Source organism: Streptomyces sp. NPDC001407 (assembly GCF_042895325.1).
GTDB lineage: Bacteria > Actinomycetota > Actinomycetes > Streptomycetales > Streptomycetaceae > Streptomyces.
Window position 1 is genome coordinate 1 of the sequence record NZ_JBIAWF010000031.1, and the last position, 56,956, is coordinate 56,956.

Annotated in this window: 50 protein-coding genes and 1 pseudogene (1 of these 51 cut by a window edge); 34 read left to right on the forward strand and 17 right to left on the reverse strand. The window is 71.6% G+C overall.

What is annotated here, in order from left to right; translation table 11 throughout:
• Nucleotides 1–142: 142 nt before the first annotated feature.
• Together ACFY1P_RS31050 and ACFY1P_RS31055 are read right to left on the reverse strand one after the other, a co-directional pair.
• Entirely contained in the window at nucleotides 143–1,609 is a 1,467-nt protein-coding gene (locus ACFY1P_RS31050) for an aspartate ammonia-lyase (RefSeq protein WP_390752500.1), read from the reverse strand.
• A 51-nt stretch (nucleotides 1,610–1,660) separates the two neighbouring features.
• Nucleotides 1,661–2,659 (reverse strand): asparaginase, encoded by a 999-nt coding sequence (locus ACFY1P_RS31055; protein WP_390752501.1) that lies wholly within the window; start codon nucleotides 2,657–2,659, stop codon nucleotides 1,661–1,663.
• Between the two features lie 206 nt (nucleotides 2,660–2,865).
• Between ACFY1P_RS31055 and ACFY1P_RS31060 the strand changes: the two genes are divergently transcribed.
• Nucleotides 2,866–3,318: an Lrp/AsnC family transcriptional regulator gene (locus tag ACFY1P_RS31060; protein ID WP_361521534.1), complete on the forward strand. Its 453-nt coding sequence runs from the start codon at nucleotides 2,866–2,868 to the stop codon at nucleotides 3,316–3,318.
• 46 nt (nucleotides 3,319–3,364) lie between these two features.
• On the opposite strand, the gene ACFY1P_RS31065 is transcribed toward ACFY1P_RS31060, so the two are convergent.
• Entirely contained in the window at nucleotides 3,365–5,719 is a 2,355-nt protein-coding gene (locus ACFY1P_RS31065) for a collagenase (protein ID WP_390752502.1), read from the reverse strand.
• 281 nt (nucleotides 5,720–6,000) lie between these two features.
• Here ACFY1P_RS31065 and ACFY1P_RS31070 point away from each other — a divergent pair, with 281 nt between their 5' ends.
• The 9 genes from ACFY1P_RS31070 (at nucleotide 6,001) to ACFY1P_RS31110 (ending at nucleotide 15,744) form a co-directional block, all read left to right on the forward strand.
• Nucleotides 6,001–7,362, forward strand: coding sequence for an aminopeptidase P family protein (locus ACFY1P_RS31070; RefSeq protein ID WP_361521529.1), 1,362 nt, complete (start codon nucleotides 6,001–6,003; stop codon nucleotides 7,360–7,362).
• Between the two features lie 71 nt (nucleotides 7,363–7,433).
• Entirely contained in the window at nucleotides 7,434–8,582 is a 1,149-nt protein-coding gene (locus tag ACFY1P_RS31075; RefSeq protein ID WP_361521526.1) for an FAD-binding oxidoreductase, read from the forward strand.
• Nucleotides 8,583–8,638: 56 nt separating this feature from the next.
• Complete coding sequence (locus ACFY1P_RS31080; RefSeq protein WP_361521523.1) at nucleotides 8,639–8,953, forward strand: (2Fe-2S)-binding protein; 315 nt, start codon at nucleotides 8,639–8,641, stop codon at nucleotides 8,951–8,953.
• Entirely contained in the window at nucleotides 8,934–10,370 is a 1,437-nt protein-coding gene (locus ACFY1P_RS31085) for an FAD-dependent oxidoreductase (protein WP_390752503.1), read from the forward strand. The genes ACFY1P_RS31080 and ACFY1P_RS31085 overlap by 20 nt, the downstream gene beginning before the upstream one ends.
• 30 nt (nucleotides 10,371–10,400) lie before the next feature.
• Nucleotides 10,401–11,309: a dihydrodipicolinate synthase family protein gene (locus tag ACFY1P_RS31090; RefSeq protein ID WP_361521518.1), complete on the forward strand. Its 909-nt coding sequence runs from the start codon at nucleotides 10,401–10,403 to the stop codon at nucleotides 11,307–11,309.
• A gap of 30 nt (nucleotides 11,310–11,339) precedes the next feature.
• A complete protein-coding gene (locus ACFY1P_RS31095; protein WP_361521515.1) occupies nucleotides 11,340–12,344 on the forward strand; it encodes a proline racemase family protein in 1,005 nt (334 codons plus the stop codon).
• Nucleotides 12,341–13,711: an aldehyde dehydrogenase family protein gene (locus tag ACFY1P_RS31100; protein WP_390752504.1), complete on the forward strand. Its 1,371-nt coding sequence runs from the start codon at nucleotides 12,341–12,343 to the stop codon at nucleotides 13,709–13,711. Before ACFY1P_RS31095 ends, ACFY1P_RS31100 begins: the two co-directional genes overlap by 4 nt.
• Nucleotides 13,712–13,846: 135 nt before the next feature.
• A complete protein-coding gene (locus tag ACFY1P_RS31105; RefSeq protein ID WP_361521510.1) occupies nucleotides 13,847–14,524 on the forward strand; it encodes a GntR family transcriptional regulator in 678 nt (225 codons plus the stop codon).
• Between the two features lie 101 nt (nucleotides 14,525–14,625).
• Nucleotides 14,626–15,744 (forward strand): M6 family metalloprotease domain-containing protein, encoded by a 1,119-nt coding sequence (locus tag ACFY1P_RS31110; protein WP_390752505.1) that lies wholly within the window; start codon nucleotides 14,626–14,628, stop codon nucleotides 15,742–15,744.
• 51 nt (nucleotides 15,745–15,795) lie between these two features.
• Here ACFY1P_RS31110 and ACFY1P_RS31115 read toward each other — a convergent pair whose 3' ends face one another.
• Nucleotides 15,796–16,962 (reverse strand): CopD family protein, encoded by a 1,167-nt coding sequence (locus ACFY1P_RS31115; protein ID WP_390752506.1) that lies wholly within the window; start codon nucleotides 16,960–16,962, stop codon nucleotides 15,796–15,798.
• A 367-nt stretch (nucleotides 16,963–17,329) separates the two neighbouring features.
• Here ACFY1P_RS31115 and ACFY1P_RS31120 point away from each other — a divergent pair, with 367 nt between their 5' ends.
• From ACFY1P_RS31120 to ACFY1P_RS31155, 8 genes and pseudogenes are all read left to right on the forward strand, one after another.
• Nucleotides 17,330–18,466, forward strand: a complete 1,137-nt coding sequence (locus ACFY1P_RS31120; RefSeq protein ID WP_390752507.1) for a zinc-binding dehydrogenase — start codon at nucleotides 17,330–17,332, stop codon at nucleotides 18,464–18,466.
• Between the two features lie 121 nt (nucleotides 18,467–18,587).
• Nucleotides 18,588–19,910, forward strand: a complete 1,323-nt coding sequence (locus tag ACFY1P_RS31125) for an amylo-alpha-1,6-glucosidase (protein WP_390752508.1) — start codon at nucleotides 18,588–18,590, stop codon at nucleotides 19,908–19,910.
• Between the two features lie 2 nt (nucleotides 19,911–19,912).
• On the forward strand, nucleotides 19,913–20,884 hold the full coding sequence (locus tag ACFY1P_RS31130) for a Gfo/Idh/MocA family protein (protein ID WP_390752509.1): 972 nt from the start codon (nucleotides 19,913–19,915) through the stop codon (nucleotides 20,882–20,884).
• 82 nt (nucleotides 20,885–20,966) lie between these two features.
• A pseudogene (locus ACFY1P_RS31135) lies at nucleotides 20,967–23,420 on the forward strand (sugar phosphate nucleotidyltransferase); the annotation flags it as partial.
• A 226-nt stretch (nucleotides 23,421–23,646) separates the two neighbouring features.
• Complete coding sequence (locus ACFY1P_RS31140; RefSeq protein ID WP_361521492.1) at nucleotides 23,647–24,363, forward strand: HAD family phosphatase; 717 nt, start codon at nucleotides 23,647–23,649, stop codon at nucleotides 24,361–24,363.
• Between the two features lie 118 nt (nucleotides 24,364–24,481).
• Complete coding sequence (locus ACFY1P_RS31145; protein ID WP_361521489.1) at nucleotides 24,482–25,234, forward strand: GntR family transcriptional regulator; 753 nt, start codon at nucleotides 24,482–24,484, stop codon at nucleotides 25,232–25,234.
• Nucleotides 25,235–25,297: 63 nt separating this feature from the next.
• The gene (locus ACFY1P_RS31150; protein WP_361521486.1) at nucleotides 25,298–25,687 is read left to right on the forward strand and encodes a hypothetical protein; all 390 of its coding nucleotides are present in this window, start codon (nucleotides 25,298–25,300) and stop codon (nucleotides 25,685–25,687) included.
• A gap of 77 nt (nucleotides 25,688–25,764) precedes the next feature.
• Nucleotides 25,765–26,433, forward strand: a complete 669-nt coding sequence (locus ACFY1P_RS31155; protein WP_390752510.1) for a class I SAM-dependent methyltransferase — start codon at nucleotides 25,765–25,767, stop codon at nucleotides 26,431–26,433.
• On the opposite strand, the gene ACFY1P_RS31160 is transcribed toward ACFY1P_RS31155, so the two are convergent.
• Nucleotides 26,364–27,008 (reverse strand): N-acetylmuramoyl-L-alanine amidase, encoded by a 645-nt coding sequence (locus ACFY1P_RS31160; RefSeq protein WP_390752511.1) that lies wholly within the window; start codon nucleotides 27,006–27,008, stop codon nucleotides 26,364–26,366. The two genes, ACFY1P_RS31155 and ACFY1P_RS31160, sit on opposite strands and share 70 nt — an antisense overlap.
• A 258-nt stretch (nucleotides 27,009–27,266) precedes the next feature.
• Here ACFY1P_RS31160 and ACFY1P_RS31165 point away from each other — a divergent pair, with 258 nt between their 5' ends.
• Genes ACFY1P_RS31165 through ACFY1P_RS31175 form a run of 3 tightly spaced genes read left to right on the forward strand, consistent with a single transcriptional unit; the run spans nucleotide 27,267 to nucleotide 32,211 of the window.
• Nucleotides 27,267–28,637, forward strand: a complete 1,371-nt coding sequence (locus tag ACFY1P_RS31165) for a pyridoxal phosphate-dependent decarboxylase family protein (RefSeq protein WP_390752512.1) — start codon at nucleotides 27,267–27,269, stop codon at nucleotides 28,635–28,637.
• Nucleotides 28,634–29,377 (forward strand): hypothetical protein, encoded by a 744-nt coding sequence (locus ACFY1P_RS31170; RefSeq protein WP_390752513.1) that lies wholly within the window; start codon nucleotides 28,634–28,636, stop codon nucleotides 29,375–29,377. Before ACFY1P_RS31165 ends, ACFY1P_RS31170 begins: the two co-directional genes overlap by 4 nt.
• Nucleotides 29,362–32,211: a pyridoxal-dependent decarboxylase gene (locus ACFY1P_RS31175; protein WP_390752514.1), complete on the forward strand. Its 2,850-nt coding sequence runs from the start codon at nucleotides 29,362–29,364 to the stop codon at nucleotides 32,209–32,211. Before ACFY1P_RS31170 ends, ACFY1P_RS31175 begins: the two co-directional genes overlap by 16 nt.
• Here the strand turns inward: ACFY1P_RS31175 and ACFY1P_RS31180 are convergent.
• Nucleotides 32,180–32,590: a hypothetical protein gene (locus tag ACFY1P_RS31180; RefSeq protein ID WP_361521469.1), complete on the reverse strand. Its 411-nt coding sequence runs from the start codon at nucleotides 32,588–32,590 to the stop codon at nucleotides 32,180–32,182. The two genes, ACFY1P_RS31175 and ACFY1P_RS31180, sit on opposite strands and share 32 nt — an antisense overlap.
• Nucleotides 32,591–32,958: 368 nt before the next feature.
• Between ACFY1P_RS31180 and ACFY1P_RS31185 the strand changes: the two genes are divergently transcribed.
• Together ACFY1P_RS31185 and ACFY1P_RS31190 are read left to right on the forward strand one after the other, a co-directional pair.
• Nucleotides 32,959–33,900 (forward strand): NAD-dependent epimerase/dehydratase family protein, encoded by a 942-nt coding sequence (locus ACFY1P_RS31185; protein WP_390752515.1) that lies wholly within the window; start codon nucleotides 32,959–32,961, stop codon nucleotides 33,898–33,900.
• Nucleotides 33,901–34,181: 281 nt separating this feature from the next.
• Complete coding sequence (locus ACFY1P_RS31190; protein ID WP_361521463.1) at nucleotides 34,182–35,348, forward strand: Cmx/CmrA family chloramphenicol efflux MFS transporter; 1,167 nt, start codon at nucleotides 34,182–34,184, stop codon at nucleotides 35,346–35,348.
• Between the two features lie 174 nt (nucleotides 35,349–35,522).
• Here the strand turns inward: ACFY1P_RS31190 and ACFY1P_RS31195 are convergent, their stop codons facing one another.
• From ACFY1P_RS31195 to ACFY1P_RS31215, 5 genes are all read right to left on the reverse strand, one after another.
• Nucleotides 35,523–36,248, reverse strand: a complete 726-nt coding sequence (locus ACFY1P_RS31195; protein WP_361521460.1) for a methyltransferase domain-containing protein — start codon at nucleotides 36,246–36,248, stop codon at nucleotides 35,523–35,525.
• 44 nt (nucleotides 36,249–36,292) lie between these two features.
• Nucleotides 36,293–37,018: a tRNA-dependent cyclodipeptide synthase gene (locus tag ACFY1P_RS31200; RefSeq protein WP_361521457.1), complete on the reverse strand. Its 726-nt coding sequence runs from the start codon at nucleotides 37,016–37,018 to the stop codon at nucleotides 36,293–36,295.
• A gap of 22 nt (nucleotides 37,019–37,040) precedes the next feature.
• Nucleotides 37,041–37,361 (reverse strand): DUF6092 family protein, encoded by a 321-nt coding sequence (locus tag ACFY1P_RS31205; RefSeq protein ID WP_361521454.1) that lies wholly within the window; start codon nucleotides 37,359–37,361, stop codon nucleotides 37,041–37,043.
• The gene (locus tag ACFY1P_RS31210; RefSeq protein WP_361521451.1) at nucleotides 37,330–37,872 is read right to left on the reverse strand and encodes a nitroreductase family protein; all 543 of its coding nucleotides are present in this window, start codon (nucleotides 37,870–37,872) and stop codon (nucleotides 37,330–37,332) included. Before ACFY1P_RS31210 ends, ACFY1P_RS31205 begins: the two co-directional genes overlap by 32 nt.
• A 479-nt stretch (nucleotides 37,873–38,351) precedes the next feature.
• Nucleotides 38,352–38,705 (reverse strand): putative quinol monooxygenase, encoded by a 354-nt coding sequence (locus ACFY1P_RS31215; protein ID WP_390752516.1) that lies wholly within the window; start codon nucleotides 38,703–38,705, stop codon nucleotides 38,352–38,354.
• 104 nt (nucleotides 38,706–38,809) lie between these two features.
• Between ACFY1P_RS31215 and ACFY1P_RS31220 the strand changes: the two genes are divergently transcribed.
• A complete protein-coding gene (locus tag ACFY1P_RS31220; RefSeq protein ID WP_390752517.1) occupies nucleotides 38,810–40,003 on the forward strand; it encodes a saccharopine dehydrogenase family protein in 1,194 nt (397 codons plus the stop codon).
• 271 nt (nucleotides 40,004–40,274) lie between these two features.
• Entirely contained in the window at nucleotides 40,275–40,781 is a 507-nt protein-coding gene (locus tag ACFY1P_RS31225; protein ID WP_361521442.1) for a carboxymuconolactone decarboxylase family protein, read from the forward strand.
• A gap of 52 nt (nucleotides 40,782–40,833) precedes the next feature.
• On the opposite strand, the gene ACFY1P_RS31230 is transcribed toward ACFY1P_RS31225, so the two are convergent.
• Nucleotides 40,834–41,385, reverse strand: a complete 552-nt coding sequence (locus ACFY1P_RS31230) for a GNAT family protein (protein ID WP_361521440.1) — start codon at nucleotides 41,383–41,385, stop codon at nucleotides 40,834–40,836.
• Between the two features lie 48 nt (nucleotides 41,386–41,433).
• On the opposite strand from ACFY1P_RS31230, the gene ACFY1P_RS31235 reads away from it, so the two are divergent.
• Nucleotides 41,434–42,036, forward strand: a complete 603-nt coding sequence (locus ACFY1P_RS31235; RefSeq protein WP_390752518.1) for a TetR/AcrR family transcriptional regulator — start codon at nucleotides 41,434–41,436, stop codon at nucleotides 42,034–42,036.
• A 136-nt stretch (nucleotides 42,037–42,172) separates the two neighbouring features.
• Here ACFY1P_RS31235 and ACFY1P_RS31240 read toward each other — a convergent pair whose 3' ends face one another.
• Nucleotides 42,173–42,799 carry a TetR/AcrR family transcriptional regulator gene (locus tag ACFY1P_RS31240; protein WP_361521434.1) on the reverse strand — a complete coding sequence of 209 codons (627 nt, stop codon included), beginning with the start codon at nucleotides 42,797–42,799 and terminating at the stop codon, nucleotides 42,173–42,175.
• Nucleotides 42,800–42,897: 98 nt separating this feature from the next.
• Between ACFY1P_RS31240 and ACFY1P_RS31245 the strand changes: the two genes are divergently transcribed.
• Nucleotides 42,898–44,019, forward strand: coding sequence for a Gfo/Idh/MocA family protein (locus tag ACFY1P_RS31245; RefSeq protein ID WP_390752519.1), 1,122 nt, complete (start codon nucleotides 42,898–42,900; stop codon nucleotides 44,017–44,019).
• A 107-nt stretch (nucleotides 44,020–44,126) separates the two neighbouring features.
• On the opposite strand, the gene ACFY1P_RS31250 is transcribed toward ACFY1P_RS31245, so the two are convergent.
• On the reverse strand, nucleotides 44,127–47,090 hold the full coding sequence (locus ACFY1P_RS31250; protein ID WP_390752520.1) for an amino acid adenylation domain-containing protein: 2,964 nt from the start codon (nucleotides 47,088–47,090) through the stop codon (nucleotides 44,127–44,129).
• Between the two features lie 408 nt (nucleotides 47,091–47,498).
• Nucleotides 47,499–49,193, reverse strand: coding sequence for an MFS transporter (locus ACFY1P_RS31255; protein WP_390752521.1), 1,695 nt, complete (start codon nucleotides 49,191–49,193; stop codon nucleotides 47,499–47,501).
• A 280-nt stretch (nucleotides 49,194–49,473) separates the two neighbouring features.
• On the opposite strand from ACFY1P_RS31255, the gene ACFY1P_RS31260 reads away from it, so the two are divergent.
• Nucleotides 49,474–51,024 (forward strand): FAD-binding oxidoreductase, encoded by a 1,551-nt coding sequence (locus tag ACFY1P_RS31260; RefSeq protein ID WP_390752522.1) that lies wholly within the window; start codon nucleotides 49,474–49,476, stop codon nucleotides 51,022–51,024.
• A 40-nt stretch (nucleotides 51,025–51,064) separates the two neighbouring features.
• Here ACFY1P_RS31260 and ACFY1P_RS31265 read toward each other — a convergent pair whose 3' ends face one another.
• The gene (locus ACFY1P_RS31265; protein ID WP_361521423.1) at nucleotides 51,065–51,520 is read right to left on the reverse strand and encodes a helix-turn-helix domain-containing protein; all 456 of its coding nucleotides are present in this window, start codon (nucleotides 51,518–51,520) and stop codon (nucleotides 51,065–51,067) included.
• 98 nt (nucleotides 51,521–51,618) lie between these two features.
• Here ACFY1P_RS31265 and ACFY1P_RS31270 point away from each other — a divergent pair, with 98 nt between their 5' ends.
• Nucleotides 51,619–52,884, forward strand: coding sequence for an MFS transporter (locus tag ACFY1P_RS31270; protein WP_390752523.1), 1,266 nt, complete (start codon nucleotides 51,619–51,621; stop codon nucleotides 52,882–52,884).
• A gap of 50 nt (nucleotides 52,885–52,934) precedes the next feature.
• On the opposite strand, the gene ACFY1P_RS31275 is transcribed toward ACFY1P_RS31270, so the two are convergent.
• Nucleotides 52,935–53,558 (reverse strand): TetR/AcrR family transcriptional regulator, encoded by a 624-nt coding sequence (locus ACFY1P_RS31275; protein ID WP_361521417.1) that lies wholly within the window; start codon nucleotides 53,556–53,558, stop codon nucleotides 52,935–52,937.
• 188 nt (nucleotides 53,559–53,746) lie between these two features.
• Here ACFY1P_RS31275 and ACFY1P_RS31280 point away from each other — a divergent pair, with 188 nt between their 5' ends.
• From ACFY1P_RS31280 to ACFY1P_RS31300, 5 genes are all read left to right on the forward strand, one after another.
• Nucleotides 53,747–53,959 (forward strand): DUF4287 domain-containing protein, encoded by a 213-nt coding sequence (locus ACFY1P_RS31280; protein WP_361521414.1) that lies wholly within the window; start codon nucleotides 53,747–53,749, stop codon nucleotides 53,957–53,959.
• Between the two features lie 132 nt (nucleotides 53,960–54,091).
• Nucleotides 54,092–54,499, forward strand: coding sequence for a VOC family protein (locus tag ACFY1P_RS31285; protein WP_361521412.1), 408 nt, complete (start codon nucleotides 54,092–54,094; stop codon nucleotides 54,497–54,499).
• Nucleotides 54,500–54,626: 127 nt separating this feature from the next.
• Entirely contained in the window at nucleotides 54,627–54,914 is a 288-nt protein-coding gene (locus ACFY1P_RS31290; protein ID WP_390752524.1) for a helix-turn-helix domain-containing protein, read from the forward strand.
• Nucleotides 54,911–56,464: a helix-turn-helix domain-containing protein gene (locus ACFY1P_RS31295; protein ID WP_390752525.1), complete on the forward strand. Its 1,554-nt coding sequence runs from the start codon at nucleotides 54,911–54,913 to the stop codon at nucleotides 56,462–56,464. The genes ACFY1P_RS31290 and ACFY1P_RS31295 overlap by 4 nt, the downstream gene beginning before the upstream one ends.
• Nucleotides 56,464–56,956, forward strand: the 5' portion of a protein-coding gene (locus ACFY1P_RS31300) for a transcriptional regulator (RefSeq protein ID WP_361521404.1). Its footprint extends 83 nt past the window's final position; the window shows 493 of its 576 coding nt (coding positions 1–493); it begins with the start codon at nucleotides 56,464–56,466; its stop codon lies beyond the right edge, outside the window. Before ACFY1P_RS31295 ends, ACFY1P_RS31300 begins: the two co-directional genes overlap by 1 nt.

The window sequence follows — 56,956 nt, forward strand, 5'->3', positions numbered from 1 at the left end:
TCCACGGCCGTGGTCAGCTGGCTGACCGCGGTCCCGCTCGCGGGGACCTCCAGCCGGACCGTCATCGAGTACGAGACGCTTGGCGCCGTTGCCATCGGGATGGTACTTCCTTCTGCTTCGGGTGGTGGTGTCGGAACGGGGTTCAGGACGCGGTGGCTGCCCGCACGTGCGGGCGGGCGAGGCTGTCCGGGTGGAGGATCTCGCGGAGCCGCTCCGGGGTGAGCAGGCCCTTGGCCAGGACGAGGTCCTGCACCGAGGCACCGGTGGTCAGTGCCTCCTGGGCGACGGCGGTGGCCTGTTCGTAGCCGATGTGCGGGTTGAGCGCGGTGGCCAGGCCGATCGACTGGCCGATGAGCCGCGCCAGGTGCTCGCGGTTGGCGGTGATGCCGTCGACGCACCGCTCGGCCAGCGTCAGGCAGCCGGCCCGCAGGTGGGTGAGGCTCTTGAGCAGGCTGTGCGCGATGACCGGTTCGAAGGCGTTGAGCTGGAGCTGGCCGGCCTCGGCGGCGAAGGTGACGGTCACGTCGTTGCCGATGACCTCGAAGGCGATCTGGTTGACCACCTCGGGGATCACCGGGTTCACCTTGCCGGGCATGATGCTCGAACCCGCCTGCACGGGCGGCAGGTTGATCTCCGCCAGTCCGGCGCGGGGGCCGCACGAGAGCAGGCGCAGGTCGTTGCAGGTCTTGGAGAGCTTGACGGCGATCCGCTTGAGCACGCCGGAGAGCTGGACGAACGCGCCCACGTCCTGGGTGGCCTCGACGAGGTCGCCGGCCACGGTGAGCGGTATGCCGGTGATGGCACCCAGGTGCGCGCAGGCCACCTCGGCGTACCGCGGGTGGGAGTTGAGGCCGGTGCCGATGGCGGTGCCGCCGAGGTTGATCTCGCGCAGCAGGGTACGGGCCTCGTCCAGGCGCGCCCGGTCCTCGGCCAGCATGACGGCGTAGGCGGCGAACTCCTGGCCGAGCGTCATGGGCACCGCGTCCTGGAGCTGGGTGCGGCCCATCTTGAGGACGTCGGCGAACTCCTCGGCCTTGGCCGCGAACGCCTGCCGCAGCACCTCCATGGCGTCCAGCAGGCGGTCGGCGGCGAACTGGAGGGAGAGGCCGACGGCGGTGGGGTAGACGTCGTTGGTGCTCTGCCCGGCGTTGACGTCCTCCAGCGGGTGGAGGTGGCGGTAGTCGCCCTTCTCGTGGCCGAGGAGTTCGAGCGCCCGGTTGGCGACGACCTCGTTGGCGTTCATGTTGGTGGACGTCCCCGCGCCGCCCTGGATGACGTCGACGACGAACTGGTCGTGGAGCCGCCCGGCGCGGATCTCCTCGCAGGCCCGCACGATGGCGTCCGCCTTGCGTCCGTCGAGCAGCCCGAGGTCGTGGTTGGCCTGGGCTGCGGCCTGCTTGACGCAGGCCAGGGCGATGACGAGGTCGGGGGAGGCGCCGATCGGGGTGCCGGTGACGGGGAAGTTCTCCACGGCCCGCAGGGTGTGGACGCCGTAGTACGCCGCCGCGGGGACGTCCCTGTCGCCGAGCAGGTCGTGCTCGGTGCGGAACTCGGGGCTGGACTCGGAGCGGCTGAGGGGCGAGGCGGGGGCGGGAACGGGTGCCGACATGGGGATCCGATCAGGTGTGCGTGGGGGAGGAGGGGGAGAGAGGGGAGGGCGTCAGGCCTGGGCGGCGGCCACGGGGGTGCCGAGCACATGCCGCAGTGTGCGGAGGCGCTCCGCCGGGTCGGTGGAGGCGAGGGCCGCGGCGAGCACGGCGATCCGTGCCTGGCCGCCGCGCAGGGTGCCGGTCAGCACCGCTCCGGCGGCGGCGAGGTCCACCGCGCCGCCGTGGGTGTAGATCTCCGCGACCGGCCCGATGGGCACGCGCGTGGTCACGGCGACGAGCACGCCGCGGGCGACCGCCGCCTCGACGGCGGCGCTGATCTCCGGGGTGGCGTTGCCCGCTCCCGTGGCCACCAGCACGATGCCCTGGGCGCCCGCCCGGACGGCGGTGTCGAGGAAGAGTGTGTCCGCGTCGCAGTGGTGCATGACGACGTCGATCCGGGGCAGCGGCTCCTCGGCCGGCGGCAGGGGGAGCGGCGCCGGGCGCTCGGGGCGCCGGTGGACGACGACCCCGTCGGCTGCCACGTCCGCGACCCGGCTGCCGGAGGGGTCGGCGAAGGCGTCGGCCGCCAGCGTGCGCACCTTCACCGTGCCGCGCGCGGCGTGCACCTGGCCGTCGAAGACTATGAGGACACCGAGGCCGCGCACCGAGGCCGCCGTCAGCAGCGCGTCGTGGAGATTGCGCGGCCCGTCGCCGTCCGGGTCCTCAAGCGGGCGCTGGGCGCCGGTGAAGACCACCGGACGGGGGTCGTCGTGGTGGAGGTCGAGCAGGAAGGCGGTCTCCTCCAGCGTGTCCGTGCCGTGCGTGACGACGATCCCGTCCACACCGGGGTCGGCCAGCACCTCGCGCACGGTGCGCAGCAGCGTCAGCTGGTGGGCGGTGGTGAGCCGGGCGCTGTTCACGCTCATCAGGTCGACGACCCGTACGGACACGCCCTCGGGCACGGCGGCCGTGGCCAGCACGTCCGCGCCACCGGCCTCGGCGGCGAAACCGGATCCCTGCCAGCGGCTGGCGATCGTCCCGCCCGTGCTGATGACGACGACCTGTCCCATGTCTGCCCGCTCCCTCTGCCGAAGATCACTGCCGCGCGGTGGCGTGCGGCACGGCGGATGCCTGCCGTGGGTGGTCCACCGCGGTCACGCCCTCGTACGCCGGTTCGGGTGGCGCTCGGGGCGGCAGCAACCATAGGACGAATCGCGCGCAATCGGGTCGCCAAATCGGGCAGGCCGGCCGGGAAGGCGTGGTGGATAATTGCGCCGTGGACGAGATTGACAGAAATATCTTGCGCGAGCTCCAGGACGACGGCCGGCTGACCATCCAGGAGCTGGCCCAGCGGGTGGGCCTCACGTCCTCCCCGTGCATGCGCCGCGTCCGTCAGCTCGAACAGGACGGGGTCATCCGGGGCTACCGCGCGGTCATCGACCCCGAAGCCGTCGGGAGGAGCTTCGAGGTTCTCGTCTCCGTCGAGGTCAGGCGCGACCGGGAGGCGGTCGAGGCGTTCGAGGCGGCACTCCAGGACATCCCCGACGTCATCGAGGCGTACCGCCTCTTCGGCAGCCCCGGCTGTCTGCTGCGCATCGCGGTCGCCGACATCACCGCCTACGAGCGGCTGTGGATCGAGCGGCTCACCACGCTGTCCGGCATCACCGAGGTCAACTCGCAGATCATCATGAAGCGGATCAAGGAACCGCGGGGCCTGCCGGTCGACTGAGCCCCGCGACCGCCCTGGTGGGGAGAGTCGCGGGGCCCGGAAGGCGTCAGCCGCGCAGCGGGCCCTCGCAGCTGTAGTCCGCCGTCCCCGCGGGGCGGTCGGACCAGAGGTCGACCTTGCCGAAGGAGCAGTTCATGTCGGCGAGGTTGTCCGAGCCCGCCTTGGCGCGGTCGAGGAGGAAGTAGTCGACCGTCCGGGACATGTCCTTGAAGACCAGGTCGGCGTTGCCGGGGCTGCTCAGGTTCGCGGTGACGCGGCCCGTGCAGACGAACCGGGGGCGGTCGGGCGACCCGGCGGCCGAGCAGTCGGGTGTCGCGCCGGTGGCCCCGGCGAAGGAGGAGCGGACCTCGGCGGCGGAGGCGTCCTGGAGCTCGTCCACCGGCGTGAAGCTGGTGCTCGGTACGTACAGGTCCTTGACCTTGGCGATCTGCTGGTCCAGGAAGGCGTCGTACGCGCTCTGGAGGCCCGCGTCGCGGCCCATGCGGTCGCGCCAGGCGTCGAAGCCGGCCGGGTCGTTCGCCCGCTCGTAGCCGTACATCTCGCGCAGCAGGGAGGGGTGCTCGGCCCAGAGGAACTCGAAGAACGTGCCCGCGTAGGAGTAGAAGCGGAAGCCGTCCCTTTCGTACTGCGCGTGCAGCAGCTGGTCCACCGTCATGCGCGGCTTGCCGCCGGCCGTGTCGCTGATGATGCTCTGCACCAGCGACTTGCGGACCTTGATGCCTTCGTCGCGGGTGGAGCCGTCGAAGAACTCCGCCGTCCCCTCGTCCATCGCCGTGGTGCGGTCCCCCTGGAACCAGGGGCCCTCGCCGAACAGGCCGGGCACCGCCCAGCGGCCGTTGAGGTAGTGGGTGTACTCGTGGCGGAACAGCTCCTCCAGCGTGAGCGTGGAGTCCTGCGGGACGCGGCGCTGGTAGGTGTAGAAGGTGGCGCCTTTCTCGATGTAGACGCCGCCGTTGTTGGTGGCCATGCCCGTCAGCAGCGGGTGGTAGACCTCGTAGTCCGCTCGCGAGGCGTACAGCACGATGTTCAGCGTGGTGTTGGTGTCGTCCGCCAGCGGCCGATCGGTGCCCAGCACGCGGAAGAACTGCGCCTTGACCTGCTTGCTCGCGTAGTAGAGCTGGTCGACGGTGGCCCGGTCCAGCGCGGTGCGCACCTTGATGCCGCCGTTGTCGTACGTATAGGTGTGGGGGAAGAGGCGGCGCTCGATGTCCTCCTTGCACACCCCGTACTGCTGACAGGCGCCGAACTCGTTGAGCCAGGTGACGACCTTCGCCCACGGCTCGCTGCCCTCGCCGAAGTTGTGGGCCGTGGTGGTCAGCAGCCCGCCGAGGTCGCCGGTGATCTCGGCCTTCAGGGCGTCGATCTGGCCCATGCGTCCGTATTCGCCCACCGCGTCGCGGACCACCCAGGCGTTGGCCGTCCCCTTGAGGTGGGTGTAGCCGGCGAACGCCTTGAAGGCGTCCCGGTAGGAGGCGTCGGCGGTGACGGCCGCGCGGAAGGCGTCGTCGTGGTTGCCGGGGTAGACGCCGAGGTAGTTCAGGGTCAGCGCGGCGAGCGCGGCACCGCCCCAGGAGGTGTCCGTGGCCGTCGCCGGGTGTGTGGCGTCCATCGTCGCGAGAACCCGCTTGACCAGCGGCAGTTGGTGCTGGCGCAGGCCCGGCGCGCTGCCCGCGTCCAGGGCCTCGCGCAGTGTCTCCGCGTTGGTGCGGGTGGCGTCGAAGGTGTGGGCCGCCGTGCCGAAGCCGTCGATGGCGCGGCGCATGGCCTCGACGGTCGGCGCGTCGGTGATGTCGATCTCGTCGTGCGAGAAGTCCTGGTAGGCCACCGCGTGGAGATAGGTGAACATCTCCAGCAGGTGGCTGCCGTTCTTCCCGTCGTGCGCGGCGGCGAGGCTCTCGATCCGCCGGGAGACTGCCTGGACGTGTGCTCTCGACATGATCGGGACCAGCCGCTGGTCCCACGTCCACAGCACGGTCCGCAGGCAGCTGTCGGCGGTGACGGCCGGGTCGGCGAGGAAGTCGGCGAACTGTTCGGGGGCGAGCCCGGTGATGCCGTCGAGCGTGCACGGCACGGCGGTGCCGCCGAGCCTGGCGGCGGGGGCTGTGCCCTTGGTGCCCTTCGTGGTCTTCGGCTTGTCCGTACGGGGGCCGGCCACGCGACCGCCGGTCAGGCCGCCCGGCGCGGTGGGGGACTCGATCGCGGGCCGCGGGGCCTTCGCGAGCCGGGTGACCTCGTCGAAGGGGTTCGGCGTGGGGGTGTCCGGCCGTGCGGTCGGCGCCGCGGCGGTGGATCCGGCGGACCTGGGGGAGTCCGCGTGGCCCGGCTGTACGACGGTGGCGCAGAGCGCCGTGGCTATGGCGGCGGTCAGCAGGGAGGCGCGCAGGGATCTGGAGCGATACACCGAGGACTCCTGGGTGTGGGAGGTGTTGGGGTAGCGCGCACGTGGAGGCGGTGCGCGTGTGGAGCGGTGGCGTGAGCGGTGCGTCAACTGCCGTCCGGCAGGCGGCTCGTGGGGGCCGCTCCCGTGCCACGTGATGTGTAACGTAGTAATGTGAAATGTTACTGACAACCCTTCAGGCGTCATGGATTGCGTGAGACGTGAAGTGGAGGGGAGCCCTCCTGATCGTCGGCGGCTGAGGGGCTGTCGTCCCCGCGTCCACCCGAACCCGAGGAGGAAGTACCGTGAGAGAACCCGCTGTCCGGACGGTGAGTCATGACCTGCCGGTGTCGACGGAGCTCCAGGAGTTCATGGCGGGCGGCTGGGCCGCGACACCGCTGTCCGGCGACATCCGGCTGCCGGTCGCGGACCTCGCCGCCGCGCGCAGGGCAAGGCTTTCAACGCGCTTCCCCGGCGAACGCCTGGTCGTGCCCGCGGGCGAGCTCACGGTCCGCTCCAACGACTGCGACCACCGCTTCCGCCCCCACAGCGCGTACGCCTGGCTCACCGGGCTGACCGGCGAGGAACAGGCCGGTCACGTGCTGGTCCTGGAGCCGGACGGCCCGCACCGGCACGAGGCCGTGCTGTACGTCCGGCCGCGTTCCCCGCGGGAGGAAGAGGAGTTCTACCGCGACCGGCGCTACGGCGAGTTCTGGGTCGGCAGGCGCCCCGACCTCGCCGAGGCCGAGCGCGTCACCGGTATGCGCTGCGCGCACATCGGCACCCTCGGCCGGACGCCGCCCGGCCGCGACGCCTCCCGCGACCCCGCACTCGCCGCCGCGCTCAGCGAGCTGCGCCTGGTCAAGGACGCCTGGGAGGTCGAGCAGCTGCAACTGGCGGTGGACCACACCGCCACCGGCTTCGAGGACGTCGTACGGGCGCTGCCGCGCGCCCTGGCGCACCCGCGCGGCGAGCGCTGGATCGAGGGCGTCTTCGGCCTGCGCGCCCGCGCGGAGGGCAACGGCACCGGCTACGAGACCATCGCCGCCTCCGGGGCGCACGCCTGCGTCCTGCACTGGATCCGCAACGACGGCCGCCTCGACCCCCGCGAACTCCTCCTGCTGGACGCCGGAGTGGAGACGGACACCCTCTACACCGCCGACATCACCCGCACCCTCCCGCTGTCGGGCCGCTTCTCGCCCGTCCAGCGGCAGGTCTACGAACTCGTCCTCGCCGCCCAGGAAGCGGGCATGGCCGCGCTCAAGCCCGGAGCGAGCTTCCGCGACTTCCACCGGGCCGGCATGCGGGTCATCGCCGAAGGGCTCACCGAATGGGGCGTCCTCAAGGGCGCCGAGGGGGAACTCCACCGCCGGTACACCCTGTGCAGCAGCGGCCACATGCTCGGCCTCGACGTCCACGACTGCGCCCAGGCGCGGGCGGACACCTACCTCGACGGTGTCCTGGAGGAGGGGCACGTGCTCACCGTGGAGCCCGGCCTCTACCTCCAGCCCGACGATGAGACGCTGCCGCCCGAACTCCGCGGCATCGGCGTGCGGATCGAGGACGACCTGGTCATCACGGCCGGCGGGGCACGCCTGCTGTCAGGGGCCCTGCCGCGCACACCCGACGCGGTCGAGGCGTGGATGGGCGAACTCCTCGCCGGATAGCGGGACATGGGGGAGAGGCGAGTCCGGGGCAGGCTCTTGGCAGACGTAGTGCAATGTGAAATATTACTGACGTGCCCTTGAGTAACCCCACGGACGTCATCGTCGTCGGAGCGGGCGTGACAGGCGCTGCCTGCGCCTACTACGCCGCCCGCTCCGGCCTCTCCGTCACCGTGCTCGACCGCGGCCCCGTCGCCGGCGGCACCACCGGTGCCGGCGAGGGAAACCTCCTGGTCTCCGACAAGGAACCCGGCCCGGAGCTCGAACTCGCCCTGCTCTCCACCCGGTTGTGGCGGGAGCTGGCCCAGTGCCTCCCGGTGGGCGTCGAGTACGAGGCCAAGGGCGGCCTCGTCGTCGCCTCCGACACCACCGGCACGGCCGCGCTGCGGAAGCTCGCCGAGGCCCAGACCGGGGCCGGCGTCATCGCCGAGGAGGTCGCGCCCGACAGGCTGCACGACCTGGAGCCGCACCTCGCCCCCGGGCTCGGCGGCGGCTTCCACTATCCGCAGGACGCCCAGGTCCAGCCCGCCCTCGCCGCCGCCCACCTGCTGCGCGCCTCGGGGGCCCGGCTGCGCACCGGCGAGGAGGTCACCGCCGTCCTCACCGGCGCACACGGAAGAGTGCGGGGCGTGCGTACCGCGACCGGGGAACTGCACGCCCCGCACGTGGTCAACGCGGCCGGCACCTGGGGCGGCGAGGTGGCCCGGCTCGCCGGCAGCCACCTGCCCGTGCTGCCCCGCCGCGGCTTCGTGCTCGTCACCGAACCCCTGCCACGCCTCGTGCGGCACAAGGTCTACGCCGCCGACTACGTCACGGACGTCGCCAGCGACTCGGCGGCACTGCAGACCTCCGCGGTCGTCGAGGGCACACCCGCCGGGCCGGTCCTCATCGGCGCCAGCCGCGAGCGGGTCGGCTTCGACCGCACCCTGTCGGTGGACGCCATCCGCCGCCTCGCCACCCAGGCCACGGCACTCTTCCCGGTGCTGGCCGGCATGCGCGTCATGCGCACGTACGCCGGATTCCGCCCCTATCTGCCCGACCACCTGCCCGCCATCGGCCCCGACCCCCGCGTCCCCGGACTGCTGCACGCCTGCGGGCACGAGGGCGCGGGCATCGGGCTCGCCCCGGCCACCGGCCTCCTCATCGCCCGGCTCCTCACGGGGGACGAACCTCCGCTCGACGCGGGCCCGTTCCACCCGGGCCGCTTCACCCCGGCGGCCTGAACCCCCGCCCCGGCCCGCCGCCCCCTTCCCGCCGCTCACCGTAAGGAGACCCGCAAGTGGCCCGTACCCCCGCCGGCCTGGTCAGGGCGGAGCCCGGCCCGCCCTTCGAGATCACCTTCGACGGCCGTACGGTCAGCGCCCTGCCCGGCCAGTCCGTCGCCGCCGCACTGTGGGGCGCCGGCATCCTCGCCTGGCGCACCACCCGGCACGGCGGCCGCCCGCGCGGCGCGTTCTGCGGCATCGGCCAGTGCTACGACTGCCTCGCCACCGTCAACGGAGAACCCAACCGCCGGGCCTGCCTGATACCCGCCCGGCCCGGGGACACGATCACCACCCAGGAGGGACACGGCCATGCCGGCCTCGCCGTCTGAGAGCTACGACCTCGCGGTGATCGGCGCCGGACCCGCCGGCCTCGCCGGAGCCGCCACCGCCCGCGAACTCGGCCTGACCGTCGCCCTCCTGGACGCCACCGGACAGACCGGCGGCCAGTTCTTCCGCCACCCCGCCCCCGGGCTCGGCGCCGGCCGGCCGCAGGCCCTGCACCACGACTGGGCCGCCTTCGCCGAACTGCGCCGCCGCCTCCAAGCGAGCGGCGTCACCCACCTCGCCCACCACCACGTATGGGCCCTCACCCGGCAGGACGGCCACGCGTGGACCGCGCACGCCCTCACCGGCGCCGACGGCGGGACCCCGGCCCGCGTCCGGGCCCGCGCGGTCCTCCTCGCCACCGGCGCGTACGAGCGGCAACTGCCCTTCCCCGGCTGGACCCTGCCCGGTGTCGTCGGCGCCGGCGGCGCCCAGGCCATGCTCAAGTCCGGGCTCGTCCTGCCCGGAGCACGGATCGTCGTCGCCGGGAGCGGGCCGCTCCTGCTCGCCGTCGCCTCCTCGCTCGCGGCCGCGGGCGCCCACGTCCCCGCTGTGGTCGAGGCATCCGGCTACACCGGCTACGCACGCCACCCGCTCACCCTCGCCGCCAACCCGCACAAGCTCCTCGAAGCCACCGTGCACGGCTCGGCCCTGCTGCGCCACCGCGTCCCGCTGCACACCCGCCACGCGGTCACCGAGGTGCACGGCACCGACCGCGTCGAAGCCGTCACCGTCTCCCGGCTCGACCGCGACTGGCGCCCCCTGTCCGGCACCGGCCGCCGCGTCGCCTGTGACGCCCTCGCCGTCGGACACGGCCTCATGCCCCAGACCGAGCTCGCCACCGGCCTCGGCTGCGCCACCCGGCGCACGCCCGACGGAACGCACGCCCTCGCCCTGGACGACCTCCAGGAGACCTCGGTGCCCGGCCTGTGGGCCGCGGGCGAGCCCGGCGGCACCGGCGGCTGGCAACTGGCCCGCACCGAGGGCGAACTGGCCGGCATCGCCGTGGCCGCCCGGCTGCGCGCCCTGCCCGCCCTCACCACCAGCCGGCGCGTCCGGGACCTCGCCCGGCGCCGCGACCGGATGCGCGCCTTCGCCGACGCCATGGCCTCCGCACACGCCCCCGGCCCCGGCTGGACCGGCTGGCTCACCGACGACACCGAGGTGTGCCGCTGCGAGGAGGTGACCGCGGGCACCGTCCGCGAGGCCGTCACCGGCCTCGGCGCCCGGGACACCCGGACCGTCAAGCTCCTCACCCGGGCCGGCATGGGCTGGTGCCAGGGCCGGATGTGCGGGGCGGCAGTGGCCTGCCTGGCGGCCGCCGGTACGGCGCAGGGGACCGTACCGTCGGCCGCCGACCGCCGCCCCCTCGCCGTTCCTGTCCCCCTCGGGGCCCTGGGCGATCCTGCCGCAGGCTCCTGAACCGCCATTCCGTAAGAAAGGGTTTCCACCATGACCACCCACTCCTGGACCACCGACCGGCCCTGGCGCGGCATCATGGCCGCCACCACGCTCCCGCTCCGCGCGGACCTCTCCGTCGATCACGACGCCTACGCCGAGCACGTCCGCCGGCTCCTCGGCAACGGCTGCGACGGCGTCGTCCCCAACGGCTCCCTCGGCGAATACCAGACCCTCACCGCGGAGGAGCGCGCCCGGCTGGTGCGCACCGCCGTCGAGGCGGCCGGAGACGGGGCGCGGGTGATGCCCGGCGTCTCCGCCTACGGCAGCGCCGAGGCCCGCCGCTGGGCCGAGCAGGCCGCCGAGGCCGGCTGCGGCTCCGTCCTGCTGCTGCCGCCCAACGCCTACCGCGCCGACGAGCGGTCGGTCCGCGCCCACTACGCCGAGGTCGCGCGGGCCGGGATACCCGTCGTCGCCTACAACAACCCTTTCGACACCAAGGTCGACCTGACCCCCGGCCTGCTGGCCCGCTTGCACGCCGACGGCAGCATCGTGGCCGTCAAGGAATTCAGCGGCGACGTCCGCCGCGCCTACGAACTGGCCGAACTCGCCCCCGAACTCGACCTGCTGGCCGGCGCCGACGACGTCCTCCTGGAACTCGCCGCCGCCGGTGCCGTCGGCTGGGTCGCGGGCTACCCCAACGCCTTCCCTGCCACCTGCGCCGAGCTCTACCACGCGGCCGTGGCCGGGGACCTGGAGACGGCACTGCCCCTCTACCGCTCCCTGCACCCCCTGCTGCGCTGGGACTCCAAGACCGAGTTCGTGCAGGCCATCAAGCTCTCCCTGGACATCGTCGGCCGGCACGGCGGACCCACCCGCCCCCCGCGCCTTCCGCTCACGGGCGAGACCGAGGCCGCCGTGCGCGCCGCCACCGAGAAGGCCGTCGCCGACGGACACCACTGACCACTCCACGGCACCGCCGAAAGGACGCCCGTGCGCACCCGTCATGTCTTCCACGCCGTCGACTCGCACACCGAGGGCATGCCCACCCGCGTCATCACCGGCGGCGTCGGCGTGATCCCCGGCGCCACCATGGCCGAACGCCGGCTCCACTTCACCGAGCACCTGGACCACCTCCGCACCCTCCTGATGTACGAGCCGCGCGGCCACGCCTCCATGAGCGGCGCCGTCCTCCAGCCCCCCACCCGGCCCGACGCCGACTACGGCGTCCTCTACATCGAGGTCTCCGGACTGCTGCCCATGTGCGGGCACGGCACCATCGGCGTCGCGACCGTCCTCGTGGAGACCGGCATGGTGCCGGTCACCGAACCCGTCACCACCGTGCGCCTCGACACCCCGGCCGGCCTGATCGCCGTCGACGTACAGGTCGAGGACGGGGCGGCCAGGTCCGTCACGCTCACCAACGTGCCCGCCTTCTGCGCGGCCCTCGACCGCAAGACCGACGTCCCCGGCCACGGCACGGTCACCTACGACCTGGCCTTCGGCGGAAACTTCTACGCCTTCGTCGAACTCGACGCGCTGGGACTGCCCTTCGACCGGGCCCGCAAGGACGACCTGCTCGCCGCCGGACTCGCCGTCATGGACGCGATCAACGCCTCGCCCGACCGGCCGGTCCACCCCGAACACCCCGAGATCAGCGGACTCAAGCACGTCTATCTCGCCGCCCCCGGCTCCGACGCCCACCACTCGCGGCACGCCATGGCCATCCACCCCGGCTGGTTCGACCGCTCGCCGTGCGGCACGGGCACCTCCGCCCGCATGGCCCAGCTGCACGCCCGCGGCGCGCTCCCGCTCGGCCGCGACTTCGTCAACGAGTCCTTCATCGGCACCCGGTTCACCGGCCGCCTGGTGGGGGAGACGCGGGTCGGCGGCATCCCGGCGGTCGTGCCCACCGTCACCGGACGCGCCTGGATCACCGGCACCGCGCAGTTCTTCCTCGACCCGGACGACCCCTTCCCCGGAGGCTTCCTCCTGTGACCGCCGACCCGACCCCCCTCCTCTCACACAACCCGGCCGACCCCCGCGACATCGTCACCGAGGTGCCCGCACCGGGCGCCGCGGCCGCCGTCGAATCCGTGGAACGCGCCCGCGCCGCCCAGCCCGGCTGGCTGCTCGCCGGCGCCGCCGCCCGCTCCTCGGCACTCTCCGCCGTCGCCACGGCCGTAGAGGCCGCCGCCGGGGAACTCGCCGCCCTGGCCGTACGCGAGGTCGGCAAACCCCTCGCCGAGGCACGGGCCGAGGTCGCCCGCACAGCCGCGATCTGGCGCTACTACGCCCAGGCGCCCTACGAACCGGCCGGCGCCGTCCACGAGACGGCGGGCGGCCCCGGACTGCTGCTCACCCGTCGCCGCCCCTACGGTGCCGCCGGCCTGATCACCCCCTGGAACTTCCCCTTCGCCATCCCGTCCTGGAAGGCCGCGCCCGCGCTCGCCGTCGGCAACACGGTCGTCCTCAAACCCGCGCCCGAGGCCACCGCGTGCGCCCGGCGGCTGGCAGAGATCGTCCAACAGGCCGTGCCCGCCGATGTGTTCACGCTCGTGACCGGCGGTGCGACCGAGGGCAACGCCGTCCTCACGGCGGCCGACGTCGTCTCCTTCACCGGCTCCACCGCCGTCGGCGGCGCCGTCACCCGCGCCGCCACCGCCCGGGGCATCCCGGTCCAGGCCGAGACGGGCGGGCTCAACGCGGCGATCGTCCTGCCCGATGCCGACATCGAGCGGGCCGCGGCCCACATCGCCGCGGCCGTCGCCGGATACGCCGGGCAGAAGTGCACCGCCACCAGCCGCGTGATCGCCGTCGGCGCGGCGCTGGGCCCCCTGCGCGAGGCCCTCGCCGAGGCACTGCGCGCCCTGCCCGTCGGCGACCCCGCCGACCCGGCCACCGTGTGCGGGCCCCTCGTCTCGGGCCGGGCCCGCGACCGGTTCGACGAGGCCCTGAGCGGCGCGTCCGTCCTCGCCGCGGGCACGGCCCCGGAGGGCCCCGGGTGGTACGCGGCCCCCACCGTGGTCGAAAAGGTGCCCGGCAACCACCAGTTGCTCACTGAGGAGGTCTTCGCCCCCGTCGCCGCCCTGCTGCCCGCGGACGACCTGCCGCACGCCGTGCGGATCAGCAACGCGGCCCCGTACGGCCTGGTCACCTCCGTCCACACCGCCGCACTGGAGGCGGCGCTGCACGGCCTCGACCGGCTCGACACCGGAATGATCCGCGTCAACGCCCCGTCCACCGGCGTCGACTTCCACCTGCCCTTCGGCGGAACGAAGGCGTCCGGCCACGGACCACGCGAACAGGGCCGCGCGGCACTGGACTTCTACACCTCCAGCCGGACGTACACCCTGGCTCCCTGAGAACGATGTGACATTGTACGCTCGTTGGACCGTCCAGGTACGGACCAGCCGGGCAGCGTTGCCGCGACCGTGCCGAGGACGCGGCGGCCCGCGAAAAAGGCCGCCGCACCGCGACGACAAGGACACGGGGAGATCATGGGCCACCTCAAGCAGCGCAACCTCATCACCGCCACCGAGCGGCTGCGCGACCAGGTCGCCCATGCCCTGCGGGCCGCCCTCATCTCCGGCGAACTGCGCCCCGGCGAGGTCTACTCCGCACCGCAGCTCGCGGAGGACTTCGGCATCTCGGCGACCCCGGTGCGCGAAGCCATGCTCGACCTCGCCCGCGAGGGGCTGGTCGAGCCCGTCCGCAACAAGGGATTCCGGGTGACCGAGGTCAACGAGCGCGACCTGGACCAGTACACCGAAATCCGCACCCTCATCGAGGTCCCCACCACCGGCCGCGTCACGCGCACCGCCACCCGGGAGGACCTCGAAGCACTCCGCCCGGTCGCCGAGGAGATCGTGCGCGCCGCGCGCGAGCACGACCTCATCGGCTATCTCGAGGCCGACCGGCAGTTCCACCTCACCCTGCTGGCACTCTCCGGCAACGAACGCCTCGTGGAGACCGTCGGCGACCTGCGCAAGCGCTCGCGCCTGTACGGCCTGACCGCCCTCGACCGGCGCGGCGAACTCATCCCCTCCGCCGAGGAACACCTGGAGATCCTGGACCTGATGCTCGCGGGCGACGCCGAGGGCGCCGAGAAGTGCATGGCCCGTCACCTCGGCCACGTGCGCTCCCTGTGGGCGAAGGGCGGCGAGAGGGAGTCATGACAGTCCTGGAACAGCGCGCCGGGCGGCCGGGCACACCGGCCCGTCCGACGGGCACGGCCGCCGCGCACCTCACCGGGCGGCCTCCCGGAAGAAGGAGAGACATGCGCACTCTTTCCCTGGTGACCGCGGCCCTCGTGGGCTGCCTGACGCTTCCCACGACGGCGACAGCGGCACCCGCCCCCGCCGCCCCGGGCGCTGACTGCGCCCTCAAGGGCACCACCGGCTGGACGGACGAGGGCCACGACACCGACCCCGTCCGCTTCCAGCACGCCGTCGGCACGCACCGCGTCCTGACCCTCTTCGTCGACTTCCCCGACGCCCCCGCCACCGGCCCCACGGACCCCTACGCCGCCCAGCTCGCGCCCGCGGCCGGCTGGTTGCGCACGGCATCCTACGGAGAGGCGCGCCTGGACATCACGCCGCTGCACCGCTGGATCAGGATGCCCGCGGCCTCCACGTCCTACGGCTTCCGGCGCGGCCTGACCTTCGAGGCCCACGAGCGGTACCTCCGCGACGCGGTCGCGGCCGCCGATCCGTACGCGTACTTCTCCCGCTACGACATGGTGTACGTCGTCCCGACCAGAGAAGCGGCCGCCATCTCCTTCTCCCCGACCTACCTCTTCGACCCCGCCACGCCCGGCGTCACCGCCGACGGACGGCGCGTCCGATGGGCCGTCACCTTCGGGCAGGACATGTGGCGCTGGGGGCCGAAGGTCGCCGACCACGAGAGTGGCCACACCTTCGGCCTGCCCGACCTGTACGCCTTCACCGGCGAGACCCACCGCTTCGTCGGCGGCTGGGACCTCATGGGCAACATCGCGGGCGAGGCCCCGCAGTACCTCGGCTGGCACTCCTGGAAGCTCGGCTGGACCCACGACGACCAGGTCGCCTGTCTCGCCACGCCCGGCCGGCGCACGGTACGGCTGGCCCCGGTCGAGCGGCCGGGCGGCACCAAGATCGCGGTGGTCCGCACCGGCCCGACGACGGCCTACGTCGCGGAGTCCCGCCGTTCCGAGGGCAACGACAAGGGCACGCCCTCGACCGGCGTGCTGGTCTACAAGGTCGACTCCGCCGTCCCTACCGGCGAGGGCCCGGTCCGGGTCGTGAGGACCTACGGCCCCGGCGAGTCCTTCACGGATCCGGCCGCCGGAGTCCGTATCGACGTCCTCACGTCGGACCACGCGGGAGACGTGATACGCCTTCGGGCGACCCGGCCCTGACCTCGGGCCGCGGTGCCCTCCGGCGAGCCGTGTCCGAGCCCACGGCTCGCGTCAGGACGCGGCCGGTGCCTCACGCCGGGAGAGCGCGTCGGAAACCCGGACCGTGACGTAGAGCGAAGCCGCGAGGGTGAGGGTCAGCGCGGCACCCGTGGCGAAGATGCTTCCGCTCGGGAGGGGAGGCGGGCTGCCGGCCTCGGAGCGGGCGGAACCGGTGAGGAAGGGGACCACGGCCAGCACGGCGACCGCGAGGGCGACCTCGGCCCAGACCACCTTCGGGAAGTGACGCAGCGTCAGGTGCAGCAGGGAGGACGTGGCGTCGGCGCGCCGGGCCCGGGCGATGCGGGGCATCAGCCAGAACTGGTTGACGGCCCCGGCCGCGACCATGGCGAGGACCAGCGCGATCTTCAGGAGGAGGAAGAGTCCGAAGGTGGTCGTCCACAGCTGGCCGAGGGAGCCGACGCGCTTCCAGCTCATCCACAGTCCGGAGACCAGCACGGCGGCGACACAGACGAGCGCGACGAAGCCGAAGCGACGCCACAGGTCCGCCCACAGCACGCCGGCGCTCTCGCTCAGCCGGGCGCGGGCGCCGGCGAGGACGGCGAGCAGGGCCAGACCGCCGGTCCACACCGTCCCGCTGATGATGTGGACCTGGCCGAAGACGAGGTCGAGGACCTTGTCCGCGTCCTTGGGTGCCACGGCCGGTATCGCCGAGACGAGCGACACCGCGAGCGACAGGGGGAGGGCGGTCAGGGCGAGCGCGTCGAGGTGTCGGCGCGCCCGCGGGACGAACAGCGCCATCAGCGCGGCCGATGCCAGGAGCAGCACGGCGTTCTGCACCAGATAGACCGTGCCCTGGGCCACCCAGGCCCCCTTCGCCGCCGGTGCCCGGAGGAAGTCCCCTATGCGCCCCGGCGCGAGGGCGTCACCGAACGGCATGCCCTTGCCGGCCCGGGCCACGCGGGCGGCGAGCTGGAAGTAGCCGGACACGAGCAGGGCGACCCCGGCCCAGGCGAGAGCGCCGGCCGTCCGGCGGCGCATGACGGCGGCATCACCGCGCCCGCACTCCGGTGCGCCGAGCGCGGGGCGGACCGCTGCCGCGTACGTCACCGTGGCGCCGACAGCCGCGGACAGGCCGAGGAAATAGCCCGATTTGGTGAGGATCCTCCAGAGCGGAGGCATGGTGTAGCCGGCCGAGGCGGCCAGATGAGCGAGGGTCATGAAGGTAAGGCTAGCCTAAGCTTACCGAGGGTTCGGCCGAAGGGGCGCCTTGGTGGGTGCGTGGCATATGCAAGTTTCTGCTTCGGCGGCTTCCCAATTCCCGTGAACGGTATGCCGATCCACCCCGTGAAGGATTTACATCACAGCGTGAAGCTGTGCGCTGTTTCTTACGCTCATAAAGCCAAATATGTCTCCTATCTCCAGGCTGGCTATACAGCCATACAGGTGCCAGAGTCTCCTTCGAGCAGGTGCCCCCACCTGCGCCCTGGCGGACTGACTTCGCACGGCCGACACCCGTAGGCAGCGCGGCCTTTCGGGTGCCTGGCGAATGTCTCCGCCGCAACCGCTCGTGTTCCATGGAGAGTTCGTGCACGCGTACCTGATGACAGCACCCGGTGAAATCGTCCGCTCGCAGGTCCCCGACCCCGTATGTCAGCCGGACGAGGTGCTGTTGGAGACCGAGGCGGTCTCCATATGCTCCACCGATGTCTCCTACTTCAGGGGTCATCTCTTCCCCGACGCCTGGCCGATCATTCCCGGGCACGAGTACGTGGGCCGTGTCCTGGAAGTGGGTTCGCGGCTGAAGGGGGCCGTGGAGCCCGGCGAGCGCATCTGCTACTGGGGACAGACCGACTTCGGCGGGATGGCCGACTACCGTGCCCTTCGCCCGCTCTTCCCGGGGCAGCGCGGCATGGAGACCACCTGGTACACCGAGCGGAACTTCTACGACGCCGACCAGGCCGCGGCCGTCGTCCTGCCGGACTCGATCCCCTCCGACCTGGCCACGATCATCGAGCCGCTCACCTCCGTCCTGCGCTCCCTGCTGCTCAATCCCCCCAAGCCGGGGGACAATTGCGTCGTGCTCGGCTGCGGCCCCAGCGCCCTGCTCGCCGTCCAGGTGCTCGACCGCTATCTCGGCGCGGGCTCCGTGACGGTGCTGGACCGCAACAACCTCCGCATGGAGGTGGCCTGCCGTTACGGCGCCACGCGCTCGTTCAACACCGAGAGCCAGGCCGCCGAACTCGACACCTTCGTGCACGAACACCACGACCAGTACGCCGACTACGTCTTCGACGCCCTGCCGCACATCGACAGCCCCGGCGACGGCCGCAAGGACATCCGGGAGTCGGCCATGGGCCTGCTGCGGCCCGGAGGCACCTATGTCCTCTACGGCGCCACGGCGGTTCCGCAGATGTTCAACACCTGGATGATCCTCGCCAAGGGCCTCAAGCTCCGCTCCACCCCCTTCGACGTCCGGCAGTTCCCCATGACGCGCTCCGCGCACGTGGCCAGCGTGGCCCTGCGGTTGATCGAGACCGGACTCGTGGACGCGCGCCCGCTCGTCACGACCCGGGTGCGGCTCGAGGACGAGGAAGGCGTCCGCCGGGGATTCACCGCGTACGGGCAGGGCGCCTCGATGAAGACCTCGATGCTGGGCAAGGGAATCCTGCCGGGCGCCCCGGAGGGCCGGCGGACCGCGGAGGAGATCGTGGTCCCGGCCTGACGAGGTTCGCGGGACCACTGCGCATCCGGCCGGCAGACGGCCACTTGAGCCGGTTGCCACCGAAGGGGCGGACGGCCCCTTCGGTGGCAACCGGCATCGCCAGGAACACCACGGAGCTTCGATGAACGAGATGAGTGCGGGCAAGGCGGCGCGGGCGGCAGCCGCGATGCTCGCGGCCAACCGGCGGACCGGCTATTCCACCGGCGCGCGGCACGCCTACGACTACACCTGCCCGTCGCCCGAGACCTACCCCTTCCAATGGGCCTGGGACAGCAGCTACCACGCGATCGCGCTCGCCCACCTGAACCCGCGACGCGCGCGCACGGAGCTCTCCTCGCTGCTGTCGGCCGTCACCGCGACCGGTTTCCTGCCGCACATGATTCTCTGGCAGGACGAACTGCGCCCGAAAGCGACCCAGGAGTTCAAGATCGACGTGTGGGAGGAATGGCGGTCGGTCACGATCGCGCCCCCCGTCGTCGCCAGGGCGATCGAGCACGTCTACGAGGCCACCGGCGACCGTGCCTGGCTGCTGGAGGTGCTCCCGGCCGCCCTCGGCTTCTTCGCCTGGCTGCGGGAACACCGCACCAGCCCCGCCACCGGGCTCCTGGAGATCTACCAGCCCGACGAGTCGGGCCTCGACATGAGCCCGAAGTACGACCGGGCACTGGGAATCCAGGACTCCTTGCCGAGCACCGTCGCCGCCGACTGGCACAGCGCCATGCGCAACCTGCTGGACGGCTACGCGGACAACCGCCACCCCGAGAGCCCGCTGCGCGAGGCACGGACCTTCGTCTGGAACGACGTCCTGGTCAACTCCATCTACGCCGACGGCCTGATGGCGCTCTCCCGCCTCGCGGAGGCCGCCGGGCTGCCCGACGCCACATCGGCCGGGCTGGCCCGCGGGTCCGAGGAGATCTGCGGGGCCCTGGTGCGGCACTGCTGGGACGACGACGCGGGCGCCTTCTTCGACCTCGACCTGGTGACCGGGGAACGCGTTCCCGTACTGACCGCGAGTTCCCTCTTCCCGATCATCAACGACTCCGTCCCGGACGGCATCGCGAAACGGGTCGTCGAGGAGCACCTCCTCAACGAACGGGAATTCTGGCACCGTTACCCGGTCTCCAGCGTGTCCGCCACCGAGCCCACCTTCGACCCCGACTTCGGCACGGCGGCGATCTTCCGCGGTTCGAGCTGGATGAACCTCAACTGGTATCTCCACGGCGGCCTGCGCAAGCGCGGATACCACCACGAAGCACGCCGGCTCGCCCTGCGGAGCGCCGAATGCGCCGCCGTCGCGGGAATGCGGGAGTGCTACGGCCCCCACGACGCCGGGGGGCACGGAGCCCGGTCGTTCGGGTGGAGCTCGCTCGTACTGGACCTGCTGGCCACCGAAGGACTGCCACTGACCGACGACAACGGCGACCAGCTCTTTCTGAAGGACTGACCATGGCGAACTGGGGCTTTCTCGGAGCGGGTTCCATCGCGGAATCGAGCCTGGGACCGGCGGTGCGCTCGGGGCAGGGCGCACACCTTTACGCCGTCGCTTCCCGGAGCACGCAGCGCGCGTGGTCGCTCACACCGGAGAAGGTGTACACGAATTACCCGGACCTCCTCGCGGATCCCGCCGTCGACATCGTCTACGTCGCCCTGCACAACGCCGCTCACCGTGAATGGGTGGAAGCGGCGCTGGCCGCCGGGAAGCACGTGCTGTGCGAGAAGCCTCTCGGCCTGTCGGCCACGGGAGTGGACGCGATGATCCGCGCGGCGCAGGCCGCCGACAGGCTGCTGGTGGAAGCCGCCTGGAACCGCTGGCACCCGCGCACCCAGGAGCTGGAGAGCCTCGTCGCATCGGGCGCGATCGGCCAGGCCGTCCACGTCACGTCACGGTTCCACGGCCTCGCCCCGGCAGCGGGGAACTACCGGCTGGACAGCGCGCTCGGAGGCGGCGCGTTGTACGACGTCGGCTACTACGCGATATCCGCGACGCTCGCGGCATTCGGCTGGCGGACGCCGCGCGTCGAAAGGGTCAAGCACCAGAGGTGGACCCCCACCTCCGCGGATTCCTCCCTCACGATGACGCTCACCTTCCCCTGCGGAGGCACCGCGGACATCGAGTGCTCGCTCACCGGCACGCTGGAGGAGGAATTCACGGTCCGCGGGACCGACGGCGCGATCTCCCTCTCCTCCCCGGCCTTCACCGCCGGAGTCCAGCCCTCCCGCCTCGACGTCACCAAGGACGGGTGCACGACCGACGTCAGGCACTATCCGGCGGTGGACCCGTACCGGCTGATGGTCGAGGACATCGAACGGTCCCTGGCGGGCGGGACCGCCTACGTCATGCCGCTCCGGCAGACGCGGCTGATCGCCCAGGTCATCGACGCGGCACGCACGGTCATCGGATTCCCGCCAGGCAGATGACTCCTGGAGTGACGGATCCCGTCACCGACCGACGGAGATCCCTGCCTGCCGGAAGTCCCGACCAAGGAAGGTTGCATCACCGATGAAAGCCGTAGTAATGGCGGGCGGCGAGGGCTCGCGCCTGCGCCCCATGACCTCCGATCTGCCCAAACCCCTGCTGCCGGTCGCAGGCCAGCCGATCATGGAACACGTGCTCAGGCTGCTGGGCAAGCACGGCATGAACGACACCGTGGTGACGGTCCAGTTCCTCGCCGCCCTCATCAAGAACCGCTTCGGGAACGGCGAAGAGCTCGGCATGCGGCTGCACTACGCGCACGAGACCACCCCTCTCGGCACGGCCGGAAGCGTCCTGAACGCCGAGGCGGAGCTGCGCGACGACACATTCCTCGTGATCTCCGGGGACGCGCTCACCGACATCGACCTCAGCGAACTCATCGCGTTCCACCGCGCCAAGGGAGCCCTCGCCACCGTCTGCCTGACCAGGGTCCCCAACCCGCTGGAATTCGGCATCACCGTGACCGGGGAGGACGGCCGGGTCGAACGGTTCCTGGAAAAGCCCACCTGGGGCCAGGTGTTCACCGACACCGTCAACACCGGCATCTACGTCATGGAACCCGAGATATTCGACTACGTCCCCAAGGACGGCCCCGCCGACTGGGCCGGTGACGTCTTCCCCCGCCTGCTCGCCGAGGGCAAGCCGGTGTACGGATACGTGGCCGACGGCTACTGGGAGGACATCGGGACCCAGGAGAGCTACCTCAAGGCCCACACCGACATCCTCGAAGGCCGGGTCCGCGTCGACCTCCCCGGATTCGAGACATCGCCCGGCATCCGGATCGCCCAGGGCGCCGAGGTCCATCCCGACGCCGAACTCCGGGCCCCCTGCCACATCGGCGCCCACGCCAGGGTCGAGGCCGGCGCCGTCATCGGCGCCCACACCGTCATCGGCCCGAACACCCTGGTGGCACCGCACACCGTCGTGGAAGCCGCCATCGTCCACGAAGGCGTCTACATCGGCCCCGCCGCCCGGCTGCGCGGCTGTGTGATCGGCCAGGGCACCAGCGTCATGAGCGGCGCCAGCGTCGCCGAGGGCGCCGTCGTCGGAGCGGCCTGCACCATCGGCGAGGACTCGGTCGTCACGGGCGGGGTCCGCGTGTATCCCGAGAAGGTCGTCGAAGCGGGTGCCGTCGTCAACTCCTCCCTCATCCGCGAATCCCGCAACCAGGCCAGCCTGTTCGGCCCCGACGGGGTCTCGGGGATCCTCAACGTCGAGATGACCGCCGAGCTGATGGCCAGGCTCGCCGGCGCGTACGCCACGACCCTGCCCCAGGGAGCCTCCGTCACGGTCGCCCGCGACGACTCGCCCGGCGGGCGGGCCCTGTCCCGCGCGTTCACCGCGGCCCTGCAGTGCGCCGCCGTCGACGTACGGGACATCGAGTGCGTGCCGCTGCCCGTGGCCCGGCAGCAGACCGCGCTGCACAGCGCGGGCGGCGTCGTGATCCGCACCGTCCCCGGCACGCCGGAGCGCGTCACGGTCCTCTTCCTCGACGAGCACGGAGGCGAACTGTCCCCGGCGACCCGGCGCAAGCTCGACCGGGTCTACGCACGACAGGAGTACCGCACCCACCCCAGCGCCGTCGGAAGCCTGCACAGCCCCGCCGGCGTCGTCGACTCCTACGCCGGCACGCTGCTCGGCACCGTGGAGACGTCCCACATCCGTGCGGCCGGGCTGAAGATCGTGGTGGACGCGGCACACGGCAGCGCCGGGGCGTTGCTGCCCCGGCTCTTCGGGGCCCTGGGCATCGACGCCCTCCTCATCAACACCACCCCGGACCCGGCGGCGCACACCAAAGCCACGGATTCCGACCGCCTCGCCGAACTCGTCACCTCCGCGCGCGCCGCCTTCGGCGCCCGCATCGACCCGGCCGGTGAACGCCTGACCATCGTCGACGACCAGGGCCGCCGCATGGCCGCGGACCTGGCACCCCTGGTGCTGATGGACCTGGTCACCAGCCGATGGCCCGGCGAGCGGATCGCGCTGCCCGGCACCGTCTCACGCGCCGCCGAACGCCTCGCCACCGCGCGCGGCACCGAGGTGCTCCGGACGGCCGCCTCCGCGTACGCCCTCGGCCAGGCCGTCCGCGAGGGGGACGTCCGCTGGGCCGCCGACGGACGCGGCGGCTTCATCGTCCCCGCCGTGTCCGCCGCCCCCGACGCCTTCGCCGCGCTCCTGCACCTGGCCGGCCTGCTGGCCCGTTCCCCGGAACCGCTCAGCAGCGTCGTCGCCCGCACCCCCGTGCCCCACGTGCTGCACCGCACCGTGCCCACCCCATGGGAGACCAAGGGCGCCCTGATGCGCACGCTGACCCACACCGCGCCCGGAAACCTGGACAGTTCGGTCACCGAAGGCGTCCGCATCGTCGACGGCCCCGACCGCTGGGTCATGGTCGTGCCCGACCCCGCCGAAGCCGTCACCCACCTCTGGGCGGAGGGCCCGGACCAGGCCGCCGCCCGCGCCCTGCTGGAGCGGTGGGCCCTGCGCGTCGGCGAGACGGTGGCCGCGCACACCCCGCCGCGGCAGTCCACCGGCAAGGCCCCGCACCCCGGGAAGCAGCCGGCTCCCGCGTCCTCACCGGCCGCGAAGACCGTTCTCACGGACCTCGCTGTGCTGGACACCGCTTCGCGATGAGGCCCGGGGAACCGTCCGTGTCCGGCATCCGGCCGGCCGCGGAGCAGCCCGTACCGACCACCCAGGAGGCACCGTGCCACCCCCAGCTCCCTACCCTCTGACGACGGAGATCGAGGCCGTCGTCTTCGACTGCGACGGCCTGCTCGTGGACACCGAATCCTGCTGGACGCGGGCCGAGGCCGCGGTCTTCGAGGAGCACGGCCACGCGTTCGGCCTGGAGCAGAAGAAGCTGCTCATCGGAAGGACACCGACGGACCTCGGCTTCATCCTGGCCGAGCACTTCGGGTGCCCCGGGCAGGAGGCGGCCCTCACCGCCACCCTCCTGGACCGGGTGCGCCAGGAACTCGAAGAAGGGGTCTCCCTCCTTCCCGGCGCCCTGGACCTGGTGCGTACCTGCGCCGAGCGCGTACCGGTGGCCGTGGCCAGCAACAGCCCCCGGCCGCTGCTGGAGATCGCGCTGAACTCCACCGGGCTGACCGGCCTGCTGCCCGTCTCTCTCTCGGTCGACGACGTGCCGCACCCCAAGCCCGCGCCCGACCTCTACCTCGCCGCCTGCGCCGCTCTGGGCGCAGGCCCCGCCCGCTCCGTCGCCTTCGAGGACTCCCGCACGGGCGTCGCGGCCGCGCGCGCCGCCGGGCTGAACCTCGTCGTGGTCCCCTCGCTGCCGGACGCGGAACCGGGCACGGAGTCAGGTGACGACTGGCTGCTGGAATCCCTGGCCGACCCCGCCCTCCACCAATGGGCGGACGCGCTGACCGTCTCGCCCGGCAGCACCGCCCTCCAGGGCTGAACCGGATCCGCCCGGCGGGAGCCCGCGTGGCCGTGGGCTCCCGCCGGAGACGAGGCTGGTCGCCTGTCCGGCTGGTCGCCTGTACAACTGAGCGGAATCCCCTTCCCCGGAGGCCCCAGTGAGACCAGACTTCACGCCCAGGTACTACCAGATCGAGCAGGCGCTGCGCGGCCGGATCGCCAAGCTGCGCCCCCACGACCTGCTGCCCTCCGAGTCGGAACTGTGCGCCGAGTTCAACGTCAGCCGCATGACCGCACGGGCGGCCGTCCAGAAGCTCGTCACCGAGGGCCTGGTCTACCGCGTCTCCGGGCGCGGGACGTTCGTGGCGGAGCCCCCGACCCACCGCCGGGCGGAGAACCTCGTCAGCTTCAGCGAACACACGCGCAGGCAGGGCTACGAACCCACGTCGAGACTGCTCCACGCGACCCTGCGCCCCGCCATGGAGGAGGAGGCGAACCGGCTGCTCCTGCGGGGGCCGGTGGACGTGGTGGAGATCAGCCGGGTGCGCCTGGCCGACAACGTCCCGACCGCACTGGAGCGGGCCGTCTTCCCCCCGGAGCTGTCCGGCCTCCTGAAGACCGACTTCGTGGCCGGCTCCATGCACGAGGCACTCGCGGACCTCGGCAAGCTCCCCACCCGAGGCCACTCGTCGATCAGGGCAGGCGTGGCGGACGCGTACGAAGCCGACCTGCTCGCGGTCGCGCCGGGGACCGCCCTGCTGATCGAGGTACGGCTGATCCTCGATCAGCACGACCAGCCGTGCGAACTCACCGAGTCGCGCTACGTGGGCGACCGTTACGTCCTCGATGTCGCTTTCGAGGTCGACGCTTCCGGAGCGCGGAAGCCCGAATCCCCTGATGCGGGCCGCTGAGCCGCGCTCTCGGGCATGCTGGTGCTTCCCTGTCGTGGGACTCGGGTGAACCAAGGGGAGACCATGCGCATACGGATCGACGCGACGACGGACGACGAACGCAGAGCCGTGGCGGACCTGTACGAGTGGCTGCGGCAGGACCCCGGAGTGCGGCGCGGCGCCACGGTGGAGCGGGTGCGCCCGTGGCGGTCCGGCGGGGCCATGGGAACGGTCGAGATCATCAACGTGATCCTGGGCCAAGGCTTCACGGCACTGAACCTGGCGCTGTCCTACGCCTCCTGGCGAACCGCCCGCCCGGCGGCACCGCCCCTCGTCATCAACATCGCGGGCCGCACGATCGTCGCACAGGACAGCTCGGAGGAGACGATACGCCGCCTGGTGGAGGCACTCGAACAGGCAGCCGCGGCCACGGACGCCCACAACACAGCGAGCCGGACACCGGACCCCGAATGACGCATGCGCCTGAACCACCCGGACGAGACCCTGAACCACCCGGAGGAGGCACGGCCCGCACGAGCACACATGACGCCATGAACTACTGGAACCACAACGTGCACTACCACCCGCTCGTGCTCGACGCCGTGCCGCCCGGATGCCGCTCGGCCCTGGACATCGGCTGCGGCGAGGGACTGCTCGCGCGCGAACTGGCGGTGCGGGTCCCCTCCGTGACCGGCGTGGACGTCTCCGGCGGGATGATCCGCCTGGCCCGCGAACACGGCTCGCATCTGCGCAACGCGGCCTTCGTGGAGGCGGACTTCCTCGACGACGCCCACGGCCTGCTCGGCGAAGGGAAGTACGACTTCGTCAGCGCGGTGGCGGTGGTCCACCACGTCGAGTTCTCATCGGGGGTCAAGGGCATCGTCCGTCTGCTCGCGCCGGGCGGCCGTCTGGTGATCATCGGCCTGGCCCGCGAGCGGACCCCACTGGACTGGATTATCTCCGGTGCCGGCGTCCCCGCCGCCCGCCTCAACGCCCGTCGCCACGGTGGCAAGACCGACCCGGACGGCATGCCCGTCCGTATGCCCGCTATGACCTGGGGCCAGGTCCGCCGGGAGGCGAAGCGGCTGCTGCCCGGATGCCGTTTCCGCCGGCATCTGCTGTGGCGCTACTCCCTCGTCTGGGACAAGCCTCAGGCGGCAGACGTCCGGACGAGTCCCAGATACCGGTCCCAGTCCCAGTGCGGCCCGGGGTCGGTGTGATCCGTGCCCGGGACCTCGGAGTGGGCGACGATGTGGGACCGGTCCGCCGGGATCGCGTAGCGGGCGCAGATCTCCGCGGTGAGCCGGGCCGACGCCGCGTACATCGCCTCCGTGAAATCGCCGGGCCGGTCCACATAACCCTCGTGCTCGATCCCGACGCTGCGCTCGTTGAACTTCCGGTTCCCGGAGTGGAAGGCCACGTCGAGCTCGCGCACGGTCTGCGCGATGTGGCCGTCCTTGCGTACGACGTAGTGGGCGGCGGCCTGGTGCAGGGGGTCGCGGAAGACCCGGAGGGCGTCGCCGTAACCGCCCTGGACCACGTGGACGACGACCCGGTCCACGGTGTAGTCGGCGGGCCGCTCCGCCCGCCGCCAGTTCGCCGGCGACGCGGCGACCCACTCCGCGCCAGCGTGATCAACCACGCCCTCCGTGCGCGGCCTCTCCCGCCCCGAGGCGCCCCACCACCGCCTGAGCCCGTCCTGCCCCGCGTACGCCGCCACGGCCGCCGCGGCGCCGCCGCCGATCAGCAGCCCACGTCTGCTGATCACGCGTGACCGGTCCCGTTCCTGCTCCACCCGCGCCCCCCGAGCCTCGTCCGTTCTGACGGAGAACGCCCGCGGCACCCCCGCCGGTTCCGGCCGGGCTGAAGGTCCGTCAGCGTGCCCGCGCCGTCACCGGGCAGGTGCCGGGGAGCGCGCCACGGCGCACAGCCACCCTTCGGAGCCTCCCCGTTCGGGTGAGTCCGCAGCCGAGCGCCGCGCACCTGGAGGGGCTGTGGCTACGGTTGCCCGGATCGGTCGGTCGGTCGGGCTGTGGCGCCGGGGGGGGCGGGCATGGAGCTGAAGCGGTGGCTGGAGCACGGGGTCGAGGCGTTCGAGGCGTGGACCCGGTCGTACGAGGAGTACGCGGTGCACCCGGCCATGGAGGTCGCCGAGGAGCCCTGCGCCGAGGCGTTCGCCGAACTGACCGGCAGGCTGCGCGGCAGCTATCCGTTCTTCCACCCCTGCTACGCGGGGCAGATGCTCAAGCCACCGCACCCGGCCGCTGTCGCCGCGCACCTCGCCGCGATGCTCGTCAACTCCAACAACCACGCACTGGACGGCGGCCCCGCCACATCCGCCATGGAAGAGGAGGCGGTCGGCCAACTGGCCGCCATGGTGCGCCTGGAGACCCCGCTCGGGCACCTCACCAGCAACGGCACCGTGGCGAATCTGGAGGCGCTGTTCGTCGCCCGGGAGAGCCACCCGGGGCGCTCCGTCGCCGTCAGCTCCGAAGCCCACTACACGCACGCGCGGATGTGCCATCTGCTGGGCGTGCAGGTGCGCACCGTACCGGTCGACGCCGGGGGACGGATGGACGTGGCGGCACTCGAGCAACTGCTGGCCTCGGGGGACGTGGGCACGGTCGTCGCCACCGCCGGGACCACGGCCCTGGGCGCGGTCGATCCCGTGCACCGCATCGTGACACTGGCGCGGCGGTACGGTGCCCGAGTCCATGTGGACGCCGCCTACGGCGGGTTCTTCACGCTGCTCGCCGAGGACCCGCTCATGGACGAGGCCACCGCCGAGGCGCTGCGGGCCGTCGGGCAGAGCGACTCGGTGGTGATCGACCCGCACAAGCACGGCCTCCAGCCCTACGGCTGCGGCGCGGTGCTCTTCGCCGATCCCACGGTGGCCCGCTTCTACCGGCACGACTCTCCCTACACCTATTTCACCTCCGCCCGGCCGCACCTGGGGGAGATCAGTCTGGAATGCTCGCGGTCGGGGGCGGCCGCGGCCGCTCTGTGGCTGACCCTCCGGCTGCTGCCCCTCACGCGGCAGGGACTGGGCGGGGTGCTCGCCGCGGGGCGCCGCGCGGCCCTCCGATGGGCCGGCCTGATCGACGGCTCGCCCCACCTGGAGATCTACCAGCGACCCGAGCTGGACATCTTGACCTACTACCCCCGCACGGAGCCCGCCGCCCTGTACCGGGTCGGCGCCGCGTCGCAGGAGGTGATGCGACGCGGCATGGAAGCCAAGGAGAACCCGGTGTTCCTCAGCATCGCGCGGGTCGGCGCGGACGCCTTCGCCCGCCGCCATCCGCACGTCGTGCGCGACGGCGAGGACACACACATCCTGCGCAGCGTCCTGATGAAACCGGAGAGCGAGTTGTACGTGGACCGCCTGCACCGCCGCGTCGCGGAACTCGCGAGGCCGGCGGAGTGACGGCCTGCGAGAACGACTACGACCGGTACTTCGGCATCCTCCGGGAACCGGTACCGCCCGACACCGCGCACCTGCGGACGTACCTCCTCGGCGACCTTCCGCACACCGGCCTCGACGAGGACCTGCGCACCACGCTCGTCACGGGGCTGCGGCTCGCCTCCCACATCGTCGAGGCGCGGTCCCCGGCGTTGTTCGGCACGGCACCCGTGGACGGACTGCCCTGCGCGCTGCGCCGCTGGAAGCTCGGCCACCAACTGCTCCACTTGCTTCTCACGGCCATGAACACCACCCTGGACGGCGCCTCCCTCGCCGGCACCGAGGACGCCTCCCGGCATCAACTGGCCCGGGAATTCAAGGAGTTGCGTCAGCTGTACGACGCCGCCACCGCTGCCATGGAATACGCCGCCGACTTCCCCGCGGCCGTCTATCAGGAAGTGGTCCGCCCGACCATGGAGCCTCCTCACATGCCGCCGGGCTTCTCGGGGGTGTTCAACCGGGACCACCGTGCCATGGTGCGCCGCATGCGTGGTCTGGAGCGCATGGTGCGGGAACTTCCCCGGGACACCGCGCCTCTCGAAGCGGTTCACCGGGAAGCGGCCGCGCTCCGCACGGCTCAGCGTCGCAACCGCCGTCACCACGGCAGGGTCTGCGAGCGGTGCGTGCCCGGTGGGTCCTCACTCCTGCGCGCCCATTTCGCCCAGCGCCCGCCCCGGGAGGGAGCACCATGCGACACAGGCTGAACGACCGCGCCGGCAGCGGCGGTCCATCTGCGGAGGACGTCGGGGACATCGAGGGGATCGACGCCGACACCGGCCGGAAGCTGCTGGACGACCTGCTCGACGAGGCCGTGTGGCTGGACCACTGCCCGTTCGTCAGCGCGTCGTTCGGCCCGGCACCGGCCTGGCTCCGCCATGAACTGGTCTCCGCGTTCCAGCCGTTGCCCGTGCCGCCGCCCGCAAGCCTCCACGGCACGCCGGGGCCGCGCCGGGTGTGCGTCTCGTTCGCGCCCGAGCATGGCCCCAACGCCCGTACGTGGGCGCGCACCCACGGCTACCGATTGCTGGCACCGGAGGCCGGAGTCACCGCCTGGGCGGCGGACAAGATCAGCGTGCTGGAGCTGTTCGAGGAAGCGGGAGTGGCCACCCCGCCGTGCCTGGTCGTCCCCGCGACCGGGCGGGCACCGGCGAAGGCGTACTGGCCCGACGACTGGCCCGGGGCAGTGGCCCAGCGCAGGCAGAACAACCTGATCGGACGGGGGACCGTCCCGCTCGGCTCCCCGGCCGAACTCGAACGCCGCCTCGCCGCCTGGCCGGACGAGCCGGTCCGGCTCAGCCGGCTGGCTCCCGGGATCTCCCTGACCGTCACGGCCTGCGCCGGACCGGACAGGACGGTGGTCTCGGCCGTCTCCCACCAGCTGGTGGGACTGCCCGAACTCGCCGCCTCCTGGGGCACGCACTGCGGCAATCAGCTCGTGCACCCCGGTGACGTGCCGGACGGGCTGTACGGACAGGCCCGCGAGGCGGCGCGGCGCGTGGGCGAGGTGCTGCGCGGCCGCGGCTTCCGGGGCGTCTTCGGCCTCGACCTCGTCGAGGAGGGCGGCCGGCTCCTGGCCATCGAGGTCAACCCCCGCTTCCAGACAGTGGTCTCCCTCGTCCAGACCGCCGAGCGCGCGGCGGGACTCCTGCCCTCACTGGGGCTGCACATCCTCTCCTTCCTCCTGCCCGCGCTGCCGACGCCCGTGCCGGGGACGCTGCCGCCGGGACCGCGCCGCCCGAGCCAGCTCGTCGTCCACGCCGCCGAGGACACCACGGTGCACGGCCTCGCCCCAACCGGGCGCTACCGGCTCGACGGCCGGGCGGCATCGGGCCCGCTCACCACGCCTTCGGACCTCGCCGGGCTCCACGACGACGAGGCCCTGTGCTGGACCATCGCCCGCCCGGGCCCCGTCACCGCCGGCCAGGAGCTGGCCCTGCTCCAGTTCGAGCACACCGTCGGCCCCCTCGAACCCCGGCCCCGCCTCCATCCGGAGGCACTGGCCTGGATTGCCTCCTTCCACGACCGGTCCCGGACGGAAGAGGACGGCGCGTCGGCCACCGGCGAGGCCGCGCCGCCCCTGCTCCGGCTGCCCGAGGCAGCGATGCGCACGGCGGGCCTGCACACGCTCGGGCTCATCATCGAGCGGTTCACCACCGCCCGTGCGCACCCGCCCCTGCGCGTCCCGTCCCCCGAGGACCTACGCGCCGCCCTGGACGAACCCCTGCCCGAGAACGGCACGGACGACCTGCGCCCCGTACTCGACCGCGCCACCCGCGACGCCCTCGGCGAGGCGACCCGCCTCGACCACCCCCGGAGCTTCGCCTTCACCCCGTCCACCGGAAACTTCCCGGCAGTGCTCGCCGACGCCCTCGCCTCCGCCTACCTCTCCGTACCAGGGGCATGGCTGGTCGGCGCCGGACCCACCCAGCTCGAACTCACCACTCTCGGCTGGCTCAAGGCACTTCTGGGCCTGCCCGCGGAGGCCGGTGGCCTCTTCGTCAGCGGCGGCTCCGTCGCCAACCTCACCGCCCTGGCCGTCGCGCGCGACCACCACCTCGGCGACGACTTCTCCCGCGCCCGCCTCTACTGCTCCACCCAGGCCCACCCCTCCATCGCACGTGCAGCCCACCTCCTGGGACTCACCCGCAGACACCTGTCCGTCGTACCCGCCGACCACACACTCCGTCTCGACCCCGCGGAGGTCGCGCGGCGCATCACCGACGACCGCTCCGCCGGCCTGCGCCCCTTCGCCGTCGTCGCCACCCTCGGCACCACCGGAACCGGTGCCGTCGACCCCCTCGACGACCTCGCCGGCCTCTGCGAGCGCGAAGGGCTCTGGCTCCACATCGACGGCGCCCACGGCGCGGCGGCAGCCGCCACCGCCCGCGGCCACGGCCTGCGCGCGGCACTGCCCCGCGCCGACTCCCTCACCGTCGACCCGCACAAATGGCTCTTCCAGCCCTACGAGATCGGATGCGTCCTCCTGCGCCGCCCGGAGCTGCTGCCCGCCACCTTCGACCTGGCACGCCACGCCTTGGACACCGGCTATCTGACCCCCACCGACCCCCGGGGCGACGAGGTGAACCTCTCCGACCACGGTCCCCAACAGAGCCGCGCACTGCGGGCGCTGAAGCTGTGGCTGTCGTTGAAGGCCTTCGGCGCGGGAGCCTTCCGGCAGGCGATCGAGCACGGCATGGACCTGGCCGAGCACGCGGCAGCCCTGATCACGGACCAGCCCGAACTGAGGCTGGTCACGCCGGCCAGCCTCGCCGTCCTCACCTTCCGCTACCACCCGGCCGACGCCCCGCCCGGCTGGGACGCCGACGCCGCGCAGGAGCACATCAGCCGGGCGGTGTGCGCGGAAGGCGAGGCGCTGCTCCTCACCACCCGGGTGCACGGTGCGACGGTGCTGCGCATGTGCACCATCAACCCCAGCAGCACCCAGGACGATGTCGCCTATGTGCTCCAGCAGGTGGTCCGGCACGGCCGCCGGTCGCTGAGCGCGCTCAGAGAATCGACAACTCCGAAGGGCCGGTGATCTGCGGCACTCCCTGGTCAGTGGCACACGACGGTACGTCGAGCGTGAGCTGGGCACCGGGAGAGGCGACGGTCCGCCCCCGGAACGCGCCCGACACCACCTTGCCGACCACCAGCACGACGGCCTGCCCGGCAACCTGCTGGACATTCCCCATGGGATAGACCACCACGCTCTTCTCCCCGTTGGCCCAGGTGATCTTCTCCACCGTGGTGGCATCGGAGGCGAAGCACCCGTTCATACCGCCGCCGCTGATCTCGGACTTGGCGGAGGCGAAGCCCGGTGCGGCGGCGGGACAGGTGTAAGCGCCGCTCCCGGTGATCAGGGTCTTTCTCGCTTTCAGGCCGAGCCCCGGGGAAAACCCGACGGTGTTGGTCCCCACGCAGCTGACGGTCCCTGCCGACTCGTGCGCCTCCGCCGTGAACGGCCCAGCCGCCACCATCCCCACAGCCAAGGCCGCACTCCCGCACGTCTTCGCCCACGACCTCACCCAGCGCATGACACATCCCCCTGCTCGCAACAACCGCTTCCGGAACTGGAATTGTCCCGTTCACGGAGGCACACGCACGGCCAACGCCAGTGAATTCCACCGAGGACCGGCAGCTCGTGCCACGCGGGGGGCGCACGCGCCGGGCCTGCCCACCGGTCCGCCCCGTCCTGGACGTTTCACCGCGGCATACTCGTCGACGTCCACCGACACCACTGTCCGCCGACCCGGTAAGGCGCCGGCTCTCGCGCTAGTGTGCGGGCGTGAGTCTCAACGTCGTCATAGGATTCGGGCCCGCGGGTGCGGCCACCGCTCGGCTGCTGGCCGAGCAGGGGCATGCCGTACGGGTCGTCACCAAGTCGGGCCGGAGCCCGGAGCCCGGTATCGAGCACGTCGCGCTGGACGCGTCGGACAGCGAGCGACTGATCGAGGTGTCGCGGGGCGCGACCGCGATCCACAGCTGCGCCGCGCCGCCCTACCACCGCTGGACGAGCGAGTGGCCGTCCCTGGCCTCGTCGCTCTGCGCGGCGGCCGAGGCCACGGGAGCCGTCCTGGTCATGCTCGGCAACCTCTACGGATACGGCCCGGTGGACGGCCCCATGACCGAGGAACTGCCGCTCGCCGCCACCGGCCCCAAGGGAAAGGTGCGCGCCGCCGTATGGGAGCAGGCGCGGAGACTGCACGAGCAGGGCCGCATCAGGGCGGTCGAGGTGCGCGCCTCGGACTTCTTCGGGCCCGGCGTGACCGATGGCGGACACCTGGCCGCACGGGTCATGCCCCGCCTGCTGCGCGGCAAGCCCGTCTCCACCCTCGGGAACCCGGACGCCCCGCACAGCTGGACCTACCTCCCCGATGTGGCCAGGGCCCTGGTCGAGATCGCGGGCGAGGAGCGCGCCTGGGGCCGGGCCTGGCACGTCCCCACGCAACCCGCGCTGTCCACCCGCGAGATGGCCGGCCGCCTCGCCGCCAGGTCGGGTACGGGCCCGGTCGCGGTGCGCGCACTGCCGCCGGCTGTGCTGGGTCTCGCGTCGCTCTTCTCGCCGCTGCTGCGCGAACTGAAGGAGATCCGCTATCAGTTCGACCGCCCGTTCGTCGTCGATTCCCACGCCTACGAGGCCGAGTTCGCGGTACGGGCCACCCCTGTCGACGAACAGATCGAGGCGACGGTGGACTGGTGGCGCGAGCGCCTGGCCACCCAGGGATGACATCCGCGGAGATATTCCGGTTGATGACCGGCGAGGCGATGGCTAACCTGCCTCGGGTGACGAACCCCGAATCAGACAGAACGGAGCCGCCGGTCACTCGGCGGCGGTCCGGCGCCTGACCGACAACCACTCGGTTCCCTCGGTCGGCCCCGCTTCCGGTGGCCGGACACGATCCGTGTGTCCGGTCCTCTTCGGGCTCTCGTCCCGGTCACGGGCGACACAGTCCGATGCCCGGCGCACGGATGCTCCTGTTCGCGCGTCTGATCGCTGGAGTCGACCTCTTGCCTCTGTTCATCTACGTCCTCGGCCTTGCCGTCTTCGCGCAAGGCACCTCCGAGTTCATGCTGTCCGGCCTCGCTCCGGACATCGCCCGCGACCTGTCCGTGTCGATGGGAGCCGCGGCGAGCCTGACGTCCGCGTATGCCATCGGGATGATCATCGGTGCGCCGGTCATGGCGGCGCTGAGCGCGCGGTGGTCACGCCGGCGGGCGCTGGCGGGTTTCCTGGCCGCGTTCGTCGTCGTGCATGCCGTCGGCGCGACCGCGACGGATTTCCGGCTGCTGTTCGGCACGCGGGTCGTGGCCGCGGTCGTCAACGCCGGTTTCCTCGCGGTGGCCATGTCCGTCGCCGTGGCCCTGGCGGGCCCGGCGGCACGGGCCAGGGCCACGGCGGTCCTGCTGTCCGGGGTGACGCTGTCGTGTGTCGTCGGCGTACCCGCCGGTGCGCTGCTCGGCGACCGGTCCGGCTGGCGCGCGGTGTTCGCGGCTGTCGCCGCCCTGTGTCTGCCCGCGCTGGTATGGGTGTTCCGGTCGGCACCTGCCGGCACGGCCGGCCTTCCCGACGTCCCGGTCAGGCAGGAAGCCCGTGCGTTGAGGTCGCGGACCGTGTGGTTGACGCTGGTGCTCGCCGCCGTGGTCAACGGCGCGACCTTCGCCACCTTCGCCTACCTCGCCGTCATCGCCACGGACGTCACCCACCTGCCCGGTGACGCGGTGCCCGGGCTCCTGGCCGTGTTCGGCGCGGGCGCGTTCGCCGGAGTCACCCTGGCGGGCCGTACCGGTGGCGGGCGGCTGGGGCGGGGAGTGACGCTCGCTCTGTGCGCCTTGGCCACCGGATGGGCGGTGCTGGCCGCGACCAGCACCCATGCGGTCGCGCTGTTCGTCGTGACGGTCGTCCAGGGCGGCCTGTCGTTCGGTATCGGTTCGGCACTCGCCACCCACGTCATGCACGTCGCGACCCGCGCCCCGGCGCTCAGCGGCTCGTTCGCCACGGTCGCGCTGAACGTCGGCGCGTTCCTGGGACCACTGCTCGCCGGCACTGTGACCGGGGCGGCGGGTGACTACCGGGGCGCCGCCTGGGTCAGCGCCGCCCTGGCCACGACGGCGGTCGCCGTCCTCGCCGTCGCCCGGACGCGCGCCGCGCTCGGACGTACCAGGGAAGCCCGGTGAACGGCCCTCCTTGAGGGGCCGTCAGCCCGGATCCGGACACGCCGGAACCGCGCCGGCCAGGCGTTCCCCACGGTGGAGGCGTGGGGGTCCGCAGTGGCCGCGCGGTTCCGGGGTACGACGTTGCCGGTGTCTCCTGACAGCGGCGAGCGCCAAGCGTGTCCGGTCTTCCTTCGGCTACGCCTTGCGAGCGCTCAGGAGAAGGTTGACGGGGTTCTTGGTGCAACGCCGGGCGCGCTCCGGGTCATCGGCACCGGGCGAAGCCTCCATGGGCTCCCACGTGACGGCGGTGAAACCCGTGGCTTCGAGCACCCTCGCGACCGTCTCGCTGGGCCAGTAGTGCACCGTGAACGAGGTGAGCGGAGTCGTCCGGATCGACATCGTGTAGGGGTCGCCCTCGCACGGCTCGTCAGGGCGGTCGATCAGGAAGCCGCTGGCCTCCTGGGCGCTCTCACCGGCGTGCACGTTGCCCACGAAGGCGAGCAGCCGCCCGCCCGGGGTGAGGTGGGCGAACAGCCGCTCGCTCATGCTCTCCAGGCTCTCGCGGCTGTCCGCGTAGTGCAGGACATGAGCGGCGGCGACCACATCGAAGGTGCCCAGCGCGGGCATCGTGGCGACATCGTGCACGTGGTACTCGATGCCGAGCGGCTGCCGGGCCTCGATCTCCCGGGCCCGCTCGACCATGCCTTCGGACAGGTCGACCCCGATGACTTCCGAGGCACCCTGCCGCTTGATCAGGCGGCTGTAGGTGCCTTCACCGCAACCCAGGTCCAGCACCCGCTTACCCTGCACCGGCCCCAAGGCACGCCGGAACGACGGGTATTCCACCTGCTCCCGGTAGAACCGGACGACGTCTTCCGTCGTGTCGTAACGCTTGGCGACCTCGTCGTACTGTTGCGTCATGCTTTCTCCTCAGTGTCGCCGTGGGTGAATGCCCGGTCCTGATCTCACACCCCGGCAAGCACCATGGAGGACGGTTTGACGACGACGAACGCCTGACCCGGCGCGGCACGGAATCCCGTCGGCTGCTGGGCGAGATATTCGGATATCGGCGTCTTCATGTGGTAGAGGACCACCGAGGTCGAGACCTCGAAGATGCTCGGCGAATCGGCGAACAGCGGGGCCTCGGCCTGGACATAGCTCAACCCCGCGCGCAGGTGCTCCGGAGTGACCTCGCCCTCCGCACCGGGCCGGCTCTGGACGATCTCCTGGACCATCGCCTCGCAGATCGAGGAGAACTCCCGATCGTCCTCGATGGCCTGGTCCGTCTGCTTCCGTACGGCCTGGTAGACCGGCAGTTCCATGAGCTCGGACAGTGCCCGGACGCGGAACCGCGCGGCTTCGGGGCCCAGCCGCTCCAGCGCCCGCCGTATTCGGCGGCGCACGTCCTTCAAGGTGGCCTTCACCGACCTCATGGCGCTTTCCGGAGTACGGCCGTCAGCGATGAGCATCGTGTCTATATGCGTGTCCACATAGACGACATCGACCTCGCGGAAGGAATTGCCCGCCCACTCCAGCAGTGCGGTGAGGCGCTCCTGGTTGAAATAGCTGTTTCCCGCGCTTATCCCGATGAGGGCGTGCTCCCCGCGCTGCCAGATTCGCTGGCAGCCGTCGCTGAGCGGTTCCGCGTGCATTTCCAGGGGGGTGTTCTCCGCAAGCGAATTGGGCTGCATGCCGGATCTCCTTCCACTCCGCTCAGGAGGACTTGGGGTCCTTCAGAGCGCCTGCCATCTTCAGGCACAGCTCGTCGAGAATCTCGGAAATTTTCAGGTCGCCACCCATCGGGGCGTACATGATGCCGTCCAGGCGCTCGCGGACATCGGAGAGCTCGGGCGTGCTCGCCCCGGCCCGCTCCAGGATTTCCAGCGTCCGGCGAGCGGCATCCGCGCAGCGGTACGGACCGTAGTCCGCCGGCTCGTCCAGCAGCCCTCTCCCGCTGCTCAGAAGGTAAGTGGCGAGAAGAGCGATCTCCTCGCGCAGCCGGTCATGCGGCAGAGCCGTGTCCCCAGACTTCATAGCTGATCACCTCGTTCTTGTTGCGACGGTCGGACGGCGTGGGAGCTTCTGCGGGACGGCCGATGGGCACCAGCAGGACGGGCTCGATCGGCTCCGGCAGATCGAGCAGGACCCGCAGGGCGTCCTCACGGAAGCTGCTCACCGGGCAGCCGCCCAGGCCCAGGGCGTGGGCGGAGAGCAGCAGGTTCTCCACGGCCATGGCCACGCAGAGCTTGGAGGTCTCGTAGATCTTCTGGGAGATCTTGCCGGTCAGACCGTCCGTCATCCGCCGGTCGACGCAGGCGACAACGACGAACGACGGGGTTCCGATCATTCCCGGGGAGAACGCCCGGACGCGTCGCACGCTTTCCGGCCGGCGCACCACGACGAAGGACCACGCCTGTTTGTTGGAGGCGGTGGGTGCCGCCAGCATGCACTCCAGCATCTGGTCGATGAGCGCGTCATCGAGCTGCTCGGACGCGTAGTTCCGGAGAACGGTCCGCGAGCGCAGGACCTGCAAAGTCTCGGGCAACGTATCCGGCAGCGATTTCGACAAGGGACTGCTTGGCATCACTTCCCTTTCTCTTGGCTCTCGGGTAACAAGCGCCACATGTGTACCGCACGGAGATTTGGCCATACAAGGCCATGGCGGACCAATAACCCTTGACACCATGCGGAGTTCACCGTTCAGCCACGAAGGGGACGAACGGCCGGATCCGCGCTACTGCTGCCCGCGAACAGCTGGTAGAGCCCCCGCACCGCAAGGCGTGACGCCTCCGGGCCTGCCGGGCGGGAACGCGCGGCAGGGGAAAGATGGCGTGTCCAGCGATCCTTTTCGGCCGCGGGGTGTGCGGGATCGGTGCCGCTACGTAAGGTGTTATGTGCGCATTTGACGGCCTGTGCACCCTTCCCGTCTCGGGATGTGGGATTGATCTCGGCGACGGCCGAGGGTGCACGGGTCCGTGGTGGCGGCGGTCTTCGGTCGCGCGCGACCGGGCCGGAGCGTGTGTCTCAGCCTTCGCCGCCGTGGTCGGGGAATTCCGCGAAGGTGACCGCTTGGGGGTGCGCCTCGATCCATTCCCTGAGCTCGGGCCCGAGCGGCCCGTACAACTCCGCGTACACCATCTCCGCGCACTGGCCGATGCGTGCCAGCAGGTCCGCGCCACGTGCGTTGTGCGCCATGGCGGCCGACGAGTCGACGTACTCCTCGAGCACCAGATAGCTGCCCGCACCGGCCGAGAACCACCGGTAGTTGAGCGTCCCGGGCTCCTCGCCCGCCTGCTCGCGCAGCGCCAGCGCCGCTTCCTCGAAGTCGCGCTGCCGCTGGTCGTGGACGTCGAACCGGGCACGTACGAAGAAACTCATGCTCACCTTCCGATTGATCGCTCAGTCGTTCGGTGCGTACCCTGCTCGTCCTCCTCGCAAGCGGGCGGACGGACCCGAACTCGATCCCAGCAGCCGGAGGCTCCATGAACAGGCAGGCAGAACCGCAACGGCCTTATGACGTCGTGCTCTTCGGGGCGACCGGATTCGTGGGGGAACTCACAGCCGAATACCTGCTGGCGCACGCACCGCAGGGCTGCCGGTGGGCCCTGGCCGGGCGCGACCGGCGGAAACTGGAGCGGCTGCGTGACCGGCTCGCCGCGCTCGACCCGGCGCGGGCCGCCGAGGTGGCCCTGGTGACCGCGGACGCGAGCGACCGGAGCGCGATGCGCGCGCTGGCCGAGTCGGCACACGTCGTCGCCTCGACCGTCGGCCCGTACATCTGGTACGGCCAGGAGCTGGTGGCCGCGTGCGCGGAGGCCGGCACCGACTACACCGACCTCACCGGCGAGCCGGAGTTCGTGGACCTGACCTACGCGCGCCACCACGCGCGGGCCCGGGAGACGGGGGCGCGGCTCGTGCACGCCTGCGGCTTCGACTCGATGCCGCACGACCTCTGCGTGTACTTCACCGTCCAGCACCTGCCCGAAGGGGTGCCGCTGACGGTCGACGGGTTCGTACGGGCCTCCGGGCTCATCTCCGGCGGGACGTTGAGCACGTCCCTGACGATCGCCGGGCGCCCCCGCCAGGCGAGGGCCGCGGCCCGGGAACGGCGCCGGCACGAACCGAGCCCGGCCGGGCGCCGCGTGCGGGCTCCGCTGGGCGTGCCGCGGTTCAGCAAGGAGACGGGCACGTGGGCGCTGCCGCTGCCGACACTCGACCCCCAGGTCGTACGCCGCTCCGCCGCCGGACTCGACCGCTACGGCCCGGACTTCCGCTACCGCCACTACGCGTCCGTGAAATCACTGCCGATGGCCCTGGCCGGCCCGGTCGGCGTGGGCGCGCTGGCCGCCGCCGCGCAGGTGCCTCCCGTACGGACCTGGCTGATGAACCGCTACGAACCGGGCCGGGGCCCGGGCCCCGAGCAGCGGGCCCGCGCCTGGTTCCAGGTGCGGGTCGTGGGCGAAGGGGGCGGCCGCCGCGTGTTCACCGAGGTCTCGGGCGGCGACCCGGGTTATGGCGAGACGGCGAAGATGCTGGCGGAAGCGTCGCTGTGCCTCGCCCTGGACGACCTGCCGCACACCGCGGGACAGGTCACGACGGCCATGGCGATGGGCGACGCCCTGATCGGGCGCCTGGACACCGCGGGCCTTCGATTCCGCGTCCGTCACGCCGCTTGAGAGGCTGATGGTCCTGGATCGCTCCAGGACCATGTCAGCACTGCGGCCGCTTGCCGTGGTTGGCGGCCTTACGGCTGCGGGCCTTCTTCTTACGCCGTCGCTTCGAGGACATGCCTGCTCCTCCCTCAATGGATTCAGCCCAATTTATCCCTTCTTGGTGTGATGCGCCTGGTGAGCTGGTGCTCGTGGAAGCCGGGCTCGCGGTCACATTCCCGCGCCGTGATCCGTCAGGGCAGTGAAAGCGATGTGAACACCCTTTAAGGAGATGGCGATGGAAGCACGATCGATCACTGCCGAGATCCCGATGGCGCCGCGGATGGCGGACGACCCGGTGGAGCTGGTCCCGGAGCTGGCCGAGGTGTCGGCGGCGCTGTTCAAGGCCACCGGCAACCAGTCCGTGCCGCGGACCACGATCAGTCTGGTCCAGCTGCGCGCCGGCCAGATCGTCGGCAACACCTACCTGACCGTCCTGCACACGGGTTTCCTGCGCAAGGCGGGGGAGACCGAGGAGCGGATCACGGCGGTGGCGTCCTGGTGGGACGCCCCGTATTTCACCGGTGCCGAGCGGGCCGCACTGGCGCTGGCGGAAGCCGTGTTCCAGCCCGCCGCGCACGGAGAGAGGGTCTCCGACGAGCTGTACGCCCAGGCGTCCGAGCACTATGACGCCAAGGCGCTGGCCACCCTGATGATCGCCATCGGACAGGTCGGCTTCTTCATCCCCGTGGCCCTGATCGCCAAGCCGGTCCCCGGCCGGTCGTTCAGCGAGCCCTGGAAGTAGGACCCTCCGGCCTGGTGCCGGTGAGCGCCTCGCGCGCCGGCACCAGGCCCGCTCACCGGCTGTGGGCGTGCCATTCGGGGGCGAGGACCGCCCAGATCCGCTTGTCGTGGCGGATGCCGTCGAAGGGCCATGCCTGGCGGCGCACGCCTTCGAGCGTCATGCCGAGCCGTTCGGCGACCGCGGAGCTCCGGTCGTTGTCGGCGCGGCAGTGCCACTCGGCACGGTGTGCGCCGCGGTCGGTGAAGGCCCAGTCCAGCAGGGCGCGGCACGCCTGGGTGACCAGTCCGCGGCCCTCGGCGGCCGGCTCCAGCCAGCAGCCGACCTCGCAGGTGCCGGCGGCGGAGTCGAAGTCGGTGAACATCACGCCGCCGACCAGCGTGCCGTCGAGCCAGATGCCGTACAGGCGGGCTCCGTCCGCGGCCTGGCGCTCGGCGTAGCGGCGCAGTGTGCCCCGTGCGCCGTCGAGGCCGTCGGTCACGAACGCGGGACCCACCCAGGGCCGGATGTGCTCGCGGGCCCTGTCGAGATGGGCGGCGAATTCCTCGGCATGCCATATCTCGAGCGGGCGGAGGACGGCGTTGTCCCGCAGGGGGAGGGAGAACATGAGGACCCCATTCACATAACAAGCGTTACGGTTATGTACCGTAGCAGCATGCCACGTACCAAGGGCGATCACGAGGCCCGTCGCCGAGACGTGTCCGAGGCGGTGTGGAGGGTGCTGGCCGCGCACGGCTTCGGCGGGCTGACGCTGCGCGCCGTCGCCACCGAACTCGGCGCCACCACCGGCCTGCTCACCCACTACTTCCCCGCCAAGCGCGACCTTCTCGCGTACGCCCTGGACCTGCTCGCCGAGCGCACCGCCGCCCGTCCCCGGCGCGCCGCGGGGGAGGGCCTGCCCGCCGTGCGGGCCGCCCTGCTCGACATCCTGCCGCTGACGGCCGAGGCCACCGCGAGCAACCGGATCTGGGTGTCCTCCTGGGACACCGCCCTCGCCGACCCCGCCCTGAGCGACGACTACGCCCGCAAATACGCGCAGAGCCGCGCCAAGCTGCGCGACCTGGTCGCCGCGGCGCAGCGACTCGGCGAACTGCCGCCCGGAGATCCGGAGCGCATCGCCGCGGGCGCCCAGTCCTTCGTACTCGGTCTGGTGGTGCAGGCGTTGCTCAACCCGACGGAGTTCCCACCCCACCGGCAGACCGAGCTCCTCGACGACTATCTGGCGTCGCTCACTTCCGGCGGCGGGCCCGTGCGCTGAAGAGGCCCCCGGGCCGCCGCGTGAGGGTTCTTCAGATGTGGCTCCGCGCCGCCCGGGTGCCCGCTTTGGTGTCATGGCTGCAGGTGAGCAGGTGGCGGGCCGCCTGCCTCCACGGTGTGTCCATGCGGAGCTCGGGTCAGTGGAGGGCCCGGTGACTCGCGCGGACCGGGCGCAGCCCGTCGAGGATGACGCGGAGATTGCGTTCCCACTGCTGATCACTCGCTCGCAGCCCCAATGTGTGATCGCCGGTGGCGGCGGCAGCGAACAGGAAGGGAACGTCCTGCCACGCGATGTCCGTTCGCATCGCGCCGGCCTCCTGGGCGCGTTCCACCAGGTGGCGAATCCGTCCTCGCAGATCCTCCAGGCGCGGGGCGAGCGTGTCTCCGCAGGCGCCGCCGAGCGCCTCGTTGATGCCGCAGCTCTCGGCCCGAAGGCGTACGTAGGCGGCGGCGAACGCGCAGAGTCCGCTCCAGGGGTCCGGGTCCTCCAGCGCCCGGTCGGCCACGTCCGCGACCTCGTCGAGGACCTCGTCGAGCACCATCCCGAGGAGCACCTCGAGGGAGGGGATCCGCCGGTAGAAGGTGCCGACGCCCACGCCTGCCCGGCGCGCGATCTCGTGCGCGGACACACCGACGCCGACCTCGGCGACCGCGACGCGTGCGGCCTCCACCAGCCGTTCGACGTTGCGTCGCGCGTCGGCGCGGGGGCGGCGCCCCGACGCGTCGACGAGCAGGCGGTCCACAGTGCTGCGCGGTTGGTCCATGCGCCGATCCTAGCGATAACTGGACCAGATCTGTCCGCTTGGCTAGAGTGGACACCAAGCGGACAAGGCTTGTCCGCTTACGTCTGGGGGTTGTTGCCATGGAACGGAAGAGCATCAGGGTCGGCATCATCGGGGCGAGCCCCGAGCGGAGTTGGGCCGCCCGGGCACACATACCCGCTTTGACGGCCTCGCCGGAGTACAGCATCACCGCGGTCGGTACCAGCCGCCCCGAGAGCGCCCACGCCGCAGCGCGGCAGGTCGGTGCCGCGCACGCCTTCACCGACGCACGGCAGCTCGTCGAGGACCCCGGAGTGGACCTGGTCGTCATCACAGTCAAGGTGCCCGCCCACGCCGAACTGGCCCAGGCGGCGCTGACGGCCGGCAAACACGTCTACTGCGAGTGGCCTCTGGCCCGGACCACCGACGAGGCGGAGGCGCTCGTGCGGTCGGCCGACGCGGCGGGCGTGCACCACGTGACCGGGTTGCAGGCACGGTATGCCCCGGCGATCGCCTACGCCCGCGAACTGATCGCCGACGGCCGTATAGGGCGCGTCACTTCGGCCACCGTGTACGCCGCCCGCGCCAAAGGGCCAGGCGGGCAGATCCCCGCCTGGGGCGCCTACACACTCGATCGCACCAACGGCGCCGGGACCCTCGAGGTCGCCGGCGGGCACACACTCGACGCGCTGCGATACGTACTCGGTGACATCAGCGACCTCTCGGCCACCTTGTCCGTCCAGCGCACGCACCACACCATCGCCGGAACCGGTGACACGGTCGAGGCGACGAGCCCCGATCACCTCCTCCTGAACGCGACCCTCACCAGCGGTGCCGTCGTGTCGGCCCACATCCACGACGCCAAGCCCGCCGAAGCCCGCACCCGGCTGGAAATCTCCGGCACCGAGGGAGACCTGGCCATCGTCTCCACCGGAGCGCACGGCCCGGCAGGCATTCAGATGGGCGAACTGCGCCTGCTGGGAACGGGTGGTGCGAGCGGAACCTGTCAGGAACTGCCCATCCCCAGCCGGTTCCGCCGGCCCGCCGGGATCGATCCCGCCGCCGAGGGCTTCAACGTGGCCCAGATGTATGCCCGGCTGGCCCACGACCTCCGTACCGGCTCGCACAGCGTCCCGGATTTCGCCGCCGGTCTGCGGCTGCACCGCCTCCTTGACGTGATCAGGCTCTCCGCGGCCACGGGTACCCGCCAGCCCTTGGGCTGACCCCGGCCGGGGCCCAAATGCCGGCCTTCGCCCACAGGCCCGCACCGGAAAGGCCGCTCCGCCCTGCCCGCCGGGTCGAGGGCAGGGCAGGGCCGGTGCGCACGGGATCAGCCGAGCACCTCGCGGGCCAGGCCCGCCACGCGCTCCAAGGTCGGCTCGCCCACGATCCGGGCCAGTTCCGCCATGAACGCCTCTTCCTGCTCCGGGGCCAGCACCTCACGGCAGACGGCCCCCACCATGGCGAGCAGCGAGAGTGAATCCCCGCCGAAGCGGTGGAAGTCGGCCTGGGCGTCCAGCCGGGAGCGCTCCACTCCCAGAGTGCGCGCCCAGATGTCCGCCACCGCCTCCTCGACCGGGTCCATCGGGGCCGCCGGCCCCGTCCCACGCCCGCCCGCGCCGTCCGGTTCGCCTTCGGACGGGTCCGGCAGCGCCTTCACGTCCACCTTGCCGCTCACCGTGTAGGGCAGTTCCGGCACCACCATGGTGGCGGCCGGGACCATGTAGGAGGGCAGCAGGCCGGTCAGATGCCCCGTCAACTCCGCCTCCGTCACAGGTGAGGTGGTCAGTACGTAGCCGTACAGGGCCTTGCCCGGGCGGCCGGGTCCGGTCCTGGCGACCACCACGGCCCGTGCCACGGCGGGGTGGTCCTCCAGCGCCTGGGCCACCTCGGCCGGTTCCACCCGGTGGCCGCGCACCTTGACCTGGTCGTCGACGCGCCCCACGAACTCGATCTCGCCCGACGGCAGGATCCGGGCGAGATCGCCGGTGCGGTAGACGCGGCTGCCGTCGGCGAAGTGGACGAAACGTTCCCGGTCGAGATCGGGGCGGCCCAGATAGCCGCGGGCGAGCTGCGCCCCGCCCAGATACATCTCGCCCGTCTCGCCGGGGGCGACGAACCGGCGCTCGGAGTCCAGCAGGAACACCGTGGTGTTGTCCGCGGGAAGCCCGATCGGCACCACCGCACCTGCGCCGTCCGCCTCGGGGTCGAAGGTGTGGGCGGTGCACCCGATGGTGGCCTCGGTCGGGCCGTAGAGGTTGACGATCCGGCAGTCCGGCCCGAACATCTCCTGGGCCCGCGCGGCCACCTCCACCCGCAGCTGCTCACCGACCACGACCACCGTGCGGTACCCGGTGGGCGAGACGTCGAGCCGCCCGATCAGGTCGAGATGGGCCGGGGTGAGGTTCAGCGCGTTGGCTCCCGAGTGCTGCAACAGCTCGCGCAGCGAGAGATGGTTGGGGTCGTCCGGCATCAGCACCACGCGACCGCCGGCCAGCAGCGGCAGGAAGACCGACGTACCCGAGACGTCGAAGGACGGCGAGGTCAGCAGCGGCAGCCGGATGTCCGCCTCCACCCCGAACGCGCGGGTCGCCCAGTGGACGTAGTTGAGCAGGTTCCGGTGCTCGATCTGCACGCCCTTCGGGCGGCCGGTGGAGCCCGAGGTGTAGATGACATAGGCCAGATCCTCGGGGCCGACGGCGGCGTCCTCGTGGGGCCCGGGAGCCTCTGCGTCCACCGCGAGGTCGTCGAGGATCAGCGCCTTGCGGCCCGTCTGGACGCACTCGCGCTGGTCATAGGGCCGTTCCACCAGGCAGAAGCTGCTGTCGGCGTCGTTCAGCAGATCGGCGAGGCGGGCGTCCGGGTGCCGGACGTCGAGCGGGAGATAACACGCACCGGCCCGGAGCACACCCCACAGCCCGGCCAGCGCGGCCACCGTACGGCCCGCCAGCAGTCCCACCACGCTGCCGGGGCCGACGCCATGACGGCGCAGTTCGGCGGCGACCGAATCCGCGCGGCGGCTCAACTCCCCGTAGCTCACGTCTCCTTCGGGGCCGCTGACCGCGATCCGGTCCGGGGTGCGCTCGGCCTGCGCACGGAAGAGCTCGACCACCGAGCGGTCGGACGGCAGCGGGCGCTGGGTGCGGTTGCCGTCCCACTGCCGGTACTTCCCGGGGGACAGCGCCTCCTCGATGGTGTCCAGCACGGCATCCGCGCGCTCCGCCATGCCGGGGCCGTCGTGCCAGGCCACACTCAGCTCCGTGTGTGCGCCGGTCTCCACCAGGTTGACCTCCAGCGGGCTGCCGGGGCTGGTGGTGCCCAGCGAGTAGACCGTACGCGCGTAGAACTCCCCGGCGGAGTAGTCGGCCAGGTCGACGCTGCCCATGTGGGAGAGGTAGGCCAGGCTGTTGTACCGGTTCTTCCGGGTCGCGGAGCGGTCGATCGCGGCATTGACGGCCCGCAGCAGCGGCAACGGCGTGCGCAGCGTCGAGCCGGCGAACAGCGGGGCCAGCTCCGCGCCTTCGGCCAGCGCGGCGAGTATGCGCTGGTGCACCTCCTGCCAGCCGTCACCGGCGTTGACGTCCAGCCGCAGCGCGCGGACCAGCGAGGCGGTGGAGCGCGGCTCCGGGAGATGGCGGCGCAGGTCCACCGGCACGAAGAACCGTCCGCGCCCGGAGCCGTACGTGCGCGCCAGCGCCGCCGCGATCCTGGCCGTCGCCGCCGGGTGGCGGCCGTCCACCGTGCGGCGGCGCCAGAGCAGACCGGGTGAGTTCGCGGCGCGGCGGCCGAGCAGCGACGGCCACTCCATCTTGGGGGCGGGCAGGGCCGGTGGCAGGCCGCCGGGCCGGTCGATCCCCCGGATCAGCTCCTCGTCGTTGAGCCGGGACGGCGCGCCGAGCGGATCCTCGCCGCGCAGCACCCGGAAGACGTCCGCGGCCCAGAGCAGCAGGCCGCGCCCGTCGGTGACGCCGTGGAAGGCGCGGAAGACCACGGTGGAAGGCGTTCCGGGCACCAGCACGACCTCACAGGTGGCACCCGAGCCGTCCAGTGTATGATGCAGGTAGGGCGCGCCGAGGTGGTCACGGCCGCCCGACGGCCCGTCAATCACCTTGACGGCAGGGGGAGTTCCGCTGTCCACCCAGCGGCGGCCCCGGCGTATCAGCCGCATCCCGGGGGATGCCGCGGCGGCGACGGCCACCGCTTTGGTGAGGTCCTCGGCCGACAGGTGGCCGTCGCCTTCCACCACGTGGAGGACGCAGTGTCCCGGCCTCATTCCCAGGAATACCCATTCCATGGGGGACACGGCACGGGTGTAGGGCGGGGAGTCGGCGGGGTCGGTGTGAGCGGTGGCGTCGAGTGGTCTGGACGCGGGTCCGCTGCTGCGTTGATTACTCAAGGTTGGTCGCAATCGTTGTGGCGTTACGTCGACTCTCGCCGTGCGAGCGGGCCGGTCCGGGGCGGGCTCCTGCTCGGCGAGTTCCGCACCGGTGGTGCGGTCGGATTTCCGGCGCGGTTCACCGCGCGTGGTGCGGGGCAGGCCGTGGCCCGGATCTCACCGCGGGAAGCCCCTGGTTCCTCGGCTGGACTGTGTGACCTCCTGTTCGGTAAGGCCCTCCACCGGAAGGCGTATCGGCGTTCGCGCCACGGATGCAGGCGCCTGCCCTGTTCCCCTGGGCGTATCCGGCGGGCCCAGTTGTGAGCGTCAGCTCTGGCCGCCGGCCCGGCCCGGTGCGGGAGCGGTCGCCAGGGGAGTGGCCTCCCCGGGCTCGGCAACGTCGGACGCGGCATCAGATGAATGCCCGCTGCCGGACGCCGAGTTGCTGTCGGACGGGAAGTCCGCTTCGGCCCGCGCCGGCTCGGCCTCCGGAGCCGAGACCGGTGCGCTCGCCGGGAGGTGACGCATCAGGCGGGCCGCCAGTGAGGCCGCCCCGACCATGAAGACCAGGCCGACCACCGCCGCCAGGTGCATCCCGTCCGCGAACGCCGCCCGGGAGGCGCCGGCCAGTTCGCTCCGAGCCGGATGCGGCAGCCGTGCCGCCACGGTGACCGCGCCGCCGAGGGTGTCACGCGCGGCATCCGCCGCCCGGCTCGTCAGGCCGGACGGCATCGAGTCGGCCAGTTGTGAGCGGTAGACCGCCGCGCCGACCGCGCCGAGCACGGCGATCCCCAGCGAACTGCCCAGCTCGGTGGCGGTTTCCGAGGTCGCGGCAGCCGCTCCGGCCCGCTCGGCCGGAGCGGCCGAGATCGCCAGGTCCGCGGTGAGCGTCATGGTCCCGACCGTACCCGCGCAGAGCACACCGGCCGCGGTGAGCATCAGGGCCACCGGGGAGTTCGGCCCGACCGTGGTCATCAGTCCGAAGCCGAGCGCGCCCACCAGCAGTCCGCCGGCCATCTGATGGGCGGGGCGGACCCTGCCGGAGAGCACCGAGGACAGGCCGACCGCCACCCCCACCCCGGCGCTGGGCACCAGCGACCAGAGCGAGGCCGCGAGCGGGCTCATGCCCTTGACCAGTTGCAGGTACTGCGAGGTGAAGAGCGTGAAGCCCATCATGGCGAACATGGCGACCGTGTTGACGGTGATCGCACCGCTGAAGGTCCTGATCCGGAAGAGCCCCAGGTCGATGAGCGGATGTGCGGCGGTGCGCTGACGGTGGACGAAGAGTGCGCCCAGCACCAGGCCGGTGGCCAGAATCAGCGCCGGGGCCGGGCTCCAGCCGTCGACGGCCAGTGTCTTGACGCCGTAGACGACCGGCAGGACCGTCGCCAGCGAGAGCCCGGCGCCCGGCAGGTCGAAGCCGCCCTCGCGGGGGGCGCGGTACTCGGGGAGCAGGAACGGGCCCGCGAGCAGCAGCAGCGCCATGACCGGGATGGAGAGCAGGAAGGTCGAACCCCACCAGAAGTGGTTCAGCAGCAGCCCGCCGGCCACCGGCCCCAGCGTGGCTCCGGCGGTGCTCGCGGCGGTCCAGGCGGTGATGGCGGTCTGCCGTTGTCTGGGGTCGTGGAACATGTTGCGGATCAGCGCGAGCGTGGAGGGCATCAGGGTGGCGCCGGCGATGCCGAGCAGCGCGCGGGCCGCGATCAGCTGGGTGACCCCGTGCGAGTACGCGCCCAGCAGGGAAGCCGCGGCGAACCCGGCCGCGCCGCACAGCAGGAGCCGGCGGCGGCCGATGCGGTCCCCGAGGGCCCCCATCGGGATCAGCAGCCCGGCCAGCAGGAACGAATAGCTGTCCATGATCCACAGCTGCTGGGTGCCGCTGGGTTCGATGTCGCTGCTGATGAACGGTACGGCGAAGAACAGCACGCCCATGTCCATCGACAGGACCAGGGTGGGAAGCAGCAGGACGAGGAGCCCTGTCCAAGTACGGCGATCGGCGAGGCCGTTCGGGGCGGCGGTCATGGGGGCGAGAGTACGTACGTCCGATGCGACTGAATAGGACAAGCGTCTGTCTCCGTCGCGTGAGTGGTTCGTTTTAGGGGGGCCTAGGGGGACCGGGCGCGGCTCGGCGCGTTCGCTCGGCTACGCAGCGCGAGCCGCTGGGTCGGTGTGTGCGTTCCGGCCGCCCTTTCCGGCCGTGACGCCGGAACCGATGTGCCCTGCTGGACCATCTGTTTGATCAACGGGGAATGGGCAAGGCGCACCAGCGCATACGCAAGGGCACCAAAGGGGCGAAATCGGCATGGCTATCGGCAGGCGCGCACTATTGGCAGCGGGTACCGGACTGGCGGCGACGGCTGCCTGGGGCGGCACCACGGCGATGAGCAGGGCGGGTGCGGTTGCCGGTAAGGCCGGCGGCAGCGACTGGACCGCTCTCGGCAAGGGCCTCGCCGGTGCTCTCGTACGTCCCGATGACGCCGATTACACCGCTGCCCGTCAGCTCTACAACACGCGTTTCGACGGTTTGCGCCCGGCCGGGATCGCCTATGTGGCGGGGGCTGCGGACATCGCCGCGGTCCTGGCGTTCGCGCGCCGTTTCTCCATACCCGTCTCGATACGGAACGGCGGTCACAGCTACGCCGGGTGGTCGAGCGGCAATGGCCGCATCGTCATCGACGTCTCGCGGCTGAAGAGCGTCCGTACCCCGTCCGCGTCCACCGCGGTCGTCGGTGCCGGTGCCAAGCTCATCGATGTCTACACCGGTCTCGCCGCGCACGGCGTGACCGTCCCGGCGGGCTCGTGCCCCACCGTCGGAGTCTCCGGGCTGACCCTGGGCGGCGGGCACGGCATCCTCTCCCGCGCCTACGGCCTGACCTGCGACAGCCTCACCGGCGCGAGTGTCGTGACCGCCGACGGCAAGAGCGTCGACTGCGACGCCACCCACAACCCCGACCTCTTCTGGGCCCTGCGCGGCGCGGGCAACGGCAACTTCGGCGTCGTCACCGAACTCCGCTTCCGCACCCACGCCGTGGGCGAGGGCGTGACCGGCTATCTCTCGTTCCCCTGGTCCAAGGCCGCGGCCGTCGTCCAGGCCTGGCAGGAGTGGGGGCCGGGCCTGCCGGACGAGATCTGGTCCGCCTGCGACCTGTCCGCCGCGGCGGGCGGCACCCCCCGGATATCCGTCGCCGCGTTCACGATCGGCTCGCGGCAGGACATGGAGAACGCCTATGACCGACTGGTCGGCAAGGTGGCCAAGGCGAGCGGTGGCCGCTCCGGCATCGGGTCGGTCAGCCTGCGCAGCCACTCCTTCCTCGACACCGTACGCGCCTACGCCGGCTGCGGGGACAGGTCCACCGACCAGTGCCACCTCCCCGGCAAGACGCCCGGCCGTGTGCCCGCGGGGAAGCTGGAACGCGAGACGTACGTGGCCCGTTCGGACTTCTTCGACCGCTCCCTGGACACGGCGGGCATCCGTACCCTGCTCGGCCAGCTGGAGCGCTTCGGGAAGGGGGTCAAGGGCGGTGGTGCATCAGTGCAGTTGACGGCGCTGGGCGGTGCGGTCAACCGCGTACAGCCTCTGGCGACGGCTTTCGTCCACCGGCGCCAGCGTGTGCTGGCGCAGTATCTGACCTCGTGGGCGGCGGGCGGTGCTGGCCAGGCACAGACGGCCTGGCTCGACGGCATGCACACGGCCATGCGCCCGCACGCCTCGGGGGCGGCGTACCAGAATTACACGGACCCGGGCCTGAAGGACTGGCGCAAGGCGTACTACGGGGACGCGGCGGACCGCCTGGCGAAGCTGAAGCGGCAGTACGACACGCAACGCGTCTTCGACTTCCCCCAGGCGCTGTGACACCCGCGCACTGAACGGGGTGGGGCCGGGGGCAACAGCCTCATGGGCGGGCGGAGACCTTGTGGACGGTGGTGTCGTCGGGGTCCAGCCGCCGCCCGTCCGCGGAGAGCACTTCCAGGGTGCGCAGGGGGTGTTCCTGCCGACGGTCGACCAGCTTTGAGTGCGGTTCACCGGGGGCGAAGAAGTGCTCTTCGCCCCACTGCCGCAGCGCCACGATGACGGGGAAGAGCGCCTTGCCCTTCGGGGTCAGTACGTACTCGCGGTAGGCGCTGCCGTCCGAAGCGGGGACGGTTTCGAGCACGCCGCCGGCCACGAGGGCGCGCAGGCGCGCGGTGAGGATGTTCTTCGCGACGCCGAGGCTGCGCTGGAATTCGCCGAAGCGGCGGCTTCCGTCGAAGGCGTCCCGGACGATGAGCAGGGACCACCAGTCGCCGATCGCGTCCACGGACCGGGCGACGGGGCATTCGCTGTCGTCGAAGCGCGTCCTGGTCACCATGGCACCCCTCCCTCTCGTAACGGTTGCAACATGCTACCAGGGGGCTTACTGTCGCCACTGGTAGCAAGTTGAAACCGAAAAATGGGGAGGGGTTGCCGATGCCCGGCAACGGTGAGGCTCTGACACGACGGTCCGAGGCTCGGACGGGGGAGGCACCCGCACCGGGCCTGCCCCGCGGTGTCGTCATACTGTTCGCCGTCGCCTGCGGGGCCGCGGTGGCCAACGTCTATTTCTCCCAGCCGCTCCTGGTGACCATCGGCCACGACCTCGCCATGAGCCCGGCGCTGGTCGGCAGCGTCGTCACCCTCACGCAGACCGGATACGCACTGGGCCTCTTCCTCCTCGTGCCGCTGGGCGACGTGACCGGCCGCAGGCGGATCGTCGTGGCACAGTTACTGCTCCTGGCAGCGGCGCTGACGGTGGTGGCTGCCGCCCGTACGGCAGTGGTCCTGCTCGTCGGCATGGCCGCGACGGGGCTCCTCGCGGTCGTCACACAGACGCTCGTGGCCTTCGCCGCGTCACTGGCTTCTCCCGCCGGGCGCGGACGAGTTGTCGGCCTGGTCACCAGCGGAGTGGTCATCGGCATCCTCCTGGCCCGCACCGTGTCCGGGCTCATGGCCGATCTCGCGGGCTGGCGCTCGGTCTACCTCGCGTCGGCGGCGCTCACCGCCGTGCTCGCCCTCGTCCTGCACCGGACGCTGCCCCGCCACGGCGACGCCCCGCCGGCCGGCCTGCGCTACGGGCAGCTCCTGCGCTCCACGGTCACCCTGTTCGCACGGGAACGACTGCTGCGGCTCCGGGCCCTGTTCGCCCTGCTGGTCTTCGCCGCCTTCAGCACCCTGTGGAGCAGCATCGCGCTGCCGCTCAGCGAGGCCCCGTACTTCCTGTCCCACACCGCGATCGGGGCGCTCGGACTGGTCGGTGCCGCCGGCGCCCTGGCCGCGGCCGTGGCGGGCCGCCTGAACGACCGCGGGCTCTCGCGGCGGACCACCGGCATCGCCCTGGCCCTGCTCGCCGTCTCCTGGCTGCCGTTGGCTTTCACCCGCAGTTCACTGTGGGCCCTGCTCGCCGGGGTGATCCTTCTCGACCTGGCCGTACAGGCGGTCCACGTCACGAACCAGACCCTGATCTACGCGCTGCACCCGGAGGCGGGCAGCCGGCTGATCGGCGGGTACATGGTCTTCTACTCGGCCGGCAGTGCCCTCGGCGCCATCGCCGCGACCTCTCTCTACACGGTGGCCGGCTGGGGCGCTGTGTGCGCCCTGGGCGCTGCGTTCAGCTGCCTCGGCTTCGTGCTGTGGGTGTTCACACGGCACAGCGTCCCGGACCCCGCCACCAAGGCATCTGCTCGCACCGGAGGCTGACGGCCTGTTCGTTGAGGCCGGCTTGAGCGCGCAGGTGCCCGATGTCGCGGCTATCGGCGGTAGGCGGCGAGGAAGGCTCGGGCGCCTGCGGTGGCGTAGGTGTCGAGGTCGTTCTGGGAGTGCTGGGGGCTGCCGTGGAACATGGCCTTGTTGACGGGAATCCACAGCAGCAGGCCGGCGAAGTGGTTGGCGGCCAGGTGCGCGTCGGTGACGCGGAGGAGACCTTGGTCGGCGAGATACCGGAAGGTGTCGGCCAGGGTGGCGAGGACGCGTTCGAAGCCCTGCTCGTACCAGGCCGCGCCGAGTCCGGGGAAGGTGTCGGCGTTGGCGATGATCAGGCGCCGCAGCTGAAGCACCTCAGGCTGGGTGAGGGCGGTCAGCAACTGGCGGGCCAGCCGCGTCAGGTCCTCCTCCAGTGTCCCGGCGTCGGCCGGGATGCCGGCCACCAGGTCGACCATGGCATCGACCCGGTCGGTCGTGGCCAGGACGATCTCGGCGAACAGCTTCTCCTTGTCCGCGAAGTGCTTGTAGACGGTCTGCTTGGAGACCGCGGCCTGCTTCGCGATGTCGTCCATGCTGGTCCCGGAGTACCCCTTGGTCATGAACGCCTGGGTCGCGGCGTCCAGAATCGCCTCGCGCTTGCGCGCCGACCGGCCCCGCTCGCTCGCTTCCATCGGCAACCTTTCGGTACTGGACAGTCTAGTTCTGTCGTGGCTACTCCAGCGCTCGTCTTCACGGGTACCACACCGTCCAGTTCTGCCGTCCGGGGAACCGCACGACCCGGCCATCGGCGACGGCCAGCGCCCGCTCCGCATCAGCACAGCGGCAATCACGATCACTACGGATGGATCAGGACACCATCATGACCACACCGGTAAAGGGCCCCGCCAGTTACTTCCCCTCGATCGAGAAGAAGTACGGACGTCCGATCATGGACTGGAAGGACCTCATCCGCTCCTCGCCCCTGACCAGGCACATGGAACTCGTCTCCTGGCTCAAGACCGAGCACGGCCTCGGCCACGGACACGCCAACGCCCTTGTCGCGCACACCCTCGCCGAGGACAGCGGCAAGTAACCTGCGCCTGCCGTGCGATGTCCGGAAGCGGCGCTCGACCCCCGAATTGATGGTGTCCGTGGGGTGCGATGTCAGAGGCAGACCATAACCTCGTCTTCGAAGAGCTGACACCAGCACTCGGAGGGCAGCGCTATGGCCTCGGCACCACAGAAGATCACCACATTCCTCATGTTCGAGGGCAGGGCAGAGGAGGCACTGGCCTTCTACACGTCGCTGTTCGAGGACGCGGAGGTCGTCGACATCTCACGCTACGGTGCCGACGGCCCCGGGGAAGCGGGCGCGATCCAGCGCGCCACCTTCGCGCTGGCCGGACAGCGATTCATGTGCATCGACAGCTACGTCAAGCACGACTTCGGGTTCACCCCCGCGATGTCGCTGTTCGTCGACTGCGACACCGAGGCCGAGCTCGACCGCCTCTACCACGCCCTCGCCGAACAGGGCACGGAACTCATGCCGCTGGGCTCGTACGGCTTCAGCGCGAAGTTCGGCTGGGTGAACGACCGGTTCGGCGTCTCCTGGCAGCTCAACCTGCCCGGGTGAACGAAGTCCAGGACCGGACAGTGGTGATTCCGTCACGGGCGCGCTCTTGAGTATGAGGCGCTCACCGGGACATGGCCCGGCTCCCGTGTGATGCGAATATTGCATCGCTTCTAGGTAGGGTCGGGGGATGGGTTCGGGTTTGGAGGAGTCGTTGCGGTTGACGGTGGCGGCGTTGATGCAGGCGACGGGTGAGTCGCAGCGGTCGGTGGCAGAGGTGCTGGGCTTGACGCAGACGCAGGTCTCGCGTCGGCAGTCGGGTGCGATCTCGTGGAGCCTGCGCGATGTCGATGTCCTGGCCGGGCATTACGGCATGGGCGCGCTGGAGTTGCTGTCCGGGCCGACGAGGGCCTGTGAAGCCCTGCCCGAGGACCGTCGCCGCAGCGCCAGGACCGTAGCGAAGGGGGCGGGCCGGTGAGTGACTTCGACGCGATCGATTCACTGCTCGCCGCTGTCGGCCCGGAAGCCGAGCTCCCCGCCCCCGGGGTGCGCCGCGAGCTGCGGGAGCAGGCCCGTTTGTCCAAGGCGCAGGTGGCCCGGGCGCTGGGTGTGAGCCCGTCGACGGTCGCGGGATGGGAGGGCGGCCGGGATCCGGCGGGGGAGATCCGTACGAAGTACGCGTACCTGCTGGACGGGCTGAGCGCCAGGTTCGCCACTGAGGCCGAGGTCGAGGCCGTGTCGGTGGCTGAGGAGTCTGCGGTGCCGGGCACCCCTGTGGCGGCCGGTACGTCTTCGCCTTCGCCGGAGCCCGAGCTGGGCGGGGATGAGGTGGAGGCCCTCGCTGCGGCGGAGCCGTGTGTGCTGTGCGGCCGTCCGGCCCGGCACCGGGTGGCGGGGTTCGCCCAGCACCTGGATGCGGCCGACTGCCGGCCCGCGACCGCGCCCCAGGCGCCGGCCGCGCCCGCTCCGGTTGCCGAACAGCCCGCGCAGGCTCCGAAGCCGCCCTCGCCCACGGCGCGCCCGCAGCGTTCCCAGGGTCCGGCCCGTCGCGCGTTCCAGGAGCCGTCCGGCCCAGGGGACTTGATCGGCCAGGCGGTCCAGGCCGCGCTCGCCGAGCACCAGGGCGACGTCGAGGCGGCCACCGCCGCGCTGTTGAAGCGTGCGATCCCGGATGCGATGCGCCTGCTGGACGAGACCCGCAAGGGTGCCCGCTACGACGTGATCGCCCACCCGTGGATCCCCGACATCCTCAAGAAGCAGACATCCCGCGGCGCCGACCAGATCTGGGAAGCCCGCCCCAAGTGGACCCGGAGCGAACTTCCGCCCGGCCTCCACGAGGTGACGGCCCTCGACATCAACGGCGCCTACCTCTCCGCCCTCAAGACCCACCTCCCACTCGGCCAGCTCGAGCACACCACCGGCCTCGCCCACGACCGCCGCCGCGCCGGGGTGCACCTGATCACTCCACCGGAGTGGGAGCACGAGGATGTGCTGCCCAACCCGATCGGTAACAGGGACGAGCCGGGCCCGCTCTGGGTCACCGAGCCGACCCTGCGCCTCCTGCTGCGCCTGTCCGGTCCGAAGTACGGGCTGTGCGCGCCGCCGGAGGTCCATGAGTCGTACACCTCCGGTGCCACGGAGAATCTCCTGGAGAAGTTCCGCATCGCTCTGAAGGACGCCCGGGACACCGCGATCGCGGAGAACGACGAGGTGACGCTGGAGTATGTGAAGGCGATGTACTCCAAGTTCGTATCGACGATGGGGGAGTCGAACTACAACCGGGAGCTGTACCGGCCGGACTGGATGCACATCATCCGTTCGCAGGCGTTCGCGAATTTGTGGCTGAAGGCGCTCAAGGCCCATGACGAGGGCCTCGCGGTCGTCCGGGCGATGGGCACCGACGAGCTTCACGTGATCGGTGACTGGCGCCGTGTCTTCTCCGAGGGCCGTGGTGTTACCGAGGTCAAGGTGAAGGACACTTACACCGCTGGAACCGGCACTGAAGTCACGGGGGAGGAGGGGGAGTAATGCCGGAGAGGAACATCGATTTCGGGAAGTTCGGTGCCCGTGGGATCAGGGGCAGCGAAGCCGTGGCGCGCAAGCTCGACGAGCTCGCGGGCGGCATCGCGACCCCGGTGACCGTCAGGCGTGGCCTGATGGCACGTCTGCATTACCTGACGAGGTCGGAGAAGAGCCGGCAGGCGGCCAGGGACGCCGGGCTGACGGTGACAGAACGCACCCTGAAGGCATGGCTCGAGGGCAGACGCCGCCCCTCGAAGACCAACCTGGACCGCGTCGACGCCGCTTACCGCGCGGTACGCCGCCGCAACGTCGCCCGCCACCTCACCGCCCGCCTCAACCGCGAGGGACGCGGCACCCGGGTGGAGATCCACCCTCTCAACCAGTCCCAGGTGCCGCGGCCGTTGCAGCGGGTGGTGGAGTACCGGACGATGAACGTGCGCCGCTGGGACAAGATCGTCGATTCCTGGGCAGTCGGCGACTATCAGGGCCTGGACGATG

Coding starts and splice junctions, on each gene's coding strand:
- ACFY1P_RS31150 (WP_361521486.1), top strand. CDS start 25,298: ATGCGCATACGGATCGACGCGACGACGGACGACGAACGCAGAGCCGTG.
- ACFY1P_RS31205 (WP_361521454.1), bottom strand. CDS start 37,361: ATGAAGTCTGGGGACACGGCTCTGCCGCATGACCGGCTGCGCGAGGAG.
- ACFY1P_RS31265 (WP_361521423.1), bottom strand. CDS start 51,520: ATGGTGACCAGGACGCGCTTCGACGACAGCGAATGCCCCGTCGCCCGG.
- ACFY1P_RS31285 (WP_361521412.1), top strand. CDS start 54,092: ATGGCCTCGGCACCACAGAAGATCACCACATTCCTCATGTTCGAGGGC.
- ACFY1P_RS31225 (WP_361521442.1), top strand. CDS start 40,275: ATGGAAGCACGATCGATCACTGCCGAGATCCCGATGGCGCCGCGGATG.
- ACFY1P_RS31260 (WP_390752522.1), top strand. CDS start 49,474: ATGGCTATCGGCAGGCGCGCACTATTGGCAGCGGGTACCGGACTGGCG.
- ACFY1P_RS31195 (WP_361521460.1), bottom strand. CDS start 36,248: ATGACGCAACAGTACGACGAGGTCGCCAAGCGTTACGACACGACGGAA.
- ACFY1P_RS31115 (WP_390752506.1), bottom strand. CDS start 16,962: ATGACCCTCGCTCATCTGGCCGCCTCGGCCGGCTACACCATGCCTCCG.
- ACFY1P_RS31085 (WP_390752503.1), top strand. CDS start 8,934: ATGCCGGCCTCGCCGTCTGAGAGCTACGACCTCGCGGTGATCGGCGCC.
- ACFY1P_RS31215 (WP_390752516.1), bottom strand. CDS start 38,705: ATGAGTTTCTTCGTACGTGCCCGGTTCGACGTCCACGACCAGCGGCAG.
- ACFY1P_RS31055 (WP_390752501.1), bottom strand. CDS start 2,659: ATGGGACAGGTCGTCGTCATCAGCACGGGCGGGACGATCGCCAGCCGC.
- ACFY1P_RS31200 (WP_361521457.1), bottom strand. CDS start 37,018: ATGCAGCCCAATTCGCTTGCGGAGAACACCCCCCTGGAAATGCACGCG.
- ACFY1P_RS31280 (WP_361521414.1), top strand. CDS start 53,747: ATGACCACACCGGTAAAGGGCCCCGCCAGTTACTTCCCCTCGATCGAG.
- ACFY1P_RS31245 (WP_390752519.1), top strand. CDS start 42,898: ATGGAACGGAAGAGCATCAGGGTCGGCATCATCGGGGCGAGCCCCGAG.
- ACFY1P_RS31235 (WP_390752518.1), top strand. CDS start 41,434: ATGCCACGTACCAAGGGCGATCACGAGGCCCGTCGCCGAGACGTGTCC.
- ACFY1P_RS31105 (WP_361521510.1), top strand. CDS start 13,847: ATGGGCCACCTCAAGCAGCGCAACCTCATCACCGCCACCGAGCGGCTG.
- ACFY1P_RS31255 (WP_390752521.1), bottom strand. CDS start 49,193: ATGACCGCCGCCCCGAACGGCCTCGCCGATCGCCGTACTTGGACAGGG.
- ACFY1P_RS31175 (WP_390752514.1), top strand. CDS start 29,362: ATGCGACACAGGCTGAACGACCGCGCCGGCAGCGGCGGTCCATCTGCG.
- ACFY1P_RS31090 (WP_361521518.1), top strand. CDS start 10,401: ATGACCACCCACTCCTGGACCACCGACCGGCCCTGGCGCGGCATCATG.
- ACFY1P_RS31050 (WP_390752500.1), bottom strand. CDS start 1,609: ATGTCGGCACCCGTTCCCGCCCCCGCCTCGCCCCTCAGCCGCTCCGAG.
- ACFY1P_RS31270 (WP_390752523.1), top strand. CDS start 51,619: ATGCCCGGCAACGGTGAGGCTCTGACACGACGGTCCGAGGCTCGGACG.
- ACFY1P_RS31220 (WP_390752517.1), top strand. CDS start 38,810: ATGAACAGGCAGGCAGAACCGCAACGGCCTTATGACGTCGTGCTCTTC.
- ACFY1P_RS31240 (WP_361521434.1), bottom strand. CDS start 42,799: ATGGACCAACCGCGCAGCACTGTGGACCGCCTGCTCGTCGACGCGTCG.
- ACFY1P_RS31275 (WP_361521417.1), bottom strand. CDS start 53,558: ATGGAAGCGAGCGAGCGGGGCCGGTCGGCGCGCAAGCGCGAGGCGATT.
- ACFY1P_RS31290 (WP_390752524.1), top strand. CDS start 54,627: ATGGGTTCGGGTTTGGAGGAGTCGTTGCGGTTGACGGTGGCGGCGTTG.
- ACFY1P_RS31125 (WP_390752508.1), top strand. CDS start 18,588: ATGAACGAGATGAGTGCGGGCAAGGCGGCGCGGGCGGCAGCCGCGATG.
- ACFY1P_RS31130 (WP_390752509.1), top strand. CDS start 19,913: ATGGCGAACTGGGGCTTTCTCGGAGCGGGTTCCATCGCGGAATCGAGC.
- ACFY1P_RS31165 (WP_390752512.1), top strand. CDS start 27,267: ATGGAGCTGAAGCGGTGGCTGGAGCACGGGGTCGAGGCGTTCGAGGCG.
- ACFY1P_RS31230 (WP_361521440.1), bottom strand. CDS start 41,385: ATGTTCTCCCTCCCCCTGCGGGACAACGCCGTCCTCCGCCCGCTCGAG.
- ACFY1P_RS31155 (WP_390752510.1), top strand. CDS start 25,765: ATGAACTACTGGAACCACAACGTGCACTACCACCCGCTCGTGCTCGAC.
- ACFY1P_RS31250 (WP_390752520.1), bottom strand. CDS start 47,090: ATGGAATGGGTATTCCTGGGAATGAGGCCGGGACACTGCGTCCTCCAC.
- ACFY1P_RS31110 (WP_390752505.1), top strand. CDS start 14,626: ATGCGCACTCTTTCCCTGGTGACCGCGGCCCTCGTGGGCTGCCTGACG.